Annotated in this window: 50 protein-coding genes and 2 tRNA genes (1 of these 52 running past the window's edge); 5 read left to right on the forward strand and 47 right to left on the reverse strand. The window is 59.3% G+C overall.

Annotated elements, in window-relative coordinates:
* From ftsY to OIL77_00130, 26 genes are all read right to left on the reverse strand, one after another.
* On the reverse strand, positions 1-821 hold an 821-nt coding region (ftsY, locus tag OIL77_00005), incomplete at its 3' end, for a signal recognition particle-docking protein FtsY (protein ID HJI43813.1).
* Entirely contained in the window at positions 821-4357 is a 3537-nt protein-coding gene (gene smc / locus OIL77_00010; protein ID HJI43814.1) for a chromosome segregation protein SMC, read from the reverse strand. The genes ftsY and smc, both read right to left, overlap by 1 nt.
* 10 nt (positions 4358-4367) lie before the next feature.
* Positions 4368-5093: a ribonuclease III gene (gene rnc, locus OIL77_00015; GenBank protein HJI43815.1), complete on the reverse strand. Its 726-nt coding sequence runs from the start codon at positions 5091-5093 to the stop codon at positions 4368-4370.
* Positions 5094-5096: 3 nt separating this feature from the next.
* On the reverse strand, positions 5097-5339 hold the full coding sequence (locus OIL77_00020; GenBank protein HJI43816.1) for an acyl carrier protein: 243 nt from the start codon (positions 5337-5339) through the stop codon (positions 5097-5099).
* A 124-nt stretch (positions 5340-5463) separates the two neighbouring features.
* Positions 5464-6483, reverse strand: coding sequence for a phosphate acyltransferase PlsX (gene plsX / locus OIL77_00025; protein ID HJI43817.1), 1020 nt, complete (start codon positions 6481-6483; stop codon positions 5464-5466).
* A gap of 87 nt (positions 6484-6570) precedes the next feature.
* Positions 6571-6750, reverse strand: a complete 180-nt coding sequence (gene rpmF, locus OIL77_00030; protein ID HJI43818.1) for a 50S ribosomal protein L32 — start codon at positions 6748-6750, stop codon at positions 6571-6573.
* Positions 6751-6814: 64 nt separating this feature from the next.
* The gene (locus OIL77_00035) at positions 6815-7369 is read right to left on the reverse strand and encodes a DUF177 domain-containing protein (protein ID HJI43819.1); all 555 of its coding nucleotides are present in this window, start codon (positions 7367-7369) and stop codon (positions 6815-6817) included.
* Positions 7369-7866, reverse strand: coding sequence for an ATPase (locus tag OIL77_00040; GenBank protein HJI43820.1), 498 nt, complete (start codon positions 7864-7866; stop codon positions 7369-7371). The genes OIL77_00035 and OIL77_00040 overlap by 1 nt, the downstream gene beginning before the upstream one ends.
* A 68-nt stretch (positions 7867-7934) precedes the next feature.
* Entirely contained in the window at positions 7935-8432 is a 498-nt protein-coding gene (gene coaD, locus OIL77_00045) for a pantetheine-phosphate adenylyltransferase (protein ID HJI43821.1), read from the reverse strand.
* Complete coding sequence (gene rsmD, locus OIL77_00050; protein ID HJI43822.1) at positions 8425-9081, reverse strand: 16S rRNA (guanine(966)-N(2))-methyltransferase RsmD; 657 nt, start codon at positions 9079-9081, stop codon at positions 8425-8427. The genes coaD and rsmD overlap by 8 nt, the downstream gene beginning before the upstream one ends.
* Complete coding sequence (locus OIL77_00055) at positions 9078-11255, reverse strand: ATP-dependent DNA helicase RecG (GenBank protein HJI43823.1); 2178 nt, start codon at positions 11253-11255, stop codon at positions 9078-9080. Before OIL77_00055 ends, rsmD begins: the two co-directional genes overlap by 4 nt.
* Positions 11256-11265: 10 nt before the next feature.
* Positions 11266-12927, reverse strand: a complete 1662-nt coding sequence (locus OIL77_00060) for a DAK2 domain-containing protein (protein HJI43824.1) — start codon at positions 12925-12927, stop codon at positions 11266-11268.
* A gap of 27 nt (positions 12928-12954) precedes the next feature.
* Entirely contained in the window at positions 12955-13311 is a 357-nt protein-coding gene (locus OIL77_00065; protein HJI43825.1) for an Asp23/Gls24 family envelope stress response protein, read from the reverse strand.
* Between the two features lie 194 nt (positions 13312-13505).
* Positions 13506-13580 (reverse strand) — tRNA-Asn (locus OIL77_00070).
* Positions 13581-13614: 34 nt separating this feature from the next.
* A tRNA-Asn gene (locus OIL77_00075) sits at positions 13615-13689 on the reverse strand.
* A 160-nt stretch (positions 13690-13849) separates the two neighbouring features.
* Positions 13850-15196, reverse strand: coding sequence for an RNA polymerase sigma factor RpoD (gene rpoD / locus OIL77_00080; GenBank protein ID HJI43826.1), 1347 nt, complete (start codon positions 15194-15196; stop codon positions 13850-13852).
* Between the two features lie 110 nt (positions 15197-15306).
* Positions 15307-17406 (reverse strand): DNA primase, encoded by a 2100-nt coding sequence (dnaG, locus tag OIL77_00085; GenBank protein HJI43827.1) that lies wholly within the window; start codon positions 17404-17406, stop codon positions 15307-15309.
* On the reverse strand, positions 17399-18403 hold the full coding sequence (gene ribF, locus OIL77_00090) for a riboflavin biosynthesis protein RibF (GenBank protein HJI43828.1): 1005 nt from the start codon (positions 18401-18403) through the stop codon (positions 17399-17401). Before ribF ends, dnaG begins: the two co-directional genes overlap by 8 nt.
* Positions 18403-19335 (reverse strand): tRNA pseudouridine(55) synthase TruB, encoded by a 933-nt coding sequence (truB, locus tag OIL77_00095; GenBank protein HJI43829.1) that lies wholly within the window; start codon positions 19333-19335, stop codon positions 18403-18405. The genes ribF and truB overlap by 1 nt, the downstream gene beginning before the upstream one ends.
* Positions 19336-19350: 15 nt before the next feature.
* Complete coding sequence (locus tag OIL77_00100; protein ID HJI43830.1) at positions 19351-20394, reverse strand: DHHA1 domain-containing protein; 1044 nt, start codon at positions 20392-20394, stop codon at positions 19351-19353.
* The gene (gene rbfA / locus OIL77_00105) at positions 20387-20797 is read right to left on the reverse strand and encodes a 30S ribosome-binding factor RbfA (GenBank protein ID HJI43831.1); all 411 of its coding nucleotides are present in this window, start codon (positions 20795-20797) and stop codon (positions 20387-20389) included. Before rbfA ends, OIL77_00100 begins: the two co-directional genes overlap by 8 nt.
* A gap of 11 nt (positions 20798-20808) precedes the next feature.
* Positions 20809-23523: a translation initiation factor IF-2 gene (infB, locus tag OIL77_00110; protein ID HJI43832.1), complete on the reverse strand. Its 2715-nt coding sequence runs from the start codon at positions 23521-23523 to the stop codon at positions 20809-20811.
* A 91-nt stretch (positions 23524-23614) separates the two neighbouring features.
* Positions 23615-24862, reverse strand: coding sequence for a transcription termination factor NusA (nusA, locus tag OIL77_00115; GenBank protein ID HJI43833.1), 1248 nt, complete (start codon positions 24860-24862; stop codon positions 23615-23617).
* A 1-nt stretch (position 24863) separates the two neighbouring features.
* Positions 24864-25358 carry a ribosome maturation factor RimP gene (locus OIL77_00120; protein ID HJI43834.1) on the reverse strand — a complete coding sequence of 165 codons (495 nt, stop codon included), beginning with the start codon at positions 25356-25358 and terminating at the stop codon, positions 24864-24866.
* Positions 25359-25616: 258 nt separating this feature from the next.
* Positions 25617-28193, reverse strand: coding sequence for a leucine--tRNA ligase (leuS, locus tag OIL77_00125; GenBank protein ID HJI43835.1), 2577 nt, complete (start codon positions 28191-28193; stop codon positions 25617-25619).
* Positions 28194-28566: 373 nt separating this feature from the next.
* Positions 28567-30078, reverse strand: a complete 1512-nt coding sequence (locus OIL77_00130) for an IMP dehydrogenase (GenBank protein HJI43836.1) — start codon at positions 30076-30078, stop codon at positions 28567-28569.
* Between the two features lie 193 nt (positions 30079-30271).
* Between OIL77_00130 and OIL77_00135 the strand changes: the two genes are divergently transcribed.
* Positions 30272-30619 carry a LysR family transcriptional regulator gene (locus tag OIL77_00135; GenBank protein HJI43837.1) on the forward strand — a complete coding sequence of 116 codons (348 nt, stop codon included), beginning with the start codon at positions 30272-30274 and terminating at the stop codon, positions 30617-30619.
* On the opposite strand, the gene OIL77_00140 is transcribed toward OIL77_00135, so the two are convergent.
* The 14 genes from OIL77_00140 to OIL77_00205 all read right to left on the reverse strand — a co-directional run bounded on the left by OIL77_00140 (position 30620) and on the right by OIL77_00205 (position 46662).
* The gene (locus tag OIL77_00140; protein ID HJI43838.1) at positions 30620-31612 is read right to left on the reverse strand and encodes a PLP-dependent transferase; all 993 of its coding nucleotides are present in this window, start codon (positions 31610-31612) and stop codon (positions 30620-30622) included.
* Positions 31613-31819: 207 nt separating this feature from the next.
* Positions 31820-32485: a DUF4956 domain-containing protein gene (locus tag OIL77_00145; protein ID HJI43839.1), complete on the reverse strand. Its 666-nt coding sequence runs from the start codon at positions 32483-32485 to the stop codon at positions 31820-31822.
* Between the two features lie 3 nt (positions 32486-32488).
* Positions 32489-33280 (reverse strand): polyphosphate polymerase domain-containing protein, encoded by a 792-nt coding sequence (locus OIL77_00150; GenBank protein HJI43840.1) that lies wholly within the window; start codon positions 33278-33280, stop codon positions 32489-32491.
* A complete protein-coding gene (locus tag OIL77_00155) occupies positions 33267-35036 on the reverse strand; it encodes a CotH kinase family protein (protein HJI43841.1) in 1770 nt (589 codons plus the stop codon). The genes OIL77_00150 and OIL77_00155 overlap by 14 nt, the downstream gene beginning before the upstream one ends.
* The gene (pelG, locus tag OIL77_00160) at positions 35026-36570 is read right to left on the reverse strand and encodes an exopolysaccharide Pel transporter PelG (protein ID HJI43842.1); all 1545 of its coding nucleotides are present in this window, start codon (positions 36568-36570) and stop codon (positions 35026-35028) included. The genes OIL77_00155 and pelG overlap by 11 nt, the downstream gene beginning before the upstream one ends.
* A 3-nt stretch (positions 36571-36573) precedes the next feature.
* Complete coding sequence (gene pelF, locus OIL77_00165; GenBank protein HJI43843.1) at positions 36574-38001, reverse strand: GT4 family glycosyltransferase PelF; 1428 nt, start codon at positions 37999-38001, stop codon at positions 36574-36576.
* On the reverse strand, positions 37998-39878 hold the full coding sequence (locus OIL77_00170; protein HJI43844.1) for a DUF2194 domain-containing protein: 1881 nt from the start codon (positions 39876-39878) through the stop codon (positions 37998-38000). Before OIL77_00170 ends, pelF begins: the two co-directional genes overlap by 4 nt.
* On the reverse strand, positions 39875-40780 hold the full coding sequence (locus OIL77_00175; GenBank protein HJI43845.1) for a hypothetical protein: 906 nt from the start codon (positions 40778-40780) through the stop codon (positions 39875-39877). Before OIL77_00175 ends, OIL77_00170 begins: the two co-directional genes overlap by 4 nt.
* Positions 40777-42915: a DUF4118 domain-containing protein gene (locus OIL77_00180; protein HJI43846.1), complete on the reverse strand. Its 2139-nt coding sequence runs from the start codon at positions 42913-42915 to the stop codon at positions 40777-40779. Before OIL77_00180 ends, OIL77_00175 begins: the two co-directional genes overlap by 4 nt.
* Before the next feature lie 128 nt (positions 42916-43043).
* Positions 43044-43469 carry a hypothetical protein gene (locus tag OIL77_00185; GenBank protein HJI43847.1) on the reverse strand — a complete coding sequence of 142 codons (426 nt, stop codon included), beginning with the start codon at positions 43467-43469 and terminating at the stop codon, positions 43044-43046.
* Positions 43470-44009: a type II toxin-antitoxin system MqsA family antitoxin gene (locus tag OIL77_00190; GenBank protein HJI43848.1), complete on the reverse strand. Its 540-nt coding sequence runs from the start codon at positions 44007-44009 to the stop codon at positions 43470-43472.
* On the reverse strand, positions 43993-44340 hold the full coding sequence (locus OIL77_00195; GenBank protein ID HJI43849.1) for a type II toxin-antitoxin system MqsR family toxin: 348 nt from the start codon (positions 44338-44340) through the stop codon (positions 43993-43995). The genes OIL77_00190 and OIL77_00195 overlap by 17 nt, the downstream gene beginning before the upstream one ends.
* Before the next feature lie 436 nt (positions 44341-44776).
* Entirely contained in the window at positions 44777-46078 is a 1302-nt protein-coding gene (locus tag OIL77_00200) for a hypothetical protein (protein HJI43850.1), read from the reverse strand.
* Positions 46079-46092: 14 nt separating this feature from the next.
* Positions 46093-46662, reverse strand: coding sequence for an SLATT domain-containing protein (locus tag OIL77_00205; GenBank protein HJI43851.1), 570 nt, complete (start codon positions 46660-46662; stop codon positions 46093-46095).
* 116 nt (positions 46663-46778) lie between these two features.
* Between OIL77_00205 and OIL77_00210 the strand changes: the two genes are divergently transcribed.
* The 4 genes from OIL77_00210 (at position 46779) to OIL77_00225 (ending at position 49848) form a co-directional block, all read left to right on the forward strand.
* Positions 46779-47447, forward strand: a complete 669-nt coding sequence (locus tag OIL77_00210; protein ID HJI43852.1) for a hypothetical protein — start codon at positions 46779-46781, stop codon at positions 47445-47447.
* A gap of 231 nt (positions 47448-47678) precedes the next feature.
* Complete coding sequence (locus OIL77_00215; GenBank protein ID HJI43853.1) at positions 47679-48350, forward strand: hypothetical protein; 672 nt, start codon at positions 47679-47681, stop codon at positions 48348-48350.
* A gap of 188 nt (positions 48351-48538) precedes the next feature.
* A complete protein-coding gene (locus tag OIL77_00220) occupies positions 48539-49567 on the forward strand; it encodes a hypothetical protein (GenBank protein ID HJI43854.1) in 1029 nt (342 codons plus the stop codon).
* Positions 49568-49590: 23 nt separating this feature from the next.
* Positions 49591-49848 (forward strand): hypothetical protein, encoded by a 258-nt coding sequence (locus OIL77_00225; protein ID HJI43855.1) that lies wholly within the window; start codon positions 49591-49593, stop codon positions 49846-49848.
* Positions 49849-49988: 140 nt separating this feature from the next.
* Here the strand turns inward: OIL77_00225 and OIL77_00230 are convergent, their stop codons facing one another.
* From OIL77_00230 to OIL77_00260, 7 genes are all read right to left on the reverse strand, one after another.
* Complete coding sequence (locus tag OIL77_00230; GenBank protein HJI43856.1) at positions 49989-51035, reverse strand: bacteriophage abortive infection AbiH family protein; 1047 nt, start codon at positions 51033-51035, stop codon at positions 49989-49991.
* Between the two features lie 132 nt (positions 51036-51167).
* Positions 51168-52622 carry a sugar nucleotide-binding protein gene (locus OIL77_00235; GenBank protein HJI43857.1) on the reverse strand — a complete coding sequence of 485 codons (1455 nt, stop codon included), beginning with the start codon at positions 52620-52622 and terminating at the stop codon, positions 51168-51170.
* Positions 52623-52745: 123 nt separating this feature from the next.
* Positions 52746-53765 carry a dTDP-glucose 4,6-dehydratase gene (gene rfbB / locus OIL77_00240; protein HJI43858.1) on the reverse strand — a complete coding sequence of 340 codons (1020 nt, stop codon included), beginning with the start codon at positions 53763-53765 and terminating at the stop codon, positions 52746-52748.
* Positions 53766-53777: 12 nt separating this feature from the next.
* Positions 53778-54677, reverse strand: coding sequence for a glucose-1-phosphate thymidylyltransferase RfbA (rfbA, locus tag OIL77_00245; GenBank protein HJI43859.1), 900 nt, complete (start codon positions 54675-54677; stop codon positions 53778-53780).
* A gap of 31 nt (positions 54678-54708) precedes the next feature.
* Complete coding sequence (locus OIL77_00250) at positions 54709-56118, reverse strand: hypothetical protein (GenBank protein ID HJI43860.1); 1410 nt, start codon at positions 56116-56118, stop codon at positions 54709-54711.
* A gap of 33 nt (positions 56119-56151) precedes the next feature.
* Entirely contained in the window at positions 56152-57384 is a 1233-nt protein-coding gene (locus OIL77_00255; GenBank protein ID HJI43861.1) for an O-antigen ligase family protein, read from the reverse strand.
* Positions 57385-57393: 9 nt separating this feature from the next.
* Positions 57394-57671, reverse strand: partial view of a glycosyltransferase gene (locus OIL77_00260; protein ID HJI43862.1) — the 3' end only. Its footprint extends 652 nt past the window's final position; only the last 278 of its 930 coding nucleotides appear in the window; its start codon lies off the right edge, out of view — the gene reads right to left on this strand; its stop codon occupies positions 57394-57396.

Below are 57671 nucleotides of genomic sequence, written 5' to 3' on the forward strand. Positions count from 1 at the left end.
AGCTTGAGTTTCTCGGCCACGGCCATGGCGATACCGCCCTTAGCCGTGCCGTCGAGCTTAGTCATGATAATACCGTCCAGGCCCAGCGCCTCGTTAAACTCGAGCGCCTGGTTCAGACCGTTCTGGCCGGTGGCGGCATCGATCACGAGCACGACTGAGACGGGCATGGCGCCGGCGGCCATATTGGCGGCGCGCTTACGCGTCACATTGACCACCTTGGCAAGCTCGCGCATGAGCTCGGGGCTCGTGTGCAGACGACCGGCAGTGTCGATAAGCACCAGGTCGCTGCCGCGCTTGTCGGCCTCGTCGAGCACGTCGTAGCAAACACTTGCCGGGTCGGAGCCGCGGTCGCGCTTGATGACGGGGACGCCAGCGCGCTGGCCCCACACATCGAGCTGTTCGATGGCGGCGGCGCGGAAGGTGTCGGCCGAACCGATCACCACGTTCTTGCCGCGGGCAGCCATGGCGCTCGCGATCTTACCGACCGTCGTGGTCTTGCCGGCACCGTTAATGCCCACAAACAGCACGCAGCTCGGCGTATCGGCGAACGGATCGCGCTCGATGGGCACAAAGTGCTGTTCGAGCTGCTCGGCTAGGGCACGACGGAGCTGCGGAGCGGTCTTGAGGTTTTTCTTGGCGGCCGTCTCGCGCAGGTCATCGGACACCTTGATCGCGACCTCGGCACCCATGTCACCCATAACGAGGGTGTCCTCTAGGTCCTCCCAAAAATCTTCGTCGACCTCGCCGCCAAAGTAAAAGACCTCGTTGAGGGCCTCGCGGCTGCGCTCAAGTCCGCGCGAGAGAGCATCGAAGAATCCCATTATGCATTCACGACCTTTCCGGTTTCGCGATCGAGTTTTTGCGAGACGACGCGACTGACGCCGTCGGCTTGCATCGAGACGCCGTAGAGGACGTCAGCATCCTCCATAGTACGGCGCTGATGCGAGATAACCAAGAGCTGCGTATCGGAACGCAACACATCGAGCGCGCCGATGAGCTTGGACAGGTTGGCGTCATCAAGCGCCGCCTCGACCTCGTCCAGCACATAGAACGGCACCGTGCGCGTGCGATACACGGCAAAGAGCAGGGCGAGCGCCGTCAGACTCTTCTCGCCGCCCGACATGAGCATCATCTTGGTGATGCGCTTGCCGCGCGGCTGCGCCACGACCTCGATACCCGTATCAGCCGGGTGCTCGGGGCCGGTCATCTCCAGATGCGCCTGTCCACCCGGGAACAGCATGGCGAAGATCTCGCGGAAGTTCGCGTCGACCTTCTCAAACGTCACCAGGAAGGCCTTCCGCATCTTGCGATCAATGGCCACCGTGATCTTGGTGAGCGCCTTGCGCGCGCTCTCCAGATCGGCCAGCTGCTCCTCGATGTAGTCGGCGCGGCGCTTGAGCTGCTCGTACTCCTCCATGGCAACTTGGTTAACGGAACCAAGGTTGTTGATCTGGCGCACAAGCTGGTTGAGCTCGCGCTCGGCGGCGTCGCGGTCGGTGGGCGCGGGAAGCATGAGCGCTTCCTCGAGTACCGTGGTGCCATCGGCGGTGATGGCCTTGATGGCCGCCTCCACCTGCACCTCGAGCTTGCCGCGTGCGACCTTGAACTCGTTTTGCGTGGCAGAGGCGGTATCGACTCGCTCCTTAGCGCGGGCAACCTCTGCCTTGGCATCCTCGATGGTCTTCTTGAGCGAAGCGGAGTCCGCCTCCTCCAGAGAGGCCTGGTCACGCAGGCGCGCTGCCCAATCCGACGCGCGTTCCAACAGGGCAGAATAGCGTTCGTGCATGGGATCGACGCGCAGGCGCAGCAGCTCGAGCGAGCGCGAGGCCTGGCGTGTTCCGCGGATACGACGGTCGATGCCCTCAAGACGATGCTCAAGGTCGGGCACGCGGCCCTTCAGCGAACGCAGGCGTTCGCTCGTCTGGGCTAGGCGAACCTTGGCGTCGGCGAGCTTGCCGGCAGCCTCGGAATCGTCACGGCGAACGCGGTCGAGTTCGTCGTTGGCCTCGGAAATCTGCAAGCCCAGATCGCTTGCCTGCGCGCGGGCCTCGTCACGCGAACGGGTGAGCTCGTCAACGCGCGGGCGCGCAGCGCGAACGGCTTCGGAGGCCTGCTCGCGGCGCTTGGAGATGCGCACGCGCTCGACCTCGGCATTGTTGGCGCTTTGCTCCAAGCGGCCGATCTCGGAAAGCAGCGAGCGGCGCTCGCCCTCAAGACGGGCGATCTCACCGGCGGCATCGCCCTCGGCGGCACGGGCCTCCTCGACGGCAACGTTGGCCTCGACGACTTGGTCCGAAGCATGCTCAAAGATGGCAGCCAGATCGGGTTCCAGGCCCTCGAGCTCACGGATGCGGCGCTTGCGCTCCAAGGCACCCAAAGCCTCGCCGGCATCAAGCCCCACACGCACCAGGCCGCCGCAGGCGACGCGGGCGCCATCGGGGGTCACGTAAGTCACGCCGTCAACGACCGGCGCCGAAAGCGCGGCAGAAAGATCGTCCACCACGTAATAGCCGCCGAGCAGCGCCTCGACGACGGGTCCGTAGCCTGCGCGCACGGACAGACGATCAACCAGGCGGGTACCGGCAGCGCCCTCAGCGGCGGTAGAGCCGCTCACGCCGCGCGCCACCAGCAATGCCTCGCCCGAGGCCTTCTTTTGGTCCAGAGCCGCACGACCGGCACGCTCAAGCGTGGCGGCGTCATCAAACAGCAGCGCATCGATATCGCCGGCGAGCAATTGCTCAACCAGGCCCTCAAGCTCGCGCGGGGCCTCCAGCACGTCGCCCAGACGACCCAAGACATCGTCGCCCAGCGCACCCACCAGACGGCTCACGAGCGGCGAGCTGTCGGCCATGCGGGCATCGAGTTTCTTTTGGCTGGCAAGCTCCGAGCGCACCTCGGACAGCTTGTTGCGCGCCTCACTCTCACGATTACGCAAGTCCTTCAGGGCTGCACGGGCGACCTCGGTGGCCTCACGCGCATCGGCCTGGGCCTGGCGCGCTTCCTCAAGAGCGCCTTCAAGCTCCTCGGCGCGGTCACGACGGCTCTCGAGCGAGGCCATGACCTCCTCGAGCTGCTCGTCAATCTGCTCCAGGCGCAAGGCATACATGTTGTCCTCGACCTCGGCATTGCTCAGCGAGTCCTTCACCTTGGCGAGCTCGAGCGCGGCGTTATCGGCTACGCGCTGAACATCGCGATGCTCACGCGTAAGCTGCGAAATCTGATTGTCGAGCGCCACGCGCCGCTCGTGGAGCTCAGCGGCGGCAGGACCAGCGGCGTCAACGTCCTCCTGGGCCTGCATATGCGCACCGGTCACTTCCTCAAGCTGCGCACGCGCGTCCTCAAGCTCCTCGACCACGCGACGACGCTGATGCTCGGAGCTCGAAATCTGCCCGCGCATATCAGACAGGCGCGACACCATGTTGTGACCCTTTTCCTCGAGCAGGCGCATGTCGGAGTTAATGCGGCCGACCACATCTTGCATATGGCGGCGCTGCTCGCCCAGGTCGCCCACAAACAAGCCTTTTTCCTCGAGCATAACCTGGAGCTTCTCGAGCTCGCGCTCCTTTTCGCCCATGCGGTACTGCGCAAGCTCCAGCTCGGCGGCACCTTCCTTGGAGCGGCTCTCCAGATCGTTCCACTGCGACTGCAGCGAACGCAGCTCGTCGACGGCCAGCATCTGCGTAAGCTCGTTCGCGCGAGAGGACAGCTCTTTGTACTTGCGTGCGCGATCGACCTGACGCTCCAGCGGTCGCAGCTGACGGGCGATTTCCTTATTGATGTCGCGGGCACGCGTCAGGTGCTCGTCCATCGACTTAATCTTTTTGAGCGCGCGCTCCTTGCGGCGCTTGTGCTTGGAGATGCCGGCGGCCTCCTCGATGAGGGCGCGACGCTCCTCGGGGCGGCTCTGCAAAATGGCGTCGAGCTTGCCCTGGCTGATGATGGAATGCGTATCCTTGCCCAGGCCCGAATCGTGCAGGATGTCCTGAATGTCCATCAGGCGGCACGGACTCGAGTTGATAAGGTACTCGCTTTCGCCCGAGCGATACATACGACGGGTGATGGCAACCTCGTCAAAATCGACGGGCAGCATATGGTCCGAGTTATCGAGCACCAGCGTGACCTCGGCGACACCCACCGGCTTGCGAGCCGACGAGCCCGAGAAGATGACATCCTCCATGGCCTGGCCGCGCAGCTGCTTGGCGCTCTGCTCGCCCAGAACCCACAGGATGGAGTCAGAGATGTTCGATTTTCCCGAGCCGTTGGGACCGACGATGACGGTCAGGCCCGGCTCAAACGTCATATGGGCGCGGTCGGCAAACGACTTGAACCCTTTGAGCGTGAGGGACTTGAGATACACGGTTCCTCGCTTACACGTGCTTCTTGTTCAGAATCACGCCGTTGGTGGTGTAACCCATGCGGTCGAGCGCTTCGAGCGCGGCGGCTCCCTCGGCTTCCTTCTTTGAGGAGCCGGAGCCGCGACCCTGACGAATACCATCGATCAACACCACGGCGGTAAAGGTGGGCGCATGCGCCGGGCCCTCGGAGCCAACGAGCTTATACGCTGGGGGCTCGTGACCGTCGGCCTGCACGCACTCCTGCAAAAACGACTTGGGGTTCGCAGGATGCTCGGCACGCTCGGAAGCCAAATGCGGCTTAAGCGTACGGTGAATGAACTCCGCCGCCGCATCCCAGCCGGCATCCAGGTACAGCGCACCCACGAGCGACTCATAGACGTTCTCGAGGGCCGAATGCAGGCCGCGCGCACCAGTACCGGTCTCAGAGGCACCAAAGATGATGATGTCGTCGATGCCCAGCTCGTGAGAAACCTCGGACAGCGTAGCGCCCGAGACAAGCGACACCTTCAGGCGCGTGAGCTTGCCCTCGTCAAACTCCGGATAGGACTCAAACAGGGAGCGTGCGACCACAGCGCCCAAAATGGAATCGCCCAAGAACTCAAGGCGCTCATAGCTGGCAGAAACCGGCTGTCCCTCGACTGCCGAGGGATGCGTAAGGGCCGCGCGCAGCAGCACCTTATTGTTGAACTCGTGGCCCAGGATTTCCTGGGCGCGCGTAAGTCGGTCGGATAAAGCCAAGACTTAGGCCTCCTTGGCAGCTTCGATAGCGTCGACGGCGTCGGCGACAGAGTTGAGCGAGAGCAGGGTCTCGTCATCGATCTCGAGGTTGAACTCGTCCTCGATAGCCGTAACCAGCTGCAGGCGCTCGAGCGAGTTGGCATCGAGGTCGTCAAAGGTGGTCTCCTCGCTAATTTCGGCAACATCGACGCCCAGAACGTCAGCAGCGACCTCGGCGATCTTGTCGAAGATTTCGGAGCGGTCCATAGCGCTTCCTCTCATAGTGCATGAATACCAAAAGAATGGTACCGCCCGGGCGGTACCAAGACACGGTTCTGATTCTACCCCACGGCGTGCACCGCGAAGCACATAACAGCGCTCTAACTCGCTCTTATAAAACGATACCATCCATAGAGTTGGCGACATTCTCGACCAGCCCGGCGCGCACGGCTTCGGCCGCCGCGAGCGTACCGTTTTTGACAGCCTCGACTGAGGTGGCACCATGGCCGATCAGGACCACGCCGCGCAGGCCCAGAAGAATCGCGCCGCCCTTGGCGTCGCCAGAGAGCTTGGCCTTAATCTCGCGCATCTGCTTTTTAATGAGCAGCGCGGCGATCTTGGTGCCGAGCGAGGCCATAAAGGCGCCCTTGAGCTCCTGCAGCAAAAACTTGGCAGCGCCCTCAGTGGCCTTGAGCGCAATATTGCCCGACATGCCATCGGCAACGATGACATCGAAGTTACCTGAGGTGAGGTCGGTGCCCTCGCAGTTACCAACAAAGCCGGGAACGGCGGCCTTCATAGCAGGGAAACAGGCCTTGGTAAAGTTGGAGCCCTTCTCGTCCTCGGTGCCGTTGGCGAGCAGGCCCACGCGAGGATGCTCGATGCCCAGGACGACGCGGGCATAGGCGCTGCCCATCTGGGCAAAACGCACCATATCGTCAACCTCGACATCGGGGTTGGCACCCATGTCGCACAGCACCGTCAGACCGCCGGCGCGATTGGGCAGTGCATTGGTCAGACAGGGGCGCACCGGCTGCTTCTTGCCTTCGGCCTGATACCTAAACGGCGTCACGTAGGCGGTGGCAGCGGCGGTCATGGCACCGGTCGAGCCGGCGGAGAAGAACGCATCCGCGTTGCCCTTCTTAATGGCGCGGCAAGAAAGCACGATCGACGACTTACGCTTGGTCATCACGGCGCGAATGGGATCGTCATCCATGGCGATAACGTCAGGTGCCTCAAGGGCCTCAACACGTGCATGGGAAGCTGCAAAGGGATTGACGATTTCGGCGGGGCCAGCTGCCAAGACCTCGATATCGGGATCGGCGGCAAGCGCAGCCTCGATACCATCGAGAACAACCTGAGGTTTCTCGTCTCCGCCCACAACGTCTACACAAACGCGAACGTTACTCATATACATGCTCCTTATACAAAAATGGCCGACTCACTGAGCCGGCCATTGTGGTTCCATTTGGAACGGCATCGCATCCAGAGTATACCGTTACTCGGTAACGATAACCTCGCGGTCCTTGTAGAAACCGCAGCTGGGGCACACGTGGTGCGGAAGCTTGACAGCGCCGCAACGGGGGCACGTGGACTGAGCCGCAGCCGAGATCTTCATGTTGGCGGAACGACGGGTGTGAGTGCGGATACGACCCTGCTTTTGTTTAGGTACGGGCATAGTGACCTTCCTTATGAACTATCCAGTGTGGCGATTACGCGCAAGTAGCGATACTACCACAGTTTTACTCATCGAGCTTGAGATTCTTCAATGCTGCAAATGGATTTTCCGTGGCAGCGGCCCATTCTGCCTCTGCCTGGGCGGCGCAATCGCATTGCTCGACGTTGAGATTGCAACCGCAGGTGGGGCACAGACCACGGCAATCGGGCTTGCAGAGCACCACAAACGGCGTGTCCATAACGACCGCGTCATTGATGGGCTCACCCAGATCGACGATGCGGTCCTCACCCAGGAGCTCGTAGCCGTCCTCGTAGGCCTCGGGATCCTCGGGCTCCTCAAAGAGGTAGAACTCCTCGATCTCTCCGGCGATATCAAACGAGGCGGGCTCCAGGCAACGGTCGCACTCACCGGTGGCGTGCGCGCGGACCATGCCCGTGAGCAAGACACCGGTACCGGCATTGGTAAAGACAACGTCGTAGTCGATGCCGTCCTGTAGCTGGTACTCCTTCTCGCCCACCGTGTAGGTGGCGACATCGACCTTACCGGTCAGCGGAAACGAATCTCCAGGAAACTCGAGCTGCTCGGAAAGATCGACGGTAACGCTCGGGAACTCAGCCATTACCACTGACCATTCTGCTGGGCGGCACCCTCGTTGAGCTGCTGACGGCAACGGGTAACGGTGCCGGTCAGGCTCTTGAGGTTCTCCTCCAGGTGCGTAAAGACCTGCTCTGCGTAGTCCTCGGCAGCATAACGCGTCTCGCGCTCGTACTGCTGGGCACGATCGCGGATGTCGTCGGCCTGCTGCTGCGCAAGGCGGACGATCTCCTGCTCACCGGCAATGGTGAGGGCCTGCTGCTGAGCATCGGCGATGATGGAATCGGCCTGAGCGGCGGCGGAAGCCATAAGCTCCTCGCGCTCCTTAAGGATACGGCGGGACTTCTGCCACTCCTCGGGATAGCTCATGCGGATCTCGTCGAGGATGTTGAAGAACACGTCGGCGTCGATGACCTTGAACTGAGCGTTCTTGCCGAAAGGCGGCTTGGCTTCCTCGATCAGCCCTTCGAGCTCATCGACCAAGCTGACGATCCTATCGCCAGGAAAATTCTCGCCCGGCATCCGGTCTCCTTTCATAGGTAACATATCATCGTGCTAGTTTACCACATGCCACCAGGCAATAAGAAACGTCACGAAAAGCGATGTTTGAGCGCTTCGACCACGTTGGACGGGACAAACGTCGATACATCGCTGCCGAGCGAGGCGATCTGGCGAACAACCGAGCTCGAGATATAGCCGTACTGCGGCGCACTCATGACAAAGATGGACTCCAGCTCGCTATCCAGGCGATAGTTAAGGTCGGCCTGCTGCAGCTCATATTCAAAGTCGGTCATGGCGCGCAGGCCCTTGACCACGGCCCCCGCCCCCTGCTCGCGAGCGAAGTCGACCAAGAGGCCGGTAAAGGGCAGGACCTCGACGCCGTCGATATCACCGAGCGCCTCGCGGGCCAGCGCCACGCGCTCATCGAGCATAAACGTGGTGCCCACGCCGTTTTTACCCTGCGACTCGGCAACAGCGACGATCACGCTGGGAAAGATGCGGCGGGCGCGGCGAATCACATCGATATGGCCAAACGTGATGGGATCGAAGGTGCCCGGGACGATCACGCGGTTGATGGTGTCATTCATGGGCGTCCTCCTGAAACGTCGTGGCATCGTTGTTGTCGGCATCTGCGCCGGCGCTGTCGCCCCCACCGTCGTCATCGCCGACCCAACGAAGCAGGTCGACCGAGGTAATGCCGTAGCGCTTCTTACGTACGGTCTCAAAGCCTACCGGATGCGCGCCCGCATCGGCGGCGGCATGCTCAAACAGGGCAAAAGCGCCAGGTGCAAGCAGACCCTGCTGAGCCAGGTTCTGCAGCAGTTCCTCGACCGGCTCGGCACCAAAAGCATAGGGCGGGTCAAGCAGGACCAGATCAAAGGGGGCGCCCGGTACACGACCGCGCGAGGCACTCGCCAGCATGTCGCCCGTGACCACGCGCCAACGCGCACGGTCACGGCAGAGCGACTCGATATTCTTGGTAATGAGCCGCGCGGCGTTGCGATCGATCTCAAACGTCGTGAGCAAGCGAGCCCCACGAGAGAGCATCTCTAACCCTAAGGCACCGGAGCCGCCAAAGGCGTCCAGCACACGGACCTCGTCCAGATCGAAGTCGAATGCCGACATGACCATAGATGCGCACGCCTCGCGTACGCGATCAGTCGTGGGGCGGGTGACATCGCGACCACGGGGCTCCTCGATCTTACGACCGCGCCATTCGCCGCCGATGATTCTCATCCTCCGCTGACCTCCTTAAAAATGTGTCGATATCGCATGGCGACCGCATCGCGCAGGGGGCGCGTCGCCACGGAGTCAAGGGTGCAAGCATACCGCAAGAGCTCGACCGCGTCCAAATGGGCCCACTCGATCAGTTCCTCGTCGGCATCCAGGTCGACAAAGCGCAGGGTCACACCACCATGCTGGCGATAACCCAGGATCTCGCCTTCATGGCGCAGGCGCAGGTCCATCTGGGCGAGCGTAAAGCCATCCGAGGTTTTTTCGAGCGATTGCAGACGATCTTGCGCCGCCGATGCGCCGCCGTTGCCCTTGGAGTGCGTCATGACCAGGCACGTGCCCGACACGCCGCCACGGCCCACGCGGCCGCGCAGCTGGTGCAGGGCAGCCAAACCAAAGCGCTCGCCGTTCTCGATGACCATGACGGTGGCGTTGGGCACGTCAACGCCCACCTCGACCACCGTAGTCGAGACGAGCACGTCAATCTCGCCACGCTTGAAGGCATCGATAACCTGGTCCTTCTCCCCCGCTGGCATGCGGCCGTGGAGGCGCTCGATAGTGAGACCCGGCAGCGCCAGACGCAGGCGGTCGAGCTCGGTCGCCGTATCATGCAGCGGCACGGGGACCGTCACGCGGCCCTCCTCGTCGCGGGCGATACCGGGCACGTCCTCCAACTCATCGGCCGAGTCACTCGGCTCCACGAGCGGGCAAATCACGTAGGCCTGCTGACCTTTTTCATGCGCTTCGCTGATGGCGCCATAGGCGAGGTCGCGGCTCGACTCGGTGAGCACGCGTGTCGACACGCCAGCGCCAGGGACGGGCCGATGGCGGATGATGCTCGTATCCAGATCGCCATAGACCGAAAGCGCCAGCGTACGCGGGATGGGCGTTGCCGTCATAACGAGCAGATCGGCACCGGGGCCCTTCGCGCGTAGGGCGTTGCGCTGGCCAACGCCAAAGCGGTGCTGCTCGTCGATGACAACAAGCGACAGATGCTTGAACGCAACGTTATCCGAAAGCACCGCATGGGTGCCAAAGAGCACGTCAAGCTCGCCCGATTCCAGCTGGGCATGGATGCGCTCGCGCTCTGCGGCCGGCGTGGCGCCCGTCAGAAGCGCCCAGGACATGCCGGCCTGCGAGAGCAGAGGGCCGGTCTTATCGGCATATTGGCGCGCCAGCACGCCCGTGGGCGCCATAACGCAGGCCTGCGTGCCGCTATCGGCAGCCACAGCCAGCGCGCAGGCGGCAACGGCGGTCTTACCGGTACCGACATCGCCCAGCAGCAGACGGTTCATCACGCGCCCGCCATCGCACATGTCATGCAGGATGTCTTGGAATGCGGCCTCCTGCTCGTCGCTCAGCGAAAACGGAAGGGCCTGTTTAAGCGCGCCCAGATGCTCGCCCGCAGTGTGGGCATAGGGCACCACATCGACCAGGCCGCCGTCGTTGCGCAGACGCAGCGCCAGCTGCAGGTAGAGGCACTCCTCGTAGGCAAGACGCCGGCGTGCGATGTCGCGCTCAGCCATGCTCGAGGGAAAGTGGATCGAACGCAACGCGCGGGCATTGCTCATGAGCTTCCGCTTTGCGCGCAGCGGCGCGGGAATCGGATCGAACGGATTGCCGACGACCTCGAGCGCGCCGCTTACGATGCGGCGCATCCACGCCTGGCTCACGCCATCGCTCACGTAATGGACCGGCAGAATGGTGCCTGCGGCGCGCCCGTCCTCGAGCTTTTCAAAGTGGGGCGAGGCCATCTGCTTAAAGCCGTAGGCAAACTCGACCTTGCCCATCACGGCCAGGCGGTCGCCCTGCTTAAGCTGCTGGGCAATCCAGGGCTGGCGGAAAAAGGCGACCTGCAACACGCCCGTCTCGTCCACCAGCGATACCTCGGTCACCTGCATGCGCGGACGCGGCTGCTTTTGGACGATGCGGTCGACCGTGGCGATGATGGTGCACACGGTACCGATGGGCGCCATCTCGATGGACCACGAACGGGTAAAGTCGAGGTATCGATGAGGGATATGGAGAAGGAGGTCCCCCACCGTCCGAATTCCCAGACGGCGAAGGGCCTCCTCACGTTTACCCGAAACATATTTGAGTCGCGCGATATCCTCGTCGAGCGCATTGCTCTGGGCAAAGCGCTCCGAGACGCGCGGCACGGAGCACAGCTCGGACATGGGCAGTTGCCTACTCGATCGAGAAGATCACGGGATAGAGCGGCTGCTCGCCACGATGGGCGTCAATCTCCAGATCGGGCTGAGCCTCCTCGATAGCGTCGACGATCTCCTGGAAGGCCTCATCGGACAGCTCCTCGCCGGCCAGAATCGTCAGCGCGTCGCCCTCCTCTTCCTCCTGCATGCGGTTGATGCAGTCGAGCGTGACCTGCTTCACGTCGGAGCCGACCACGTCGATGGAGCCGGCGATGATACCCATGACGTCACCGGAGTGAATCGGAGAACCGTCAGAGGCGCTGGAATCGCGCACGGCGCGGGTGACCTCGCCATCGCGGACCTCGCTGATGGCGTCGACCATGGCGGCGACGGCGTCCTCGAGCTCGGAATCGGGCAGGGCCGCGAACAGCGCGGAGAAGGCCTGCGGGACAGTCTTGGTGGGAACGACGGCGACCTTCTTGTCGGTGCAGGCAGAGGCGGCGGCCTCGGCAGCCATGCGGATGTTGCCGTTATTGGGCAGGATAATGACCGAGGTCGCGTTGACCTGGTCCACCGCGCCCAGCAGGTCGGCGGTCGAGGGGTTCATGGTCTGGCCACCCGAGACGATCACGTCAACGCCGAGGGACTTGAGGATGTCGGCCTCGCCCGAACCAGCGGCAACGGCGACAAAGCCCAACGCCTTGGCGGGCTCGGCGGCCTTCTCCTGGTCCTCATGAATCTTGGCGGTACGGTCGTGGGCCTCCATCTCCATGTTGTGAATAAAGACCTCGTAGATCTGACCGAGCTGCAGCATGTGCTCGAGCACCAGGTTGGGGGTGTTGGAGTGCACGTGGATCTTGTAGTCGGGGTAGGCACCCACGAGCAGCTCGCAGTCGCCCATGGAGCCCAGGAACTTAAGGCACTCGTCCTCGTCAAACGGGGCGTCGGCCTTAAAGAGAAACTCGTTGCAGTAGCGGAACTCCGAGCCCTCCCAGTCGTCGTTGGCCTCGATCTCAACGCGACCAAGGGCCGCGTCGCGGGCAGAGCCGGCAGAATCAAACGTGGCGGAGAAATCCTCGACAACGGTGCTGCGGCCAAGCGCGGCGGCAACAAAGTTCTCCAGGAAGATGGCAAAGCCAAAGGCGCCGGAGTCGACCACGCCGTTCTCCTTCAGAACGGGCAGCAGGTCGGGCGTGCGAGCGACGGACTGGTAGGCCTCGACGACGATGGCGTCGAGCGCGTCCTCGGCCGAGAACTTCTTCTTTTCGCACTCGTCGGCCTTGGTCGAGACATCGCGCAGCACCGTGAGGATCGTGCCCTCGATGGGCTTGCGGACGGCCTGGAAGGCGACCTTGACGGCGCGACGGAAGGCGAAGGCGATGTTGGCGGACGTGATAGGCTCATCGGCAGAAACGAGACCCTCGGCCACACCGCGCAGGATCTGCGAGGTGATGACGCCGGAGTTGCCGCGGGCACCCATCAGGGAGCCGTGGGTGATGGCGCCGGCAATGGCCTCCATATCGGCATCGGCGGGAAGGGCGGAAAGCTCCTTGGTCACCGAGGCGAGCGTGAGCGACATGTTGGTGCCGGTGTCGCCGTCGGGTACGGGGAAGACGTTGAGCTTGTTGATCTCCTCGGCCTTGTCGGAAACGGCAGCCGCAGCGATCGGAAAACAGGTGCGAATGGTCTTTGCAATCATGGGTATTTGAATCTCCGTTTTCGGATGCTAGTTCAGACGGCTCTTGAGCGCGTCGATGTGGATGCCGATCTTAAGGCTGGCGGGATCGATCTGGGCGATTTCCTGCAGGGTGAAGGCAACGGAGCTCGAAAGATTGTGGCAGACGGACTTCATGTTGACGCCGTTCTCGAGCACGACGTGAAGATCGACCGTAAGGCCGTTCTCGTCGGCGGAGACAAGCACGCCCTTGCGGAGGCGCTGACCGGCAAGCAGGCGCACGCTCTCGGCGCCCTGGAGCTGTTCGGCCATACCGACGACGCCATAGCACGTCATCGCGGCATAACCGGCAATATCGGCAATAACGTCGTTCGAGACGCTCAGGCTGCCGTTAATGGTCTCAGACACAAGAATCTCCTTATCTGGTGCTCACGGCACCATCTCGTGGGAGCAATCATTGCATTATTCTACAACGAGCGCGCCATGTTGAGGTGGTGGGTCACGGGATTACATCCTCGACACGAAATGTTGATACGGTAACGTTCGCGCCAGGCGATCGCGGCATGAAAAAACCCGCCGCATAAGCGACGGGTTTTACAACCTGGCTCCCCGGGTAGGACTCGAACCTACAACAGCGCGGTTAACAGCCGCGTGCTCTACCATTGAGCTACCGAGGAATTTAAAAGCCCAGCAGAATGGGCTGAGAAATTCTGGCTCCCCGGGTAGGACTCGAACCTACAACAGCGCGGTTAACAGCCGCGTGCTCTACCATTGAGCTACCGAGGAATAGGTGCGTGCTCTCAAGCAACGAAGATTATTATACGGACGAATCAGCTCAGGGCAAGAACTTTTTTGAGAATTTTTCCGACCTAGTCATTGGGGGCGTCCCCAACGACTACATGAAAGCGCCCTCAAGCGGATGTGCTTGAGGGCGCTTCTTGCTTGACTAGCTTTCGATATAGTCTTTGAGCTTGCTGGAGCGGCTGGGGTGGCGGAGCTTGGCAAGGGTCTTGGACTCGATCTGGCGGATACGCTCGCGCGTGACGCCAAACTCGCGGCCGACTTCCTCGAGCGTGCGGGGATGTCCGTCGACAAGGCCAAAGCGCAGCTCGATAACCTTGCGCTCACGATCGGCAAGCGAGTCGAGCACCTGGGTGAGCTGCTCCTGCAGCATGGAGAAGCTGGCGGCATCGGGCGGAACGATAGCCTGGGAGTCCTCGATGAAGTCTCCCAGCTGGGAATCCTCTTCCTCGCCGATAGGGGTCTCGAGAGACACGGGCTCCTGCGAGATCTTCTGGATCTCGCGGACGCGGTCGGCACTCATGTCCATCTCGGCACCGATCTCCTCGGGGGTCGGGTCGCGACCCAGGTCCTGGAGAAGCTGACGCTGCACGCGGACGAGCTTGTTGATGGTCTCGACCATGTGCACGGGAATACGGATGGTACGGGCCTGGTCGGCGATAGCACGCGTGATGGCCTGACGGATCCACCACGTGGCGTACGTGGAGAACTTAAAGCCCTTCTGGTAGTCGAACTTCTCGACGGCGCGGATCAAACCGAGGTTGCCCTCCTGGATCAGGTCCAGGAACAGCATGCCGCGACCGACATAGCGCTTGGCGATGGAGACGACCAGGCGCAGGTTGGCGCTGATGAGCGCCTGCTTGGCCTCGAGACCGACGTTCTCGATACGGGTCAGGCGACGCATCTCGGCGCGGGTGAGCTCGATCTCGCCCGCATCGGCGGCCTCGAGCTTCTCGGTGGCATCGAGACCGGCCTCGATCTTCATAGCCAGATCGACCTCTTCGGAGGCGGTCAGCAGGTCGACTTTACCGATCTCCTTAAGGTACATACGAACCGGGTCGCCGGTCAGCATCACCGTGGAGGCATCGATGCCACGCACGCGCGAACGCGAACGGGACGTGCGCACGGTGCGCTTCTTCTTGCTCTTGGAAGAACCCATCTCAGCGTCGGCCTGACGGGCCATCTTAAGCTCGTGATCGTCGAGCGAGCCGGAATCGTGCTCGTCGTCATCGAAATCGTCGGTATCGCTATCGTTATCGTCATCGTCGACGTCTATGGGGGCGTCGTCGTTTCCGCTCGCGGAGATAATCTGGATGCCGCTGTTGCGCAGCGCGGAATACACCGCGTTGAGCTGCTCGTCAGACACATCGATATCCTTCAGGGCGACCTGAATCTCGTCCTCGGTTACCGAAGTCCTGTTTGAGCCGTTGCCCATGAGCTTTGCAACGTAGGATTCCAGCCCAGTACCCGTGCTCTCACTCTTTTTTGGCACAGATTCTCCCTTCATAGTCCACAGGACTCAATACTTTAGCACACACATTGACGTCTATACCCAAAATTCAGACTGGATATAGGCGCGAATACGCTGGTTGACCACAACATCTAGGCCTGCTCGGCGTCCGCGGTCTCCAAACCGATCAAACGGAACGGGTCTGCCACGCCGCCGATCGACTTTTGGAGCTCGCGCTGGCGCTGAGAATCTTGCATCGCCTGCATCGTCAGCGCACGGCGTGCCTCATCGTCGAGCGACCGGTCCTGGCGAAGCTTGGCCTGTGCGGCGCGCATGCGGCGCTTGATGGTGTAGAGCTCAAGGGTATCAAGCATAAACACGATGTTCGTCTCGGTGGGGTGCTTGCTCGTCGACGAAATGCGCCCGGCGCTGACAAGCGACGCTGCCTCGGGACACACCGCGCGCGCCGCATCCATGCAAGCCGCAGGGTCGGTGCCCGGCGGCGTCGCGAGCACGGCCCACGCGATGGACTCGTGGCGCGGATCCACCCACTCGATCGAGCAGATGCGGTCGGCATACGTGCGGAACAGGTCGGGGTAGCTCGTGAGCATCGTCAGCAGCTCGCGCTCCCCTGCCAAGGACTTGCGCTCTAGATCGGTAAGAACCATAGGGGCCGAGGCGTCTGTCGGGGCACCGGCGGGCGCAGCGCCCATACCATCAGGCACATCGATCGGCGGAAGATCGTCGACGACCTCCACGGGCGCGGCCCCATAGGCATCAAGCGGAACGTAGTCGTACGGGTCCTCCTCGACCGGTGCGGACACCGGCGGCGTCGCACCCGCGGCCCAGGCACCGCGAGACGTCCCCTGCGAACCAGACGTCCGACCGCCCGCGATGCCCGCGCGCTCAGCTTGCGCGCGTTGACGCTCGTAGCTCTGCTCACGACGTCGCTCCGCATCCTCACGCTTGGCGACATCGCGAAACACACGGCCCGAACTCGCGCGCACGGTCTCCAGGTCCAAACCCAGCAGATCGGCAATCTGGATAAAGTACGTGTCGATCATATAGCTGTTGCGCAGCGGATAGATGAGCGTCAGCGCATCCTCGAGCGCTTTAGCGCGACCGCCCGGTGTGGTAATGTCGCTCGACTCCTGCAGCGAACGGTACACAAAGTCCATGAGGGGCTCGGCGGCATCGATGCGCGCCTGAAGTGCCTCGCCGCCATGTGCCGTGATGAACTCCATGGGGTCGTTGCCGTCGGGCAGCACCACGCAGCGCAAGTCCATCGAATCCTGTTCAATAAACTGAATCGCGCGGCGAGCGGCCTTTTGACCGGCGGCGTCGCCATCGAACATATACACAATGCGCTTGGCAAAGCGGGTTAGCGTCTTTACGTGATGCTCCGTGAGCGCCGTGCCCAGCGTGGCGACGACGTTTTTGATCCCCGCCTCCCAGCAGGCGATGCAGTCGGTATAGCCCTCCACCACGATGGCGGTATCCTGCGCGACGATAAACTCCTTGGCCCAGTTAAAGCCGTAGAGGTTTCGCTTTTTATGAAACACGCTCGTCTCGGCGGTGTTGAGGTACTTAGGCTGACCATCGCCCATGATGCGCCCGCCAAAAGCGATGTTATGACCCTGCTCGTCAAAAATGGGAAACATCACACGGTCGTAAAAACGGTCGGCGAGCTGTCCGCGCCCACGGCTCACGGCCACGTTGGCGTCAATCATCTCCTGCGGGGTAAAGCCCGCTTGAGACAGATGAGAAACCAGCGCGTTGCGACCCGGCGCAAAACCCAGGCAGTAGCGTCGACAGACATCGCCACCCATACCGCGGCTGGCAAAGTACTCGCGCGGACGGCTGTCCTTACCGCGCATAAGCATGGTGTGGTAGAACTGGGCCGTCTCGGCGCACAGGTCATAGATGCGGGCACGCTTGGTGCCGCGATCGCGCTGCGCACCGGTATCGTGCAGTTCAATGCCCGCACGATCAGCCAAATAGCGGATCGACTCGGGAAAACTCAGGTTCTCGCGCTTCATGATATAGGTGAAGACGTCGCCGCCCTCGCCGCAGCCAAAGCAGTGCCACACCTGCGTAGCAGGGATAATGTGAAACGATGGGGTCTTTTCGCCATGAAACGGACAGCAGCCCCAAAACTCATGGCCGCGGGGCTTGAGCTCAACCGTTTCCTGCACGATGGCAACCAAGTCTGACGCCGCGCGTACCTGATCTTTTTCCTCATCGCTAATCACGGATACTCACCCCCTGCTCACCCAAGTTATGACGGATATCGTCGATATTACCCTCGACGGTCGCGATCAACTCGTCCAGGGAATCGAACACGCGAGACGGACGCAGCCAGCGCGTAAACGCCAGCGACACCGAGGCGCCATACAGGTCGCCCGCATAGCCGATCAAGTTGGCCTCGAGATGCGCCGAGGCGGCATCATCGGCATAGGTCGGCGGCAGGCCGACGTTAACGGCAGCAGGCCATACGGTATCGTCGACCAGCACCAGACCCTCATAGACGCCATCGGCAGGCACTTGGATGCCGTCGGGCACCTGGATGTTTGCCGTGGGAAAGCCCATGTCGGAGCCCTCGTGACGGCCAGCCGCCACAACGCCGCGCAGCATATAGGGACGGCCGAGAAGCTCTGCGGCCAGCTCCACATGACCCTGACCCAGCTCATGGCGGATACGCGTGGCGCAGATGGTCTGCCCGTTAACGCAGAGCAGGTCGTGACCGTAAACGTCAACCCCACGCTCAGTGCCCCAGGCGCGCATCTCGGCAACGCCCGAAGCGCCGCCGCGGCCGAGCCTAAAGTCGCTGCCTACACGAATGGAGCGAATGTCGACAACGCGCGACAACAACGCCAGAAACCCGACATGGTCGAGTGCCGCCACGGCAGGCGTAAAGGGAACGGCCACCACCGCATCGACCCTGGTTTGAGCCAGAGCGTGCAGGCGGTCGGCCGTCGTCATCAATTTTTGGGCGGGCAACGGACTCACCACGACGTCCGGATCAGGATCGAAGGTGACCACGACCGCTTTGCTGCCGTGATCATGTGCATCGCGAATAACCGCTTCGATCAGCTCTTGGTGCCCACGATGCACGCCATCAAACACGCCAATAGCGATCGACGCGGAACCCAAGAACTCGCACCCATCAAAAGCATCGGCAGAAACGATACGGGCCTCATCCAACTCACCCGCGAAAAAGATACGCGCGAGCTCGTGGGGCGCCAGCATCATCGAACACCGCCGATCGCCTGCGGAAAGACGTGCTCCATCACAAAGCGGCCGCCCTCGATACGAGCAAGCGCCTTCAATCCCCCATCGAGCACGAGCGCGAACGGCGCCTTCGCCGTATCGAAGTCCGCAAGCGCGCGTTCAACGGGAATGCGGCGGCCACAAAGCAGGTCGTCTGCAAGATTACCCGGCAAATCGACACGCGTGGCACCTAGGGCGGCGATGGGATCCAGAGCGAAACCGGCAGCGGTCTCGGCAGAGAGCTCCTCTACCGCATGACAGGCGCCAATGGAAACCACGCCGGAGGCCGTACGGCGCAGCGCGGAAATATGCGCAGCGCTATCGCAGGCACGACCCAGATCGCGAGCGAGCGCGCGAATGTAGGTGCCTTTGCTTACCGAAAACGCCACGGTCCAGACGCACGTATCGCCCTCGCCGCCCACGGCGATCAGGTCGGCGGCATAGACCTCGACGGGGCGCGGGGGCAACTCAACCGCATTGCCCTCGCGAGCACTCTTATAGGCGCGAACGCCATTAACCGAGATGGCCGAAAACGCTGGCGGCACCTGCATCTGCGGGCCAAGCATAGCGGCCAGCTGCTCACGGGCGTAAGCGAGATCGCGCAGCTCGGGGGCAACGGACACCGTGCGGACGGCCTCGCCCTCCGCGTCATCGGTATTGGTCTCGACACCAAACGAAATGTCGGCAACATAACTTTTGGTATCGAGGGTTAGCATGCCCAGCAGACGGGTCGCCTGGCCCACGCCCACCACCATGACACCCGAGGCCATGGGGTCGAGCGTACCGGCATGGCCGACGCGTCGCTCATGGAGGGCGCGCCGGCACTGCGATACCACGTCGTGGGACGTGCAGCCCACCGGCTTATCGACGGCGAGCAGCATATTCAATTGAGAAGGCGTACGACGAGCCATGTACCATCCAAAAAGTTAGAGCTCGACGGTCACCGAAGCGGGATCCTCCCCCACCAGCTCGGCCAGCATGGGAAGTGCCACGGCGAGCGTCTCGCGAATCGTTCCGTTGTTGGAAAAGCCGGCGGCGGCATGATGCCCGCCACCGCCAAAGTTGGCAGCAATCTCGGACACATCGAGGTCACCCTTGGAGCGCAGGTTGCCGCGCACCTTGGTATCGCCCTCGATGCCCTTTAGGAACAGGCAGACCTCAACGCCCATCACCGAACGCACCACATCGACCAGACCGTCGCACTCATCCGAGGTGACACCGCAGGCCTCGAGGTCGCTCTGGTACGCATAACTATATGCCACGCGACCGTGCGCCACGGTCTTGATACGACCCATAACGATGGACTTGAGATGCAAGAACTCTACGCGCATGCTCTGGTAGACCTCGAGCGCGACGCGCGCCGGATCGGCACCGTGCGCGACCAGGCGCGAGGCGGCATGGAACGCAGCAGCATCGGCGTTTTGGTACTGAAAACGACCGGTATCGGTCACCAGGCCGCACAGCAGGCAGGTCGCGACACCGTTGCGAGCCACAATGCCGCAATTGTCCAAAAAGCGGTCGATGATCATGGCGCAGGCCGCGGCGCCGACGCACCTCAGGCTCAGCTCGGCAAATTCCTCGCGCGCCGGATGGTGATCGAAACACACCACATGCGACGAGCGGCGGAGCACCTCGGCGGAGTTGTTCAGACGCTCGACGACCGGCACGTCCACCGAGATGAACAGATCCGGATTGCCGGTATACGCAGATGCCGGCACCAGACGGTCGGCGCCCTCCATAAAGCGGTAGATGCGCGGAACCGGATCATCGTCTGCCAGCAGCAGGGCAATGTCCTTGTTGGGGAAAAACTTCATGAGCGATAAGCCCAGACCCAGCACGGAGCCCAGGGCGTCACCATCGGGAGACGTATGTCCCGAAATCGCAATGGAGGACGCACCCTCGATGAGCTCGAGGATGCGTCGCTGAATATCTGCAGACTCGCACGATGCGAGGTCGGCGGAATTACTCATCTAAAGCTGCCTCCTGGGCGGCATCCGCTATTGGATAGCCGTCCTCATCCTTTTCGATCGCAAGCGTGGCGGGAACGTTTTCCAGCGCACGCGTGATGCGCTCGGCCTCATCGGTCGAGCGATCGATGCGAAAATCGAGCTCGGGCGTGACGCGCCAATCGAGCGAGCGGGCCAACAGGCTACGGATGCGGCCCTTGGCGCTGGCAAGCGCCTCCATGACCTCGTCGTAGCGGCTCGCGTCGCACGACACGTACACGCGCGCGAACGAACGGTCCACCGCGACCTCGACCGCGGTCAGGGTGACCAGGTCGAGACGCGGATCGGAAACCTCAAAGAGCAGGATATAACCGAGCTTCTCGCGAAGCTGCTCGCCCAGACGGCGGGTTGCCTGCGTTTGCTTCATAGCGCTACCCCCTACTCGGTACGGGCAACCTGGTCGATGCGGTAGCCCTCAATGGTGTCGCCAGGCTTGATGTCCTGGAAGTTCTCCAGGCCAATACCGCCCTCGGAGCCGCTCTTGAGGCTCCTGGCCTCGTCCTTGTAGTGGCGCATCGAGGCGATTTTACCGTTGAAGACCACGATGCCGTCGCGCACCAGGCGCACAGAATCGGTTGCGGCGATCTCGCCCTCTTCGACGCGGACACCGGCGGCGATACCAACCTTGGGCACCTTGAAGGTATCCAGGACGGTCGCAGTACCCGTGGAGACCTCGACCTCGGTGGGCTTGAGCATACCGATGCGGGCAGCGTCGAGGTCCTCGAGGCACTTGTAGATGACGTCGTAGCAACGGATCTCGACGCCCTCGCGCTCGGCGGCGGAGCGGGCCTTGCCGTCGGGACGGACGCCAAAGCCGATGATGATGGCGTTGGAAGCGTCGGCCAGGACGACGTCGGTCTCGTTGATGGCACCGACCGCGGAGTGAATCGTGTTGATGCGCACCTCGGACTGATCCATCTTGTCGAGGGAGTCCTGAAGGGCCTCGATGGAACCCTGGACGTCGGCCTTGATGATCAGGTTGAGCTCCTTGACCTCGGCGTCGGCGATGGTCTCGAAGAGGTTCTCGAGCGTCACGTGCTTCACGCGGCTCTGCTCCTCGATACGGGCCTTGAGCGAACGCTCGTCGGCCAGCGCACGTGCCTCGCGCTCGTCCTCGAACACGCGGAACTCATCGCCGGCGTTGGGGACGGACTGCAGGCCCAAGATCTCGACGGCGTCGGAAGGACCGGCCTCGGTGACGGCGTTGCCCTTGGGGTCGAGCATGGCGCGGACGCGGCCGTAGGTGAGGCCGGCGACCAGCGTGTCGCCCACGTGCAGGGTACCGCGGGTCACGAGCACGGTGGCAACCGAGCCGCGGCCCTTGTCGAGCTTAGCCTCGAGGACGTTGCCCGAAGCAAAGGTATCAGGGTTGGCCTTGAGCTCGAGCACGTCGGCCTGGAGCAGCACGGTCTCGAGCAGGTCATCGATACCGATCTTCTGCTTGGCCGAGATGTTGACGAACATGTTCTGTCCGCCCCACTCCTCGGGGATGATGCCGTACTCGGTGAGCTCCTGGCGCACGCGGTCGGGGTTGGCACCCGGCTTATCGATCTTGTTGACGGCGACGACGATGGGAACGCCGGCAGCCTTGGCGTGGTTGATCGACTCGATGGTCTGGGGCATGACGCCGTCGTCGGCAGCCACGATCAGGATGACGATGTCGGTCACCTTGGCGCCGCGGGCACGCATGGCCGTAAAGGTGGCGTGACCGGGGGTATCGATGAAGGTGATCTTACGGTCGTTGATCATGACCTGCGAAGCGCCGATGGCCTGCGTAATGCCGCCCGCCTCGCCGGCAGCAACGCCGGTGTGACGGATGGCGTCGAGCAGCGACGTCTTGCCGTGGTCGACGTGGCCCATGACGGTGACGACCGGGGCACGCGGTTTAAGATCGGCGGGGTCGTCGTAGAACGAGAAGGTGTTCTCCTCCTCGGGGGTGATGATCTTGATCTGGCGACCCAGGTCGTCGGCAACGAGCTCGACGAGGTCATCGGACATGGACTGTGTCATGGTAAGCGGCGTGCCCAGCAGGAACAGGCGCTTGATGATGTCGTTGGCCGGAACGTCGAGCGCCTCGGCGAGCTCCTGGACGGTAACGCCCTGGGAGACCTTGATGGCGTCGAGGTCCTCGGGGTTCACGCCCTGGGCCAGCGCCTCCTCAATCTTGCGCTCTTCCTGAGCCTTTGCGGCCTCGCGCTCGCGCTTCTCCTTGCGCTTTTTGCGGCGACCAGTGGACTCGCGAGAGGCCTCCTCGACGGCGGCACGAGCCTCCTCGAGCACCTTCTCGCGGCTGTACTCCTCGGCCTCGCGAGCCATGCGGCTGTAGTGGTCCTCTTCGTTGTTGTGACCGCCCTTGCGCTTCTTGCCCTTGCCCTGCTTATCGGGGTTGGGGAAGTCCATACCGGCAGCGACGTTGTTGCTGGCGTTGGTGCGATGGCTGTGGGGACGGCTCTCGGATGCGTTGCGCTCGGAGTTGCTGTCGGAGGCGTTGCGATCGTTACGACGGCCGCCGCGACGGTCGTTGTTGCCGCCACGACGGTTGCCGCGCTCGGCAGCGCGCTCGGCCTTGGCCTTCTCCTCAGCGTCCTTCTTCTCCTTGAGCACGGTCTCCTGTGCGGCGATCTGGTCGAGCAGAGAGCGGAAACGCGAACCGGAGTCGGAAGCGGGAACGGCGCGGCGCTGGGCCTCGCGGGCAGCCTCCTCCTTCTCGCGGGCAAGGCGCTCCTGCTCGGCCTTCTTCTTAGCCTCGGCCTCGGCGCGGGCGGCCTCCTCGGCAGCCTGGGCAGCGGCGAACTGGCGGCGCTCCTCCTCGCGTGCCTTCTCGGCGGCGATGCGCTCGCGCTCTGCCTCGGCAGCGCGTGCTGCCTCCTCGGCGGCAGCGGCCTGCTCCTCGGCCAGCTTGGCGGCCTCGACTTCCTGGGCGCGGGCCTCGATCACCGAGGCGAGCTGCTTGCGGACCATGGCGACGTATGCGTCCTCCAGAGCGGAGGAAGCGGACTTAGCGGGAATCTTCATTTCGGCGAGATGACCCATCAGTTCCTTGGAGGTCATGCCGAACTCTTTGGCCAGGGTGGACACACGGACTTTTGCCATATGACTTCACCTACCCTTTCTGGCACCTTGGGTGCCTAGAGACTGAACGAGCGTGGGATATGCGCTGGGACCCGCCCGGCGCGACCGCGCGCTAGATCAGGTCCTCCGCATCATCGAAGGCGTCGGTATCGTGGACACCGCAGAAACGGGAGCCGGGACGGGCCTGGTTGCGGCACTGGATGCCGTCCTCGGACACGAACTCGCAGCGACGGACGTCCTCGTCCTCCTCGTCACCGATCAGGTCGGCGGCGGGCTCCTCGTGAACGGGAACATTCTTGAGGATGTCGGCGGCAAGGGTCTCGGACTTAATGTCGATGTGCCAGCCGGTCAGGCGCGCGGCGAGGCGGGCATTCTGGCCCTCCTTGCCGATGGCGAGGGACAGCTGGTCATCGGGCACGATGACGCCGGCGTAGGCCTTCTCCTCGTCGATAAGGACGCGGGTGACCTTGGCAGGCGACAGGGCGTTGGCGACGTAGACGGCCGGATCGGCATCCCACAGGATGACGTCGACGCGCTCGCCACGGAGCTCGCCCACGACGGCGCGAACACGGCTGCCCTTAGGGCCGACGCAGGCGCCCACGGGATCCAGGCGATCGTCGAGCGAGTGGACGGCGACCTTAGAGCGCTGACCGGGCTCGCGGGCGATCGACTTGATCTGGACGGTGCCCTCATAGATCTCGGGCACCTCCTGCTCAAACAGACGACGCATGAGCTCGGGGTGGGTACGGGAGATGACAATCGGCGGGCGGCTGTGCTCGCCACGGACCGGCTGCAAGTTGGAGTTGGGGTCGCGAACGTCGATGATCACGGCCTTGATATGCTGGTTGTGCAGGTAGCGCTCGCCCATCGGACGCTCGTTGCGCTCGTTCTCGTAACGGCGCTGGTCGAAGTGCGGAAGCTCGGCCTCGACGCCCTCGCGAATCTTGACGATCGTGAAGTCGGGCGTGGACTGCAGCACGGTACCGCTGATGAGGTCACCGATGCGGCCGGAGAACTCCTCGTAGATCTGCTCGCGGGCGGAGTTGCGTACGATTGCGTTGATCTCGGCCTTGGCGTGCTGGGCGGCGATACGGCTCGTGTTCTTAGGAGTGACGTCGATCTCCTCGAACTCGGTGAAGTTGCCCTCCTCGTCCATGGAATCGTCGATCGGCTCCAGACGGTAGACGTAGATCTTGCCGGTGGTGCGATCGATGGTCACCTTGGCGCCCCACTCAAGATGCAGGATCTCGGCATAGCTCTTGGCGAGCGACTGCTCCAGGCGGTCGATCAGGTAGAGCTGGTCGATGTGCTTCTCCTGGCAAAGCTCCATCAGGGCGGACATCATGTCGGATGCTGCCATCTTACTTTCCTTCCTTCGCGGGCTTGAAGTCATAGGTGGGCTTCAACTTGCACTTTTTAACATCAGAGAAATCGAGGGTGACGGACTCGCCGTCCTCGAGCTCGAGGGTCACGTTCGTCTCGGTGGCAGCGGCAATCTTGCCGGCGTACTTGCGACGGCCCTCGGTGGCGGTGGAGGTGAGCTCGCAGTTCTCGCCCACAAAGCGGGCAAAGTCGCACGGGCGGCGCAGCGGGCGCGCCATGCCCGGGCTCGACACCTCGAGCGTATAGCTCGAAGAGATGGGGTCGAGCTCCTCAATCACATCGCCGACCCACTTAGTGTTGGCCGTGACGTCGTTGAGCGACAGGCTCTGACCCTCGGCACCCTCGATACGCACGCGCACGCAGGGGGCCTTGGTGGCACCCACGAGCTCGACGTCGACGATGTCGACATCGTGCTGGGGAGCGACGGCCTCGAGCGCGTCGATGATCGCCTGCTCGGTCTTGGTCTTGACCATTGCGGCACCTCCATCCATACAAAAAAGAAGCGGGGCCGAAACCCCACTTCTTTCAATTACAACTTCATTTGCAAGCAAACTATACCAATAGCTGCAGAAACGTGCAAGCACAGTACGAATCTGCAGGTCAGCGTGCGCACAGCTTCTCCATAAGAATAGGACAATTGACCGAAGACATCAGGGCAGGTACATGCAAAACGAGGGACGACCCAACCGGATCGCCCCTCGTTTATTGCATGTCAGCTATGCGCACAGCGCTTACTTGACCACCAGGTTGACCAGCTTGCCGGGCACGCAGATGGCCTTGACGACCGTCTTGCCCTCGAGCCACTTGGCGACGGCGGCCTCGGCGGCAGCCTGCATATCCTCATTGGAGGCATCGCGGGCGACGTCAATGCGGCCACGGACCTTGCCGAGCACCTGTACGACGATCTGCACCGTGTCCTCGATGGACTCGGCCAGGTCGAACTCGGGCCAGGCGGCGGTGTAGGCGTTGCCCTCGCAACCGAGTGCCTCGTGCCACAGCTCGTCGGCCCAGAACGGGCAGATGGGGGCAAGGACGCTCACGATGTCCTTGGCCACGCCGTAGCACAGGGCCTTGTCGCGGTCAGCGCCCTCGGTGGCGTTGAGGTAGGCGCTCGCCGCGTTGACGAGCTCCATGACGGCCGAGATCGCGGTGTTGAACTGACCGCGGTCGAAGTCCTCGGTGCACTTGGCGATGGTGCGATGGCGCTCACGGTAGAGCTTCATCGCGACCTCGTCGAGCGCGGACTTGTCAAAGGCCACGTTGGCGTCACCCGACTGGACGAGCTGCCACACGATACGCCAGGCGCGCTTGATGAAGCGGTTAGCGCCCTCGACGGCCTTGGGATCCCAGTCGAAGTCCTTCTCGGGCGGGGCGATAAACAGGATCGCCAGACGCATGGTGTCGGCGCCGTAGGGCTCAATGACCGAGCTCGGGGGCACGACATTGCCCTTGGACTTGGACATGGTGTCGCCGTTCTCGTCCTTGACCATTCCCTGGCACAGCAGGTTGGTGAAGGGCTCGTCCACACTCAGCAGGCCCAGGTCGCGCAGTGCCTTGGTAAAGAAGCGGCTGTAGAGCAGGTGCAGAATGGCGTGCTCGATGCCGCCGATGTAGTTATCGACGGGCATCCAACGGTCGGCGGCCTCGCGGGAGAAAGGCAGCTCGGTGTTGTGCGGGTCGGTATAGCGCAGGTAATACCAGCTGGAGCAAGTGAAGGTGTCCATGGTATCGGTCTCGCGCTTGGCCGGGCGGCCGCAGACCGGGCAGGTGGTCTCGTAGAACTCCTTGCACTCGGCGAGGGTCTCGCCGGCGCCCAGGTCCAGGTTCTCGGGCAGCGTTACCGGCAGCTGGTCCTCGGGCACGGGCACGATGCCGCAGTGCTCGCAGTGGATGGCCGGGATGGGGTTGCCCCAATAGCGCTGGCGGGAAATGAGCCAGTCGCGCAGACGGAACTCGACCTTACGACGACCGCAGCCCATGGCCTCGAGGTCAGCAACGATTGCAGCCTCGCCCTCGGAGTGCTTGCCGCCGCGCATACCGGTGTACTTGCCGGACTGGACGAGCGTGCCCTCGGCAGCGTGGGCGCAATCCCAGTCGACGGTCTCGGCATGGAAGGTATCGATGGTCTCGCCGTTGGCCTCGACGGCAGCGCGGTCGTCATCGTCCAGGATGATCGGCACGATCGGCAGGTCGTACTTGCGGGCGAACTCAAAGTCGCGCTGGTCGCCGCAGGGAACGGCCATGACGGCACCGGTGCCATAGTCGGCAACGACATAATCGGCAACCCACACAGGGACCTTCTCGCCGTTGACGGGGTTTACCACATAGCGGCCCGTGAAGGCACCGTGCTTCTCGAGGGTGCCCTGGGCACGCTCGACGGCGGAGATATGCTTGGAGTCCTCGACGATCTTGGTCACGGCCTCCTCGTACTCCGTACCCTCGACGAGCTCGTGCAGACGAGCGTACTCGGGGGCCAGGACAAAGAAGGAGACACCGAAGAGCGTATCGGCACGCGTGGTGAAGACGGTGATCTTGCCCTCGTCGCCCTCGATGGGCTCGCCATCCTTGTCGCACAGGGTAAAGTCGACCTCGGCGCCCTCGGAGCGACCGATCCAGTTGGCCTGCATCTGCTTGACGCGCTCGGGCCAGCCGGGGAGCTTCTCCAGGTCGTCGAGCAGCTCCTGGGAGTAATCGGTAATCTTGAAGTACCACTGCTCAAGGTCGCGCTTCTCGGGCTCGGTGCCGCAGCGCCAGCACTTGCCCTCGGTGACCTGCTCGTTGGCCAGAACGGTCTTGCAGGTGGGGCACCAGTTGACCGGGTTCTTCTTGCGGTAGACCAGGCCCTTTTCCCACAACTTCTCAAAGATCCACTGACCCCAACGGTAATAATCGGAGCTGCAGGTCTTGACCATGCGATCCAGATCGTAGGAGAAGCCCATGCGCTTCATCGTGGCGAGCGCCTGGTCCATGTTCTTATACGTCCAGGCGGCAGCCTGCGTGTTGTGCTTGATGGCGGCGTTCTCGGCAGGCAGGCCAAAGGCGTCAAAGCCGATGGGGTGCAGCACATCGTAGCCGCGCATGCGGGCCTGACGGGCCATGGCATCGCCGATGGTATAGTTGCGCGCGTGGCCCATGTGCAGGTCGCCCGACGGATACGGGAACATCTCGAGCACGTACTTCTTGGGCTTGCTGGCGTCGGTGTCGACGGCAAAGAGGTTGGAGTCCTCCCAGGCCTTCATCCACCGGGACTCAATGGCCTGCGCGTCGTAGGCAGGGATCTCATCCTTATGATCTGTGCAATCGCACATATCAGCTCCTTTGTTAGCTGGGTTGGGGCGGGGCGTTCTTGCCTTTACTCGCTGCTGCGGACAGTCCTGCTCGCACGAAGAGCACATTAAGTGCTCTTCGGCTCGTGCGGAACTTGCAGCGAGCAAAGGTAAGAACGCCCCGCCACATCGTTAACTCGCATGATGATAGCAAATACGACAAGCGAGATGCCTGCGACTTGCAGGCATCTCGCTTTATCTAAATAACGTGGTTGATACTCAACCTTTATGTGCAACCCGTTCTAGAAACAACGGGTTTTCCAGGTGCCGCAGGTTGCCGTGAAAGAGGAGCGCCGCGTACTTAGGTACGCAAGCGACGGTTTGAACGGCAAGATGCGGTGCCTGGGAAAGCCGCTTATCGATAAGACACAGACTGCTGGGAGTCCTTGACGACAACGTCGTGGGCGCCGCCTTCGACGATGGAGGTGGAGCTGACCAGGGTCAGGCGTGCCTTTTCCTGGAGCTCGGGGATCGAGAGGGCACCGCAATTGCACATCGTGGACTTGACCTTGTAGAGCGTGCCGCCCACGCCGTCCTTGAGGGAACCTGCGTAGGGAACGTAGGAGTCAACGCCCTCGACGAAGCTGAGCTTCGCGGCGCCGCCCAGGTCGTAGCGCTGCCAGTTGCGGGCACGTGCAGAACCCTCGCCCCAGTACTCCTTCATGTACTGACCGTTCACGTTGACGCGCTCGGTCGGGCTCTCGTCGAAGCGGGCGAAGTAGCGACCCAGCATCATAAAGTCGGCACCCATGGCAAGGGCGAGCGTCATGTGGTAGTCGTAGACGATGCCGCCGTCGGAGCACACGGGCACGTAGACACCGGTCTCCTCGTAGTACTCGTCGCGAGCGCGGCAGACGTCGATCAGCGCGGTGGCCTGGCCGCGACCGATACCCTTGGTCTCGCGGGTAATGCAGATGGAACCGCCGCCGATACCGACCTTGATGAAGTCGGCACCGCAGTCGGCCAGAAAGCGGAAGCCCTCGGCGTCGACGACGTTACCGGCACCGACCTTGACGTCCTCGCCGTAGTTGGCGCGGATCCACTCGATGGTGCGCTTCTGCCACTCGCTGAAGCCCTCGGAAGAGTCGATGCACAGGACATCGGCGCCGGCCTCGATGAGCAGCGGCACGCGCTCGGCATAGTCGCGGGTGTTGATACCGGCGCCAACCATGTAGCGCTTGTCGCCATCGAGCAGCTCGTTGGGGTTGGTCTTGTGGCTGTCGTAGTCCTTGCGGAAGACGATGCCCATGAGGTGATCGTTGTCGTCGACGATAGGCAGAGCGTTGAGCTTGTTGTCCCAGATGACGTCGTTGGCAACCTTGAGGCTGATGTTCTTGTCGCCCACGATGAGCTGCTCACGCGGGGTCATGAACTCGGAGACCTTCGTCTGGTGGTCATCGCGACTGGGGCGATAGTCACGGCTGGTGACGATGCCCAGCAGCTTACCCTTGGGAGTGCCGTCGTCGGTAACCGGCATGGTGGAGTGACCGGTCTTCTCCTTGAGCTCAATGACCTGCTCCATGGTCATGTCGGGGGTCAGCGTGGAATCGGACTGAACGAAGCCGGCCTTGTGATCCTTGACGGCCTTGACCATAGCGGCCTCGGACTCGGCGCTCTGGGAACCGTAAATGAAGGACAGGCCACCCTCGGTAGCGAGCGCGACACCCATGTCGACGCCCGAGACGGACTGCATGATGGCGGAAACCATGGGGATGTTCAGGGTGATTGCCGGCTTCTCACCGCGCTTAAAGCGGGTTAGCGGCGTCTTAAGAGAGACGTTGTTGGGGATGCACTGCGAGGACGAGTAACCAGGGACCAGCAGATACTCCGAAAACGTGTGGGACTCACCGGGAAAGAACGTAGCCATGTTTCTCCTTTTTCCATGCGACCGGTCGGCTGCAGGCCTCGTAGGACCCAGCCCAACCTTGGGCGCCCAATACTGGGGAAGTATCTTAACGCACTTTGACTGCTACAATGCATGATTTAAGAAGAGCACACGAGGGTTTGACGCAGGCTTTGCGTTTGCCCAGCAAACACTTTAGCGGGGAGACGTGGAGCACATGGAGTACAAGACGACGGCAAAGTTGGTCATTCAAGCGTGCGACAAGGATCTGCCGGGCGTGTTCGGCCACGGCTGCGTCTTGCTGCTGCAGGGTATTGCCCGCGAGCACTCGCTCAACCGCGCCGCCAAGAGCATGGGCATGGCGTATTCCAAGGCCTGGCGCATTGTGAACGAGGCGGAAGGACAGCTGGGCTGCAAGCTCATCGAGCGCGACGGCGCCCGCGGGTCCAGCCTCACCCCCGCCGGCGAGCGAGCCATAGCGGTCTACGAGGAGCTGCAGGCCGACATCAACCAAGTAATTGCCGCAAAGGCCAACGACCTCATCGCCAGCATCACCAAAAAGTAGCTACTTACGGAGGGCGTTGTCCAGGGTGGCCGCAACTATCAAGGGATTGTCGGTGCCGGCGAAGAGGCGGACGGTGCTCCCCTGCTTGCCGCGTGGGGCCGAAAGGCGCGTCGTTGCGCCGCCGGCGGGCGATATGCGGAACTCGTCGGGCAAAGCGTCGAAGAGCTCGCCCGCGCTAAGCTCGATAAGGTCAAATTCAACTGCCGGACCAAAGCCATGCTCGAGGATTCCCGTCGCAATAGCATGATCGGGATGCGAGCTCAGCCCGGGATAGCGCACGTTGCGCACCATTTCGTTGGCGGCCAGGTACTCGGCCAGCGCACGGGCGCGGTCGAAATGCGCCTGCATGCGGGCGTCGTGCGAGGACAGCCCGCATTCCAGCACGTCGGCCTCATCGACAGACAGGTCGAGTGCCAACGCACCGCAACCAGCAAACAACGCATGCGCACACTCGGCAGCGGCATCCACACGATGGCGCTTGAGTTGCGAGCGCGCCACCGAAGCGGCAACGAGCTTGCGCGGAGCTTTGCCGGCGCACACGCGATCGAGCGCCTCGAGCGACAGGACGGCACCCAAACGCAGCGGATCGCACCCAAAGACGCTTGCCACGGTGTTATCCACCACAAGCAGCGCACGGGCCTCACGCGCCGCCCGACCCAGCGCACGCAGATCGGGCACGCGCAGACCAAACCCGCCGATGGAGTTGACGAACCACCACAGGTGCGGACCCTCGGCATCAAACGAAGCATCCAAGCCCTCGGACGCGGCGGTAAACGCCGCAACCGACGGCTCCCCCACGAGCACAACGTCGCAGGCATCAAAGCCGCGCGCAAACGCATCGGCAAAGTCGTCCGCAAAGGCCACCAGGCGGTCACCAGGACGCACAATCCCCAACAGAGACAGCGCCGCCGGCACATGCGAGGCCGCAACAAGACGCGCCTCACGCGCACCAGCCCTTATAGCCCAGGCCTCTTCTAGCTGTTGCACGTCCACGCGGCACCATCCCTTAATTAAAACCGAACCAAATAAGCTTTCCAGGTTGAGGATAGCTAGCGAGCGGGCAGCTGCCGTAGCGAGGTGCCGCGAAAGAGGAGCGACGCGTACTTTATGTACGCGAGCGACGGTTTGAGCGGCAGATCGCCCGGCAGATGTCCGCGCAGCGTCGAGCGGTCCGGCGTTCGTTAGAACGCCGGAACAAAATCACCCGTGATACTCGCCGTTGTATTGGATAAGCGTCAGGTCATCCACGCCATCGAGTGCGCGGATGGCATCGGCATAGGGCATATCCACACCGTCCGAGAACACCTCGACGGCCATCTCCACCTTGTCGCCGCGCATCGTCTTGGACTTGACGGAAAACTTAGTGCGCCCAAATGCGCGCACGATATCATCGCCGGTGGTCTGACCCGTGTAGTGAATGACCATCATGTACACGCGCGCCTTGTCCTGGTGGCTCGCAAAGCCAGCGATCATCACCACGATCACCACGGCCGTGAGCCCCACGAGCGCATACATGCCGGCGCCGGCCGTAATGCCCGTCGTAATGGCCCAAAACAGATACAGCAGGTCGAGCGGGTCCTTGACCGCCGTACGGTAACGAACGATGGACAGAGCACCGACCATACCGAGCGAGATGACCACGTTCGTCGAGATCGCGAGCGTGACCATGCAGGTGAGCACGCACATGCCCACGAGCGTCACGGCAAAACTGCGCGAATACACCACGCCGGTAAAAAAGCGCTTGTACACGTAATAGATCAGGATGCCCATGGCGAGCGCCACGAGCAGCGAAAGACCAATCTTGGCAGGGTCGACCTGGCCAAACGCCTCCAAAACGGAGTTCTTAAAAAAGTCCCTGGTGCTCATGGTCTAAATATCCCCTCGGTTCCCAAAATCCGATTCCCAGTAGTTAAATCCGCGAAGGTAGGCGGTCTTGTCGTAGCACAGGCAGTACTTGGAGACCGCCGTAAGCTCGGCTGCGCCCGGCGGCACCATATCGCGCACCAGCTGCGGGCAAAACTCCGTAAACTTGACCTCCATCACTAGCTTGCCGGGCTCCAGGACCGGCAGCGCGGGCAGCGTCGCGTCAAAGATATCGAAGCTTCCCACCGCGGCACGCACGTTCATGTCAAACGCAATGCGCACAGTGCCCTCATCCATCACCCACGGCTCGCGCTCGTAGTCCACGATGGTCCTCGGGCGCATCACGTTGCAGATGCACTCAATGTAGAACTCGCGACAGAGCGGATAGGGGCTCCTCAGCAAAAAGTCGTAGTCTCCGGCCAGAATCTGCTCAAACTCGCCACGTGTGAGCGGCGCGTCCTCCTTGTAAATCCAGCTACCGTACTTCTTTTTGCGCTCGAGCTTAATCACCTTGTCGCTGCCGTTATAGATGCGCACGCGATACTTTTTGCGCATGAGAATACCGGCGTCTTTTTCCTCGTAGGCCGAGTTGCAGTAGTCGTCAAAATACAGGCTGCGAATGGTGTAACCACCCGCCCGTGCATGCTTGTCCAGCTTAAACACCGACGCCATGCGACAGGCAAGCGCAGCGTGCTCGCCCTCGTTAATGAGATATTTGAGCTCGTGGCGGTAACGCTCCTGCGTGGCACGCACAGGCGGGGCCGCCCAGCGCTCAAGCAGCGCGCTAGCCCTCCTCATACGTGTCCTCCACGACCTTACCGCCATCTTGCACGTAAAAACACTTCATGCCGTAGTGCTTGCCGTCGTCGGTCACATAGTAGTCAAACGCATCTTGCGTATGGCCGTCGGAGTTGGCGGCACGCACGCGAACAAAATACTGGCCGGTATCGGGCGCATCGCAGGTCACCTCGGGAAGCAGCACGTCCTCGGCCTTAAAGACCACGTCGCTTATGGCATAGTCGCGCGCAAGCTCTACGGTGTAGCGAATGTCGCGCGCCTCAAAGTCGTAGGACGCATCCCAATTAATACGCAGCTTACCGTTATCGATCTGCGGCACGCCAATGTAGAACGGCATGGGCTTTTTAAAACTCTCGCGAAAGCTCTTGTAGTTCTCCTCGATCTCGGAGGGAATCGCCGCGGCGATCTGCTCGTATTGGTCCTTGGTGACAGGCAGATTATCGATATCGGGCGAAGCAAAGACCAGGGATTCAGTCACCTCGCGGTAGTGTTTGATCATCTTGGTCAAGCGAGTCTCGGTCAAATACGAGCGCAAGTCCTTGACGGCACGGTCGAGTTCGCTGCGGAACGACTTGCTTCGCAACGCGCGGTTAAACAGCACGTTGCCCCAGTAGTTGCTTGCACCGCGCTCCCAGCTCGCGTAGTCCGAAAACCCGGTAAGAGAAAGCTCCAGCTTACGCAGCATGCCGTCGTTATCCCAATCTAAAAAGTACCAGGTATTTGAGTTGAGCGGGCTGTACAGATAGCAGTTACGGTTCTGCGTATCGCAGTTGCCCGTCAGAATCTGAAACGCCAGCCAATAGACCAGGTTCTCGGTATCAAAGTAGGTGTCGAGCACGTCATCGATCTTTTGCGATTCGTCGTTGAGGGCGTCGAGCATCTCGATGAGCTTGGTGTGGCCCGAATCGCCCTTAATCTCGAGCATGCCCTCAAAGCTTGCCTGGTTGTAGTCGGGATCGTCGGCAAGCTTAATGGTGTCCTCGTAGCGATGGAAATCAAAGCTGTTCACCTTGTACAGGTGCCCGCTCTTATCCAGGCCATGTGCCTTAAGCGCCGTCTTGTTGAGCTGCTCCACCTGCGTAAACAGGCCGTAGTCCTCAAAAGTATCGTTGGACTTTTCGGTCTGGTCGCACACCCACAGATGCACAAACTGCGTGCGCAGGCCCATCATCTGGGGAATCCCGCGGATAAGGTCGTAGGCCATCTTGTTGCGAAAACGCATACCCTCGCCCATGTGCTTGTTGAGCGCAATCGCGCGCTGTTGGCGCCAGGTACCCTTGCCCTTTTTGAGCTCCACCTTGTAATTCTTTTGCGAGTTATTGCTCGATGTCTGGCCGCGCACCTGCACGGTGGCATTGGGCGCTTCCTCGCCATAGCCAACCTCGCCGGCCACCGGGCCGTCTTCGTCGCCCGGCTGCAGCAGACCCATAACCTGATAGCGCGTCACACCCATGTCGGCATAGTCATACACCGAGTACGTATTGATCTCGGCCCAGCTGTGGTCGGTGTTCTCGGACCTGTTACCGCGCGAGACGGTCAGGTACATGGTCACAATGCCCGAGTCATCGTAGACCTCGTAGAGCTCGTCCTTGTCGCGCAGGTGTTTGGCCTTATTCGAGGCCTCAGCCTTTTTAATCTTGTCCTGCTTTTTGACCTTTTTGGTCGAGGAGTCTTCCTGCACCGAGCAGCCCGAAAGCAACAGCGCGCCGGCAGCCGCCTCAAGCAGGCGACGGCGAGACATCATCCTAACGGTCATCAGAACCTCCCCAATGCTTGCGATATACGCGAACTACTGCGCGCTCGAACGCGCCGTGCGGCACGACCTTATGTCGGCCTTCCTCATAGCGTTGTTCGGCACGGTCGAGCAAGCGGCCCAGCTGTGTAAAGCGACCCGTTTTGTCGGTCGCCACAATGGGCTGCTGGCTCAGGATACGATAAGGCAAGTTGGCGGTATAGGTATCGAACCGCAGCAGCGCCACGATAAAAAACACCGCCGCACCCAACAAAAAGCCAAAGCCGTAAAACTGCTGCGGCAAAAGCAACGACACGGCAGTCGCCAGCCCGGCCACACCGGCAAACAGGCCCGAAGCCAGAACGGCCCCCTTGTAGTCGGTAAAGTACAGCAAGATGAGCATCACCGTATTGCCCACGGCATACAGGCCATAACCCACGCACAGCGTGCGAAAATACCCGTGCATAAGGTTGTTAAAGCCCAGCGGCAGAGCCGAGAGCACCGTGGTCTCGAGAGAAATGACCGCAGCGGTCACAAACAGCTGCTTGAGCGCGCAAAAGCGCAGTTCGCTGTTGAGCGTGGAGAGCATCTCCTCCTCGGCCACCACAATGTCGCCTACCACGCCGCCGTCGTTGAACAGGCTGTAGTAGTCGCGGTAGCGCGGATAGAAGTTGACCTCGACCGAGACCACAAAGTTGACGGTCGTGACCAGGATGGTCAAAAACGCGATGAGCGCCGGCACATCGTAGTAGGGCGCACCATAAAAGAAGCCCTTGACCTGCACGCCAATGGGACCGGCCCAAATAATCACCAGGTGCGCAAAGAGCCCCAGATTGGTTAACAGACCCGTGAGCGCCAGCGGCATAAACTGATCGAGCCACCGCAAAAAGGGCCAGGGGCTGCGGTCGCTCTGAGGAAAATACCGGTACAGCAGCACCACGTCCCAGGCGAGCATGACGCCGTAGCCCAGAGCAATTGACGCCAACAGGCCCTCGACCGGCGGCAGTCCCAGCGCCAGCGCGGCCAGGGCGCACAGGCACGCCACGCCAATGGCAGCCGCAAAGCTGCACAGGATGCCGCGGTAATCCTTGATGGCCGTGAGGTAACTCATGCCGTTCCAGTTGACGATCATAATGTTGAACAGCCACAGGCACAGCAGCCCCTGCAGCAGCGTGGCGCCCGAGAACAGCAAAAAGACGCCGTAGAGCACCGTGCCCGCAACGAGCATGATGGCGTTGGAGCCCCAAAACGAAGGCAGTATCTCATCCTCGCGCTCGGCAAACAACATATCAGCCAAAAAGCGCGTGACCGGCATGGAGAAAAAGCTCGTGAGCGTGAGCGACGCCAGCAGCGTATAGGTCACCATGCACACCAGCAGGTCTTGGTTGGCGCGGCCCACGCCCCACAGACCGCACAGCACCAAGATACCCACCTGGAGCAGCACGCCCAGCAGCATCGGGCCCGTGCACACAATGCCGGCGTAGCCATAGGCGCGCATCGTGGCAAACAGGCCCTTGCGCTTAAACAGGCGCTTGAGCTCAAAACCAATTCCGGCCACCGGCTACTCCCCCTCTCTGGGCAGGTCAAACGCTTGCGCCGTCACGTCGTACAGCGCGCGATAGTTGGCGAGCATCTGCTCGTGCAAAAAGTACGTGGCAACGCGACGCTGGCCTCGTTCCCCCATCTCAATGCGACGGGCGCGGCTTATGCACATGCGTTCCATGGAATCGGCCAAGCCCTTGCGATACATAGGCGGCGTCACAAAACCCGCCACGCCAAAGTCATCGCCCGGAGCGCCTTCGAGCAACTCACGGCAGCAGCCCACCTCGGTCGTCACGCAGGGACGACACGCGGCAAGCGACTCCAGCACGCTGAGCGGCTGGCCCTCGGAGATGCTCGTCAAAATGGTAAAGTCGAGCTTTTCCATGTACTCGACCACGTTGACGCGGCCGGTAAAGATCAGGTCGCGCACGCCCAGGGTTTCGACCAGCGCGTGGCACTCGGCGCCGTACTCCTCGTCGTCCACGCCGCCCATGATGTGCAGGCGCACCTTGGGCAGGCGCTCGTGCAACTCAAAGAAGGCATAGATCATGGTCTTGACGTCCTTGATGGGCGCCAGACGCACTACCGCGCCAATGTCCACCCAGCCGTCATCGGGCTTTAAGGGGATGTCCTTAAAGCGGTCGAACTGGATGCCGTTGGGGATGACCAGGCATTTGTCCGCATCGCAGCCCATATCGATCTGCGTCTTGCGGGCGTTATGGAACAAACTCGTCACACGGAAGGCGCGGCGATAGATCTCCTCCGAAAGCAGGTAGAAAAAGCGAATCCAGCGGTCCTTAAATGACGGCACCACCCAATCGGCGCGAATGATCTCTTCCTCGCGCTCGCGGGTATAGATGCCATGCTCGGTCAGCAGCACCGGCGCATGGTGAACGCTTGAGCCCAGGCAGGCGAGCAGGCCACCGTAGCCGGTCGAGATGGCATGGTACACATCGGCCACCGGCACCTCGCTGCCCAACAGGTAGAGCACGGGCAGCAACATGGAGCGCATGGTATGGAATGCATCGGCAAAGGGCATGTAGGGATACTCGGCCAGGCACACGTCGCGAAAGATATCCATAAACGTGCGGCTCTGCAAAAACGAGAGCGGATGCACGCGACGGCGGTGGAAGATATCGAATAACACGTCCCAGTCCGGATTGGAGAGCGACACCAGACGGCGTAGCGCCTCGCGCTCACGGTCGTTAAAACTGGCTTCATGTTGCTCGCCCGAAAGCCGCAGGGCATCGTCCAGGAACACCTCGTGCACCTCGACCACGTTGCCGGGCAGCTCGTAGACAAACTTGCCACGGTCGGCAGCATGCGCGCCGATCACCCACAGCACAAACTCGTGCTCGGGCATGGCCGTAATGTAGCCATGCATCCAGGTAGATACGCCGCCGTGCACATAGGGGTAGCAACCCTCGAGTACCAAGCAGATCCTCATTTATCGCCACCCTCCTTGCGCTCGATCGTCACGGTCTTATCATTTGCCTTGACCAGATACAGATTGCCCGTAAGGTGTGTCAGTTCGCCACCCGTCACCGCACCCGGCTCGCCATTATTGGCGCGGAACATGAGCCACGCCTCGTCGTGGAAATTGCCCAGGCTGAGCGTCCAGGCATCCGCGCTGGTATCCACGCTCACCGTCACGGACGAAAAACGCTGGATGGCACCGGAGCACTCCGACGCCGTCTGGTGCCGCAGGTCGGGAGCGGATTTGGTAAGCCACTCCAGGAAGTCGACCAGGCCGCCCTTGTAGACCTCCCAGCCCTCCTTGGCTCCGCGATCGGGGTCCAAAAGGTCGTCCGGGTGCATAAAGTGCGTACTCACGTAGTGCATGTTGAGCTCGGACACGGCGGCCAGGCGCATATAGGAATCGTCGACCATGCCGCCCGAGACAATGCGCGGCTGCTCCACAATGCCATCGCTCGCCACGCCAAACTCCTGCACGTAGGGCAGGTCGGTACCGTCCTCAAAGTACGTACTGGCAATAGTCTTAATGCGCGGAACGTCGGTGCCGATGAGCTTGCGCGCTCGGGCCGAAAGGATATTCGACGGCGGCACGTAAACCGAGCCGTGAGCGTTGGGCAGGACCTCGTCCTGAAACGCGATAAGTTCGTTGAGCGAAGCGACGAGCGTCTCTTTGTTCTTCCAGGTCTTGTAGACGTACAGCGTGCCGTAGTCGGTGTCCCAGAGTGCCAGAGGCTGATGGTTGTAGCCGTGAAAGCCCAGCTCTCCGCCCATCTGCAGCAGCATGCCGCCAAAATAGCGGAACTGCGTGGTATCGGCCTGGCGCGCGGGCTCGGTCTGGTTGACCGCGTCCTCGTAGTTTTCGATCATCACGCCGGTATAGCGAATGCCGTATTTTTGCGCGAGCTTTTGCAGATCGGGCCACCAGACCTTGGTGTAAAAATCGGCAATGGAAAGGCCGTAGTCACGCTTGATATAAGTACCATCGCCCGAGGGCACGGGGCTAGGAAAGTCGTCCAAATAGAACACGGCGCTGTTGATGACCGGATAGGCCGTGGCATCACCCAGCAGGCTGATCGCCGCGGCGTAAAAACCGCGCATGACCTTGTCATAGATACCGATATTGCACACCACGGTGCGCCCGCTACCGCAGTCATTGGACCAAATGAGCGGGGCGCCCGCATCGCCGGCCATAGCCCACACACGAGCCGTCTCGCGCAGCGATACCGAAAGCGACGAATCAAAGGGGTCCGAGAGCTCGTAGCGCTCTCTCCCGCCCAGCATAAAGTCCTCACTCGGCACAATGCTTTCGGCTTTTACATAGTCATATCCGGCCGATTCAATGCCAAGCTTGGAGGCAATCACTTGCAGATAGCTCGAGTTATCCGGCGGCATGGCGAGCATAAGCGAACCGCCGGCACTCACCCAACTCATAATGTCGCTCAGGTGCGTACTGAGCCCATCAAGCGACGGCATGAGCAAAATCACGCGATCGAAGGAGGTCAGCGAGGGAATGGCATCCGCGCCATCCAGGGCAAGGTCAACGTCGCGGTGCGCGATCTTCATGTCGAGCAGGATCTGGTCGAACTGCTCCTTTACGTCCTCGACGCCCGCTTGATCGGAATCGGTAATGACCAGGCACGTGGGCTTTTGGCCAAAGATTGCCGAGGAGGCCGGCACCGCATCGTTGGCGGCAAGCATCCCCAGCTTATGCTGACCCGCACTGTACTGCACGCCGGCACGTTCCACCAGCAGCACGGCGGCCATGGCAATAAAGACCGCCCACACCACGAGGAGTCCCATCCAACGAAAGCGGCCTGCACGGTCGCGGATATGTTGCGCCACGCTCATCCGACCTCCTCCCCGTCGCGCCAAAACGCCAACTTTTCGCGGTTGTCGGCGCTCAAATACACATGTTGCTTGTCAATCGCATCGATCACACGGTGAACCTCGTCACCGTCGCGGCGCATCACGGCCAGGCGCAGGCAAAGCATCCAAACCTCCTGCTCCTCGGGCACGTCGAGCACCAGCTGGTCGGTCACGGCCTGCGCTTCGTCGATCTGTCCGACATCGGCCAGCGCCGTCGCGTATCGAATGCGCAGCTCAAGGGTATCCTCGCGCTCGCAGCGACGCGCAAGCAGGCGCGCGTACTGTTGGCGCTGAATCTGAGCCACGCGCCCCTCAGCCAAGCCCGAGCACAAGTATTCACCAAGAAAATCGCAGTATTCGTTGAGGTTTTGCGCGCTCGGGTCCGTCTTAAAGGCACGCTCCAGCTGCTGCAGTTTAAGGTCGGACTCCTTGGAGATCTGCGCCACCGCCGTCGCGGCATAGTGCGCCACCTCAACGTCGTCGTTAAGCTTAGCCGCCTGCAACTGCGCCAGGTACGCGTCGGGCTCCTCGGTGAGCATGGAGAGCATTAGGCGGCGCCGGTATGCCGGGTCGTTGACGATGAGCGCCTCCTCGAGCGGCACTACGCCTGCATCGTCCTCACCACTCGGTACCGACATACTGCGATGCAGGTCATCGTTAAAGCGCAGCGACTCCAACGCAGACTCTTTCAGCCCCTCGCCAAACACCGCGCTGCGGACCGATAGCAGAACCACCAGCAACGGGCCCCACAGCGGCACCAGCACTATCACAGCCAGCATGTGTCCGCGCACCGGCAGCAGGCCCAGCTTCATGAGCGTCCACAGCATCAGGCAAACCAGCGCATGAATCAGCAGCAAGACGGCAGCAACGACAAGCGAGATCAAGCGGCACCCCCCTCACCGTCACCAGTGTAAGAGATGTGCTGCAGCAACGCCACGATGTCCTCGCCATCGACGGGCTCCACCGCAATCTGCTTTGCGCTCAGGCGCTCGCGGATAATGGGAAGATCGCACGCCTTTGCCTGGCGCATAAGCAGGTAGAGCACGTCGCCGTCGACCAAGCCCGCCGCGTCGCTCTCGCGGATTGTCGACCCAATTGCGCCCACCAGCTCGCCGACAGGCTCCATGCCCGGTACCACGCGCAGGAGCAAAAAACTCCCCATCTTGCTATCTGCCAGTGCCTGCTCCGCCGCGAGCTCTTGGCCAAAGGCCGCCTGCTTGAGCACGCAAGTGCCGTCAACGCAGCGTTTATCCTGCGCCACCGCCTCATAGTCAAAGGCACGGCCCAGCGCGCTTTCGACCAGCCCGCACAAGATGCGGAACAGGTTTTGATAATAGAGGGTCATTTGGTTTTCGGCCGCACTACGCACAAAGATCAGCACGGCGGGTGCCCCGTCGCGCTCGATCGTGTATCCAAACATGGGAAGCCCCGGCGTCAGCTCGCGGTTCACCCACAGGTTCGAACGACCCCCGTCGCCCAAAAGAGGTGCAAGCTGCTCAAGCGTGAGCGAGCGTGCGGCATCTTCGGCAATCGCGGGACTTGCTGCCACCAGGCGTGCAAATGCCCCGCCCGAAACATGGTAGATCGCCACCGAATCGTTCTCGAGGATTTCGCCCAGAAGCTCGCAGCACTTGCGATAGATGTCGCGTGGGTTGAGCACGTCGAGCTCCTGCGTCACGGCAAAGATCTTGCCAAAGCTGTCGTGGCGACCCACGATCTGGCGCCTGTACGCGCGCTTGCCCTCGATCGCGTCGTGGTAGAGCTGCGTAAGGAACGTATTGCGGTTGCGCACGAGCTCGTTTTGATCGCGCTCCGCCCTAATGGCTTCGCTGCTGCGCAGCTGCACATAGCCGCACAGGGCACCCACCACAAAGTACGCAATAAACGGCAGCCAGTTGGACGGCTCGTAGAACAGGCCCTGAAAGGTATAGCCGTACTGAGTAAAGTAACTCGCGGCCAAACCCACCGACGCCAGCAGCGCCGCAACCAGGCCAAAGTCCAAGCCATACAGCGTGCCGATCAACACCACGAAGAGCAGGCGATAATCGAGCACGTTGAGCTGGGCCGATTGGGAGAACAAATGCTCCAGCACCTCGAACAGAACCCAGGCAACGCCCGTCTCTAGGCATTTAATAGGCAGCGCGCGCATTTGGATGCGGTCGATGGCGGCGCGCAAGGGGTTGACCTTCTTTGCGCGGCCAGCACCCCAACGCGCTTGAATGGTCGAAAGATCGCGCAGCAAGTCGTAACGCTGAAACCAGCCATAACGTACGCGAGCGACGTCGCTGACGGGCAGGGCGTAGCCGGCAGAATCGCCATAGGCAACTGAAAGCCCTGGGAACAGCGCCTTGAGGGCGTCGCCCACCTCAGCCGCCGTGTGATGGAAGGTATCAGCTACGTCGAGCGTCTCAAAGGAGGCATCCCAGCTATCGAAGATGCGGCGCACCAGCACCGCAAGCTCCTCGGCACACAGCAAGGGAAACGCCGCATCCTGCGCGCCCTGTAGAGCGACCGATCCGGTTAAGCACGCGTCGAACAGCGGTGCCAAAAACGGGTCCTCCAGCGCGGCAGACGCGGTATACAGGAACGGCACGCGAAGGATCTTGGTCTGAACGCCCTCGCGAGCGGCGTAGTAGCGGCAAAGGTCGTTTGCCGCGCGGGCGATAATGCCCTTGCCCGTTCGCCCCGCAGCATCGGCGGCACCCTCGGCACCCGCGGGCCCCGCTACATACAGCAGTTGGACCCGGCGACCCGCGCACGCACGAAAGACCGACCGCAGCGTCTCGATATCGCCCACGGTATCGGTATGCGGGGTAAGGTAATTGGATAGGTAGACCACGCGGTCGAACTCGTAGGCCTGATCCAGGTGTTGCAGAAGCTCTTTCCACGAGGCATGGGGCGATGACTCGTCGCGGCGCGCTTCCGCGGCAGCGACGACCTGGACATGGTCCCCGGGGAACGCCTTGGCACAAAAGTCATCGTCAACATATGCGGTGTTGCCAACAACCAGCACCTCCATAGCGCACCCTTCCTCTAAAATCCACTTCTGTCATAGTCAAACATGCGTATTTTACGCTGTCAACGCGAGCTGGAGCGCCTTTAAGGCTGTTTTAAGAACTTTTTTAGAGGATGTGGGGACATCGAGAGCTAGATAGTGAATCCAATCTGTGGCAGATAAAGTGGCCCCCACACTCCACCAGCTGCGACATTTTCAATAAAGCCTCTTGCATAGGAATACAGGTCCTGCATACCGGTGCTAAGTGCTTCTCTGTCAAAAGCATCGTCATCTAAATTCGCAGGAGCGCGATATATGCCAGAAACGGATATTTCGGAACGGTAATAATGGCCCTCATCGCCAGGTAAAAGCTCAATAACTAAGTTGAGCTGACGAAACCTGACTCCGTTTTCGTCCGAGAATGCACTGGTAATAGCATTTCGGACGTTGCATTCAACGTCAGACTTATTGATGCCCTTTTTCGGAGTCACTCCGCCATCAAATGAAAAACTGTCCACTTTTCTGGTCACGCACGTAATCAGCGGAGATTCAATGCGTTGCTTCTGTAACGATTCCATCTACATCTCCAATCGAAAGGCATTCTCATCTGCCAAAGGAGTCGAGTCCCTATAAGCTGGAGCCTCTCCTCCTGGTATCACCGAAAACCGCGATGTGTTAAGTCCTGAGGTCGTCTCACCAGAAGAGAGACCCAGATATTTACGCGCCTCCGGGACATCTCGAATGAGCCTCATAAGATTATTTGCGGTAATAGATTGTTGCGATGCCCCGTTCTCCCAACGAGACGCCGTGGGTTTTGAAACCCCTAATAGCGACTCAAACTCATGCTGAGTCAAACCAAGATCAGAGCGCAAATCCTTTATATCCGAGGGAGATAAAAGTTCATGAGCCTTAGCATATTGGGAAGCCAGTGCATGGGCAAGCTTAGTCGCCTCTGTAGCAGTCATTTCATCGTTACCGCACTCGCAAACATAATGCTCAATTCCTTTTACGGTAATTTTCTCGCCACGGTAAATTTCAGTCATTGGCGCCGTGGTAAATTGCATTTCTTTGCCGCATTCCATGCAACGCATGACTCCTCCTTTAATGAATGTATCCATCGATGTTCGCAGACAAAACGTTTAAATGCGCATTGCCTTCGGAATCAATTGAAAACTTAACGTACCAATCCTCGCATTCAAAACCTCGGCACACGTAGACATCTGCGTAAACATCATGCAGAGGCCCATCCATATCGAGCGCGATGGATTTTCTAAAATCGTCAGGCTTCAGATAATCAAATAGGTCAGCAAGGAAATGATCGATGTCCAAATAACCAAACTGATTCATCAGGTGTCTGCGCACCCTACCATTTACAATCATCTTTCCCGAGCGAGCCAAAGACTTCGCTTCGTCAAGTGAATATGTCGGTCGGAGCTTGGTTCGATTCATAACCACCCCTTAGTTAGCATAATGCTAACTATATTCGTCTTGTTGCCAATTGGCAACTCTATATAACGGTCCACGCCAGGCGCATTAACGCCCCTATTTTGCGTCTATCCGGAAGTGCGGGGCAAGACGGAGATCTGGGGACCAGACCTCGGTCTTGCCCTTCCACGACCTGCGGTTTTGTCGTCACAATACGAGTTGTGCTCGGAGGTTTTCGATTTTTCCCAGCACATCCGAAATGCGAGGCCCTGCAAAGCATGTTCTAGCAACATTAGCGGCATCCGCGACAACATCCAGTTGTCGCGGAAACGTCAAAGGGCCGTTGTCGGAAACCGAACAACGGCCCTTCTTTGTCTCCGCCTCACGCAAAGTGCACGACGACTGTATCACTGAGGACATCCTCTTCAACCAGATCAAAAAACGCAATTCGTGCTTTGAGCTAACTGATAGGAACTTCAATTCTAGATCGTGCTATACAAACGCCGTTCCTAACCGCATAGCACTCGACATAATGTGGGCCAACAAAATCAGTCCTCTCGTCATGGAAGCCATCTTTATTGCCACGTTGAATTTCGCCTCGGATGCAGTTTCTCTGAAATGCCGCTTCACCGCGGTTGCGAACTTTCCAGTAAAAAGTGCAATCCCTAAAAGAAGCAGCATTGACAACAAAGAAATGAAGCGAGCGCTTTCGTAGTAAAGGACAATGTCTAGACAACATATCCCTAAGTAATGAGGGCCTAAAACCATGCTGTATAACTTGGCAATCGATTTCCATCGAACGACGAATATCAACCTTAAATTGATCCTCGACAAATCGCTCATCAATGGCCACGCCATACTTGGAAGCAAATTGGGCTTCTTCACTATCGGAAGAACCATCGACAACAGCTTCGGAAAACGACTTTCCAAATAAATCAATGAGAACTTGCTCTTTTTCATCAGAACTAGTGGCATCGATTAGTTTTCCATGAGCTTTCTTGGCTTTTGGTACAAACGCCCCATTGTCATCATTCGTAACCCGTTGGTTGCTGCCCAGAGCATGCCAAAAAGATTGTTCGCGATCTTGCTCGGACAAAAATTTAAAGAGGTCGGACAAGAGATCATACGGGTCGCTGGAACGGTCTTTCTGGTTATAAAAACTATTAACAAGAGTATCGATGAGCAGGCCCTTAAAATGAAATCCAAGAGTATTTTTCCATACCCTTAGAGCATTGCAGAGCCTTTTGCCATCTCCATCGGTCCTTTCAAATAGAACAGAACAGGCATCTTGCTCAGGAATAGGATCCGTCTTTTTCCAAGACCCACCATCATTTGAATCGGGATATTTAAACGATCCGTCGTCCTGCTCAAAAGCAGGAACCAAATCAATCGAATAAAACCTATCTGTGAAGTTAATCACTACAGCTTGTCCGTCACCTTTTATGTCAGTCTTGGGGTAACGGCTTTTAATTGTTTTTTTGACTTCTTGGAGAAGCGCCGACTGCCCATTAGAGTCATAGGCATTGAATCTCGTATAAACTTCCTGCGGCAGTACAAACAAAAGGTCAAGATCGCTAGTTTCGGAAACAGCAGTTTGCCGACCAACTGATCCGACCACAAGACAATGATCATCGACAGAATCCAAATCGTAGTATTTTTTGTTCAATAATTTCGTCAATGACTCAATCGACGATTGATGCTCACTCAATGAATCAAGCGAAATTGATTCGAAGAAATTCTCAAAAGATTGCTTTTCGTCCATGTTGGTCCCTTCAGTTATCTAACCAGATCCCTCAATCCAACAGGGAGAATCTGTTCTATCTCTACCGGAGAAAACCCACAGTTGCCCGCCTTAATGCTTTCACGGGCCCTTGAATAGGCTTTGGGATTTGTCATAGGGCTTTTTGCGTAAATTGAAGCAACTTCCTTTTGAAGAGAATCGCGACGAGATCTGATTTCCGCCAAATCAAATGAGCGGATGTCGGCAAGAAGTGATAGATACCCCTGAAGAATCACCCAAATTGCATCTGCGGTTGCGCCATGACAATTTGCCCTCTCGCTCAAGTTTGCCCCTTTAAGATAAATTGTTATTGCTAGACTGATGACAGATAGCCCGGCGGCAACCAGCGCCGCAATTTCCATTCCAGATAGCCAGATACTTACAAAGCCACAAGCGGAAACCGATGTCAAAACAGTCTGCATTACGGATAAACGGTTGTTGAGTCCGTTGGCGCTGTCTGCCGCAACGAGCTGCGTCTTATACGTATATAAAAGATTTGCATAAGCCTCAGCTATTTGTAGTAAGAGCCTGCGCCTTTCTTCAAACTCTTCAGCGGTTGTTTCCATTACTATCCTCCAAACAGTCAGTGTTTTTCTAAAAGGATAGGACGCCGCGAGGACAAAAAATATTGCACAATAAGGCAGACATTAACCCCGAGATTCGAGTACCAGAAGTGAGCCATATGCATAGCCCCATTGATAGCGAAAGCTACGTCAAGCCCATCCTTGGCAGGACCAAAATCGATATCTGGGAGTGTTATGCGAGACATGTTCTGCAATTTATCGATAGCAACAAATATGGCAATTTGGCTTACAGCGACAAACCGGATCTGATCGATCGGGCGCAGTCCCTAGGCATCGAGGTAACAGCTTCCCAATCGCAAGACAGCAGAAAGGCAGAATCCCTCTATTCCAAACTCCTATACGAGAATGATTCTTCTCAGGAAAAACGCCGAATCGAACTTATTGAGCAATGTGGAGCGCATTTCGAAAAAGGAGTCCTGTTTGGTCCAAATGGTACGGATTCATTCGAGCCGATTATTGAAGCTCTTCGCAAAAAGCTGGACAGACTCGACTCTGGTGACTACGAACTCTTTAGGAGAAACGAGTTGTTTGTCAGATCCAATATTCTTGCTGACGAGGAAATGCTTCGCGAAGCGCTCTCCAACATGAAAAAAGAATCCCGAGATCACTCATGGCACTTCGTATCCGTTATCGTCTCGGTCCCTGGATACAATTACATTTTCGACCTCGATGCATCGACATGCGTATCCCTTGAATTCGGATACGCAGACCAGTATCGAATTGCTCTTGAAGCAAACAAGGAAGTGAACATCGCAGAGTCAAGCTGAGCTGAGTTACTATAACCGCTCAACTAGCAGACCATTTCGCAGCAGGTCGGAATAAAGCCCCCAGAGTTCTTTGCTGTACAAGCCTCAGAGTCCCAATGAGCCAGCACACCCAAGCGTCGCAAATCCACGCCAATCCGGCACGAGGGTCCCACCAAGCGCCCTTACCTTGGTGGCAAGCAACCCGGACGCACAAAGCGGCCCGGGGCACCTCCACCCAAGAAAGGATCCGCTATGCTCAAAGACGGCATCGCATGCCTACTTAAGTTCGCACCCAGGGAAGCATACATCGACGACCTGATAAACGGTCACCTCTACATGAACGCGGCCGGCTACTACCATGGCCTGCCTGGCGAACAGGGCGATCCGCTCGAAGCTTCCATGGCTCCCGGGGCGTGCCTCTACAGATATACTTGCCTGCCTATCTACTGCATGTACACGGTCCGCGAGAACGATATCGTCAACAACACTGTGAATATCCCGAAACGCATGATCCAGGAGTTCGGATGCGAGGACGGATGGATCGGCATTGTGCAGTACGCCAGCTTCGCGCGCCTCGCCGACAGACACACCACCGACGACGGAAGCATCTACGCCCACGGTCCCATCTCCTATGGCGTACCCGGACCAAAACTGATCCACGAGATCTTTGAGGGCATCCCGCACAATCTCGTTATTGAAACGCCCAAGTACGCATATCAGCGTGAGTACCGAATCATCGGGACGCAGCCGGTCGAATGCCGTCTTATACCCGACGAGAAACACCCTGGCTGCAAAATTGAAGAATACGACCATGCAGAGCTTGACCTAGGCAGTGGCCTCACTGGCTTTTCCTGGAAGGTCTCGGTGGCGAGTCTCGAAGAGGCTCAAGGCGACCTCATGCTGGAGTTGTCGCATCAGGCATAGTCAACGAAGCACGAGCCCGAGCGCCACCGGGGACTAAAGTGGGGCCACCGCCTCCCCCCAACAATCCCCCAGAAAGTTCACTGATGTTGACTGTTATTCCCGTAAAATAAACCCCAACAAAATATGTGCGGAGTGCTGGCCTGGAGCTGCCTTCGGACCCTATTGGCTGCTCACCGAGAGGCTCCGCTATGAAACGACCCCTTTACTACCTGCTCTGCGCGATCGCGTGCACGTCCATGGTCAGCGCGACGATGCCTATGGCAGCCATCGCGGAAGTCATCCAGCCTCAAGCAGCCGCCGGGCAGCAGGCGCAAGCCGACGCCACGGCCAGCGACACGGGCAAGGCGGAAGACGGCTCCAACACAAACGTGCCCGCAGCAAACACTGCGACAAGCAACAGCACCGACACCCCCGCAAACACCACCCAAACCGCGCCCGTGGACGCCAACACCGCAGGCGCCGCGGCCACACCCAACACCGCCGCCGCAACCGGCACCACCACCCCCACCCCATCCCTCCTCGCCCAAACCAACCCCACGCCCGCGGCAATCTCCACCACGCCACAAACCAACTACACCCACTCCGCCACGGCAAGCCAAAACGGCGTCACCTTCACCGTCTCGTGGAACGACGCCCCGGCGGGCACCGCGACGACCTTCCACGTAACCCAAACCAACGGCTCGTCCCAGGCCAAGGCGCGCATGGACGTGCCCACCTACTGGGACGGCGGCAGCCATGAAAGCGTCTGCGACCCGTCGCGCCCGGCATGGGGCAGCTACTACAGCCTGGGCACCGCGGGCCACGACTTTACCTTTAACTTCACGGCATCGGGCACGTACCGCATCTACTTCTACTTTATGGACAACGACAGATACGACCCCCAAAACGACAAGGGGATCTACTACCTGCGCACCACGGCGGAGGTGACCGTAAACGACGCCGCCCGCCCAAGCGTCACACAGGTCGTCAACAACGCCGTGGCCCAGTGCAGGCAACTGACAAACGCTCGGAATACGACATGGCGCTTTGGCTCCACGACTGGACGCTCGACCAGCTGGAGTACGACCACAGCCTCAACTGGTGCTCGGCCGAAAGCGGCCTCACGCGCCACCAAGGCACCTGCGAGAGCTACCAGCGCATCTACTCCAAGCTCCTTGACGCCGCGGGCATCGCCAACGGCCGCATCACCGGCAACGGCCACACCTGGAACGCCGTAAAGATCGACAGCAAATGGTGCCAGATGGACCCAACCTGGGATGACACCAGCGACAACTGGTACGGGGACCTGGACCAGCGCCATCTGTACTTTGGCCTGGCCGACGAGCTCATGGCAATCGCCCACTCCGACCACATGGCTAACTACCAAAAAGACGGCTACGCCCACCACTCGACCGACCTGTCTAACAATTACTTTGTACGAACTGGCAAGGCCGATGAATGGGCAGAGAAGTATGCCGATCGCATTCAGCAGCACCTAGATGCCTTTCAAAGCAGATAGTTAATTGAATGCGCCAACGAATACACCATTACAGTTTGGAACGCCCGAACAGTCCTATGTTTAGAATCACCAAAGTGCGAACACTAGAGCTTTAACTAACATCCACCCGAAATCGTCGATACGAGACACAGGCAGTCCAATCAATTAAACAAGTGAATTGAAATTAAAGACCTTAGTTGACTCAACCGGGAAAAACGATCTGATATCGATTTCTCGTCTTCTGCAGCCACATTTGCAACCTCATAGAAACGTCTGGCCAAATCACGACGTCGTTTCTGATAAGCCCTGGCAGCCACCGTAGAACGATCGGGTAAACCATAGTCGAAAATATAAAGCCTGCATGCCGAATCTGACAACCTATCAGCCACTTGTCGCCAAATGTAACCATCGCTTTCTCCCAAGCTGCAGCCATATATACAAATGCTATCGGCTTTAGCTATCAGCTCACTCATCTCAGCGGTTTTCGTATTGCCATAAATTCCGTAGTTCTTTTTTTCTTTAACCCAAAGCTCTTGAAAATCCACCTTAGAGGAATAAACGGGAGATGTAATCTGATCAGAATCTGAAACGCCAAATATAATATTGGTAGCAGTGCCCCCATCATTGATTTCTCCATGAAGATGAAGAAGCGTGCCTTGATAAAAGAACTTAGGCGTAGTACCGACAATCAACTTACCAAAGGGCTGGTCTTTCCCAATCTCATCCCAAAAACGATTGACGGTATTCGTATAGTTTAAAACCAGAACGTGCACAGTCACGTCTTCAGAAGTCGACATCAAAGCGGGGAGCCCTTTTAATACGTCAACAGCAGTGAGTCTCGTATAGAAGCTGCTAATTGATGCTCGAAATTCCTGAACTGCCTCCTGAGGAAGCTCGACAGGCATACGGCTGGACTCTCTAAATACGTAATCTAAAAACTCATCTTGAATATTCTCAAACGTCTCATGAAATAATTCTTCGTCGTCTTCATAAAACGCTGATGCTCTGCCTAGAAGATTTTCCAAATCACACCAAAGTTCAGACGCTCGTTCTGGGCTGAATCCCTCAACTCTTTTTACAAGCTCATCCCTATATTTGTTCTGAACGCCATCTTTAAAATAGCGATTCTTCAAAAAAGAACGGTAATCAGTTGCGAGACCAAGGTTCCGATCAAATCCATTCCCAATGATCCAAAGAAGATTTAGCATTCAATACCGTCCGATTTAATAACAGAGATTAGTTTTACTGCGCAGTACACCATGCAATATAACGCATGAAGGGCTCTGCCATCAGCGAGCCCTTCATGCACCATCGGTTCATTCTGATCGTATAACTGGATGTTAAAGCATGGACATGTACCCCTTAAGCTCCTCCTCCCAGTCGGGCATGTGGAAGCCACTGGTCTCGAGCTTGGACAGGTCGAGCGCGGAGTGGGCCGGGCGCGGTGCGATGGGGCCCGCGGCGTTCGAATAGTAGTCGGCTGTGCTGACCGGAACGACCCTCTCCCCGTTGCCGTTGGCGGCCTCGAAGACGGCGCGGGCGATGTCCGCCCAGGACTTCACGGCGCCGGAGCCCGTGCAGTCGTAGGTTCCGTAGGGGGCGTGCGTGCCCAGCACGTGGAAGATGGCCTCGGCCATGTCGCGCGTGAAGGTCAGGCGGCCCAGCTGGTCGTCCACGACGGTAACCTGCGTGAGCCCGTCCTCGGGGTCGGCTACGCGGTCGGAGAGGCCCCTCATCGTCTTGACGAAGTTGTGCCCCTCGCCGATGACCCAGCTGGAGCGCATGATGTAGTGGCGCGGGCACCCTGCCACGGCGATGTCGCCGGCCGCCTTGGTCTGGCCGTAGACGGAAAGCGGGCTGAGGGGCTCCTCCTCGGTGTGCACCTCCTCGGTGCCATCGAAGACGTAGTCTGAGGACACGTGGACCAGGGTGATCCCGTGCTCGGCGCAGGTGCGGGCGAGCAGCGCCGGCCCGGTCGCGTTGGCCTTCCAGGCGATGGCGCGGCCCTCGGGGGTCTCGGCTTTATCCACGGCCGTGTAGGCGCCGCAGTTGATCACGGTGCCGTAGAGCGACCAGTCGTACTGCGTATAGGCCGCCGGGTCGGACATGTCGAAGGTGTCGATGTCGCAGAAGTCGAAGTCCTTGGCGACACTGCGCTCCTCGGCGAGCGCGCGGACCGCATGGCCCAGCTGGCCGTCGCAGCCGGTGACGAGGGTGCGCTTCGGCGCCATGGGGACGACGTCGGCGAGCATCGGGTGGTTGAGGTCGGCCTCGGAGACGGTGGCCTCCTCCAGCGGGATCGGCCACTCGATGGCGAGCTCGGGGTCGGCGAGGTTCACGAAGGTGTAGGTCTTCTTGAGCTCGAGGGACCAGTGGGCGTCCACCAGGTAGGTGTAGGCGGTGCCGTCCTCCAGGGCCTGGAAGGAGTTGCCCACGCCGCGCGGGACGTAGATGGCCTTGGACGGGTCGAGCGTGCAGGTGAACACCTTCCCGTAGGTCTCGCTGCCCTCGCGCAGGTCCACCCAGGCGCCGAAGACGCTGCCGCGCGCCACGGAGATGAACTTGTCCCAGGGCTCGGCGTGGATGCCGCGGGTGACGCCGCGGCTGTCGTTGTAGGAGATGTTGTTCTGGACGACCCTGAGGTCCGGGATGCCCAGGGCGGTCATCTTGGCGCGCTGCCAGTTCTCCTTGAACCAGCCGCGCGAGTCGCCGTGGACGGCGAGGTCGACGACCTTGAGGCCCTCGATGCCGGTCTCGGCGACGGAGAGGTCCTTCTCGAATGCGATGTCTGCCATGTGGGAAAAGCTCCTATCGAAGAGGTTGTATAACCGGGGGCGCCCGCGCGGGGCCGCAGGGTCATCCCCATGCCCTGCGGCCCCGCGCGGGCGCCCCGCGGTGCGGTTCGCCGGAATGCAGTCTTACTGGCCCTGTGCGCGGTAGCGGGCCTCGGTGGCCTCCTTGGCGGGGCGCCACCAGGACTCGTTGGCGACGTACCAGTCGATGGTCCGCTTGAGCCCCTCGGCGAAGTCGGTGTGGGCCGGCCTCCAGCCCAGCTCGCGCTGGAGCTTGGTGGAGTCGATGGCGTAGCGGCGGTCGTGGCCGGGGCGATCGGCGACCCAGTCGAAGTCCTCGGGGTCCTTTCCCATCGCCTCGAGGATCATGCGCAGGACGGTGATGTTGTTCTTCTCGCCATTTGCGCCGATGAGGTAGGTCTCCCCCATCCGGCCCTTGGTGAGGATGTCCCAGACGGCAGAGGAGTGGTCCTCGGTGTGGATCCAGTCGCGGACGTTCTCGCCGCGGCCGTAGAGCTTGGGGCGCACGCCGTCGATGATGTTGGTGATCTGCCTGGGGATGAACTTCTCCACGTGCTGGTAGGGGCCGTAGTTGTTGGAGCAGTTGGAGATCGTGGTGCGCAGGCCGTAGGTGCGGGTCCAGGCGCGCACGAGCATGTCGGAAGACGCCTTGGTGGAGCTGTACGGCGAAGAGGGCTTATACGGCGTCTCCTCGGTGAACTTGGCGGGGTCGTCGAGCGCCAGGTCGCCGTAGACCTCGTCGGTGGAGACGTGGTGGTAGCGGATACCGTATTTCCTCACGGCCTCCAGCAGGCGGAAGGTGCCCTCCGCGTTCGTGCGCAGGAAGGGCTCGGGGTCGGCGATGGAGTTGTCGTTGTGGGACTCCGCGGCGTAGTGCACGATCGCGTCGTGGCCTGGGACGATGCGGTCCAGCAGCTCCGCGTCGCAGATGTCGCCCACGACGAGCTCCACGCGGTCGGAGGGCAGCCCGGCGATGTTCTCGGGATTGCCGGCGTAGGTCAGCTTGTCCAGGACGGTAACGTGTACCTCGGGGTGGTTCTTCACCACGTAGTGCACGAAGTTGCTGCCGATGAAGCCGCAGCCGCCCGTGACGATGATGTTCTTAGGTTCAAAAATCTCAGACATGAGGGGTTCCTCCTAGTACTCGCGCGGGCTGTTGACGATCTCGCCGGCGGCGACCTTCTTCAGGTGCTGCCCGTAGACCGACTTCCCGTAGGCCTCGGCGGCCTCCTCCAGCCCGGCGGTCGTGATCCAACCGTTCTCCCAGGCGATCTCCTCGGGCACGGACACGGGAAGGTCCTGGGAGTGCTCCACGGCGCGGACGAACTCCGCGGCCTCGTGGAGTGACTCCATGGTGCCGGTGTCCAGCCACGCGTAGCCGCGGCCCAGGGTGACGACGGACAGCGTCCCCTCCTCCAGGTACATCTGGTTGAGCGTGGTGATCTCCAGCTCGCCGCGCGCGGACGGCTTGACCTCGTGGGCCTTGGCGGCCACGTCGCCCGGGTAGAAGTACAGGCCGGTGACGGCGTAGGAGCTCTTGGGCTCGGCGGGCTTCTCCTCGATGGAGACGGCCCTCCCCTCGCCGTCGAACTCGACGACGCCGAAGCGCTCGGGGTCGTCCACGTGGTAGCCGAAGACCGTGGCGCGGCCCGACTGCGCGTTCTCGACGGCCTTCTTCAGGTGGCGGCTGAGGCCGTTGCCGTAGAAGATGTTGTCGCCGAGCACCAGGGCGCACGGCTCGCCGTTAATGAACTCCTCGCCGATGGTGAAGGCCTGCGCCAGGCCGTCGGGGCTCGGCTGCTCGGCGTAGGAGAGGCTCACGCCGTAGCGCGAGCCGTCCCCGAGCAGGCGCTCGAAGTTGGGCAGGTCCGTCGGCGTGGAGATGACCAGGATGTCACGGATGCCCGCCAGCATGAGGGTGGACAGCGGGTAGTAGATCATGGGCTTGTCGTAGACCGGCAGCAGCTGCTTGGAGGTCACGAGCGTGAGCGGGTACAGGCGCGTGCCGGACCCGCCGGCGAGGATGATGCCTTTCATATCCTAATCCAATCTAGATGAATGACATTTACTAATGCTTAAGCCTGCTCAAACGCGAGGCAACGTTTTTCAATTCAGAATGATTAAGTAAAAGATAGCCAATATAAACTATCGAATACAGGAGTGCCGCCACTCCACCGGGCATGAGCTCGGTAAATAAGACGAAGGCAACTGTAAGCAAAATCTCCTGAAACGGCCTGGACGAACCCGGAGCACTTAACCTTTCATTTAAATATAGTTCGGACCACAGTGACCTTCCGATAATGCAGATTACAGCGCCACACAGGACAGCATCGAGTGAATCGAGAGCGAGAACACCGAATACCGAAAAGACGGTGCTGCAAATAACGGCAACGATATTCAACTTCAGGAGCAGCTGTTCTTTACGAAGAACCTTGAAATAGGTAGTACAGCAAAGGCTCATCTTCGTATTGAAGACGCATATCGGAAGTAAGAGCGCAAAATATCTAAGACTCTCGGCATATTGAGGAAGCCACGCCCCCAAAAACCAAACCATAGGGAAATAGAACAAAAAGATTGCAGGAAAAATGAGTTCGATGGCATTTCTTATGCCAATGTAAAAACGAACTCTCTCCTCATCAGAACCTGTCCTAAGAGCAGGAAATAAGACCATGCTCGCCTGCGAGACAAAAGTGATAAAGAAATTGACAAGAGAGAGGGAGAACGAAATTTTTGCAAAGGCGACGATACCCCAAAAATGATCGATAAGAAACCTAGATACCCCGAGGATCAGTGTGTCGGCGATGTTCGCAATCATCAGCTTTACGCCGACGATGATACTGCGGATACCGTCCTTAAGCGAGTTGCCAAAAGACACTGATTTAGCACATAGGATATCCCTGCCCATCCAAGAGCAATATATGAGCGCAATAATCTTCGAAACGAGATACGCGTAGACATAGGGATGGTAGTCCGAAACCTTAAATCCAATTAAAACAAGGAGCGGAGCCAGAAACACCAGCCTGTCTAGCATTGTAGAAAACGAAAATAGCTTAGTTTCGTTCATAGCCTGAAAGACAAAGCCCAAATAACTTGTCAGGTTATAGACGACGGTGTAAAGCGCAAAAGACGCGATAACAAATACTCGATTTGCGTCATCGACAAGAGGCAGCGAAACAAAAGTGATGCCGAGGCAAATCACTGCCTGGAAACAAGCACCGAAGATATACTGGGATTTTATTGAGCTCTTATCGATTTCATCACGAGAGAGACCCCCGTTAATCAAGTAGACACCATCATTCAGGCCAAGGTGAAAAAAGCCGGAATAGGTCGTATAAAACATGAACAGCTGCCAGTATCCATAATCAGCAACACCAACGATTTTCGGCACGAGCAGCGACATGACAACACTGACCGATAGAGAAATAAACTGTGCAGCAAACGCAATCATAGTGTTGCGTGCAATAGACGAATAATTCATTCAACCTCGTTTGTTTAAACTAACATCCTTGATTTATTCAGAAATCAAGGATGGGCCTGACTCGCACAAATCTGAATACCGAGCACTCGTTCTACCCAGAACGAGTCCACAGGAAGCAAACAAGATAACCGTTGGCACCCACCAACCAAGCTCACAATAAAATATGAGCTCCGCACAGCATATACAGGAGACGGTAAATAGTACTTGATCGAGTTCGCAACCCGACCTGAACGAACCGATGCCAGCGGAAATTATCAAGAATACAAAGCTACAAATTCCAAGAAAACCATATTCATACAGCATTGCAAGGAAACCATTATCCACCGTTGAAAAACCGCTAATTTCAACCGTCGTGCCCAGCATAGTCACGCGACTACTGCCAAAACCATTTCCAGTAAGCCAAAACAGCGGCCTGCTTAAAAAGCTATGAATAATATAGGCAATGGCTCCGGAACGCTGGCTATATGAAACATCAGTTTCAAGCTCACCAAATCGAGAAGCCACAAAGTTAAACAGTCCAAACTTGTAGAGAATAAAAACGAGTAGCAATACAGCTGGAATTAAAAGGGCAATTAAATTCCATTTAGAATACTCGGGGTTCTTTAGGCGAAAGACCAGGTACACCGATGCTAAAGCAATGAGAATAATCCACGCGCTACGACTCTTTGTCAGAAGCAGAGCGACCAAAAGAACTACAGAGCATAAGAGACGTTTCATCCTGCCCGTCTCCAATTTATAGTTAATTACCACAGCAATAACTATCATTTGGCCAAATACGATTGCATGACCGAAAAAACTACGCAGTCGATACAAGGATGGATTATCAATCGTTACAGTTTGCAGAAAAGAAAAGGAACCATTTGTAACTAGTCGTTGACCTAAAACAATTTCAAGGACAAAGCTAAATAGGCAGGCGAACACCATAACGTTGCGAAGCATAAGCAATGCAGACTCAACCCAGTCATCATTCTTAGCTTTACCGTAAATATAACCAAGAAGAATGCAAAAGAAATACGAGCAGACCGTAAGAAGGGATTCGTTAATGCTTCGGGACGTAAACGCAATAGCAGAAAAGAAAACTATCGCGCCCATAACGACAATGGGAATGGCGTTATTTAAAAACACTTTGTAGAGACGCCCAGAAAGAACTTCTTTGAAAACGAGCAATCCTAGAACAGAAAAAAATAGTCCTTTAACGGGAGAAATGACACTTAAGATTGCGGCGAAAATCAAAATAGTGAATTCATTAGTAAATAGCTCAAGCATTCTAAACACCTACTTACTGTCACAGGAACTGATTAAGGCCTTAAAGTCACCAAGCAGGGAACGATTTGACAGTTCATACTTACGGTATTTTAGAATGGTGCCTAAATCACTTATTTTTAGGCCACCTACGAGCAAGTGCAAACGGGCATTTAAAACAGAACCGTAATGCTCTATATGCGCAGAAGATATACGATAATCGCCAGGATTACTACTGCAGTATTCTTCTAAAACCTTAGAAAATCTCAAGCACATCCCTATCTCAGCAACACGAGATTTCCTGTCAATAT

The sequence above is a fragment of the Coriobacteriaceae bacterium genome (genome assembly GCA_025993015.1).
In the GTDB taxonomy this organism is placed as follows: domain Bacteria; phylum Actinomycetota; class Coriobacteriia; order Coriobacteriales; family Coriobacteriaceae; genus Collinsella.

What these genes read in the sequence shown, in the direction of transcription:
- OIL77_00020 (HJI43816.1), bottom strand. Translation starts at nt 5,339, where the DNA reads ATGGACCGCTCCGAAATCTTCGACAAGATCGCCGAGGTCGCTGCTGAC.
- plsX (HJI43817.1), bottom strand. Translation starts at nt 6,483, where the DNA reads ATGAGTAACGTTCGCGTTTGTGTAGACGTTGTGGGCGGAGACGAGAAA.
- rpmF (HJI43818.1), bottom strand. Translation starts at nt 6,750, where the DNA reads ATGCCCGTACCTAAACAAAAGCAGGGTCGTATCCGCACTCACACCCGT.
- OIL77_00035 (HJI43819.1), bottom strand. Translation starts at nt 7,369, where the DNA reads ATGGCTGAGTTCCCGAGCGTTACCGTCGATCTTTCCGAGCAGCTCGAG.
- OIL77_00040 (HJI43820.1), bottom strand. Translation starts at nt 7,866, where the DNA reads ATGCCGGGCGAGAATTTTCCTGGCGATAGGATCGTCAGCTTGGTCGAT.
- coaD (HJI43821.1), bottom strand. Translation starts at nt 8,432, where the DNA reads ATGAATGACACCATCAACCGCGTGATCGTCCCGGGCACCTTCGATCCC.
- rsmD (HJI43822.1), bottom strand. Translation starts at nt 9,081, where the DNA reads ATGAGAATCATCGGCGGCGAATGGCGCGGTCGTAAGATCGAGGAGCCC.
- OIL77_00055 (HJI43823.1), bottom strand. Translation starts at nt 11,255, where the DNA reads ATGTCCGAGCTGTGCTCCGTGCCGCGCGTCTCGGAGCGCTTTGCCCAG.
- OIL77_00060 (HJI43824.1), bottom strand. Translation starts at nt 12,927, where the DNA reads ATGATTGCAAAGACCATTCGCACCTGTTTTCCGATCGCTGCGGCTGCC.
- ribF (HJI43828.1), bottom strand. Translation starts at nt 18,403, where the DNA reads ATGCTGGCGCCCCACGAGCTCGCGCGTATCTTTTTCGCGGGTGAGTTG.
- truB (HJI43829.1), bottom strand. Translation starts at nt 19,335, where the DNA reads ATGGCTCGTCGTACGCCTTCTCAATTGAATATGCTGCTCGCCGTCGAT.
- OIL77_00100 (HJI43830.1), bottom strand. Translation starts at nt 20,394, where the DNA reads ATGAGTAATTCCGCCGACCTCGCATCGTGCGAGTCTGCAGATATTCAG.
- rbfA (HJI43831.1), bottom strand. Translation starts at nt 20,797, where the DNA reads ATGAAGCAAACGCAGGCAACCCGCCGTCTGGGCGAGCAGCTTCGCGAG.
- infB (HJI43832.1), bottom strand. Translation starts at nt 23,523, where the DNA reads ATGGCAAAAGTCCGTGTGTCCACCCTGGCCAAAGAGTTCGGCATGACC.
- nusA (HJI43833.1), bottom strand. Translation starts at nt 24,862, where the DNA reads ATGGCAGCATCCGACATGATGTCCGCCCTGATGGAGCTTTGCCAGGAG.
- OIL77_00120 (HJI43834.1), bottom strand. Translation starts at nt 25,358, where the DNA reads ATGGTCAAGACCAAGACCGAGCAGGCGATCATCGACGCGCTCGAGGCC.
- leuS (HJI43835.1), bottom strand. Translation starts at nt 28,193, where the DNA reads ATGTGCGATTGCACAGATCATAAGGATGAGATCCCTGCCTACGACGCG.
- OIL77_00130 (HJI43836.1), bottom strand. Translation starts at nt 30,078, where the DNA reads ATGGCTACGTTCTTTCCCGGTGAGTCCCACACGTTTTCGGAGTATCTG.
- OIL77_00135 (HJI43837.1), top strand. Translation starts at nt 30,272, where the DNA reads ATGGAGTACAAGACGACGGCAAAGTTGGTCATTCAAGCGTGCGACAAG.
- OIL77_00145 (HJI43839.1), bottom strand. Translation starts at nt 32,485, where the DNA reads ATGAGCACCAGGGACTTTTTTAAGAACTCCGTTTTGGAGGCGTTTGGC.
- OIL77_00150 (HJI43840.1), bottom strand. Translation starts at nt 33,280, where the DNA reads ATGAGGAGGGCTAGCGCGCTGCTTGAGCGCTGGGCGGCCCCGCCTGTG.
- OIL77_00155 (HJI43841.1), bottom strand. Translation starts at nt 35,036, where the DNA reads ATGACCGTTAGGATGATGTCTCGCCGTCGCCTGCTTGAGGCGGCTGCC.
- pelF (HJI43843.1), bottom strand. Translation starts at nt 38,001, where the DNA reads ATGAGGATCTGCTTGGTACTCGAGGGTTGCTACCCCTATGTGCACGGC.
- OIL77_00170 (HJI43844.1), bottom strand. Translation starts at nt 39,878, where the DNA reads ATGAGCGTGGCGCAACATATCCGCGACCGTGCAGGCCGCTTTCGTTGG.
- OIL77_00180 (HJI43846.1), bottom strand. Translation starts at nt 42,915, where the DNA reads ATGGAGGTGCTGGTTGTTGGCAACACCGCATATGTTGACGATGACTTT.
- OIL77_00185 (HJI43847.1), bottom strand. Translation starts at nt 43,469, where the DNA reads ATGGAATCGTTACAGAAGCAACGCATTGAATCTCCGCTGATTACGTGC.
- OIL77_00190 (HJI43848.1), bottom strand. Translation starts at nt 44,009, where the DNA reads ATGGATACATTCATTAAAGGAGGAGTCATGCGTTGCATGGAATGCGGC.
- OIL77_00195 (HJI43849.1), bottom strand. Translation starts at nt 44,340, where the DNA reads ATGAATCGAACCAAGCTCCGACCGACATATTCACTTGACGAAGCGAAG.
- OIL77_00200 (HJI43850.1), bottom strand. Translation starts at nt 46,078, where the DNA reads ATGGACGAAAAGCAATCTTTTGAGAATTTCTTCGAATCAATTTCGCTT.
- OIL77_00205 (HJI43851.1), bottom strand. Translation starts at nt 46,662, where the DNA reads ATGGAAACAACCGCTGAAGAGTTTGAAGAAAGGCGCAGGCTCTTACTA.
- OIL77_00210 (HJI43852.1), top strand. Translation starts at nt 46,779, where the DNA reads ATGCATAGCCCCATTGATAGCGAAAGCTACGTCAAGCCCATCCTTGGC.
- OIL77_00215 (HJI43853.1), top strand. Translation starts at nt 47,679, where the DNA reads ATGCTCAAAGACGGCATCGCATGCCTACTTAAGTTCGCACCCAGGGAA.
- OIL77_00220 (HJI43854.1), top strand. Translation starts at nt 48,539, where the DNA reads ATGAAACGACCCCTTTACTACCTGCTCTGCGCGATCGCGTGCACGTCC.
- OIL77_00225 (HJI43855.1), top strand. Translation starts at nt 49,591, where the DNA reads ATGGACCCAACCTGGGATGACACCAGCGACAACTGGTACGGGGACCTG.
- OIL77_00230 (HJI43856.1), bottom strand. Translation starts at nt 51,035, where the DNA reads ATGCTAAATCTTCTTTGGATCATTGGGAATGGATTTGATCGGAACCTT.
- OIL77_00235 (HJI43857.1), bottom strand. Translation starts at nt 52,622, where the DNA reads ATGGCAGACATCGCATTCGAGAAGGACCTCTCCGTCGCCGAGACCGGC.
- rfbB (HJI43858.1), bottom strand. Translation starts at nt 53,765, where the DNA reads ATGTCTGAGATTTTTGAACCTAAGAACATCATCGTCACGGGCGGCTGC.
- rfbA (HJI43859.1), bottom strand. Translation starts at nt 54,677, where the DNA reads ATGAAAGGCATCATCCTCGCCGGCGGGTCCGGCACGCGCCTGTACCCG.
- OIL77_00250 (HJI43860.1), bottom strand. Translation starts at nt 56,118, where the DNA reads ATGAATTATTCGTCTATTGCACGCAACACTATGATTGCGTTTGCTGCA.
- OIL77_00255 (HJI43861.1), bottom strand. Translation starts at nt 57,384, where the DNA reads ATGCTTGAGCTATTTACTAATGAATTCACTATTTTGATTTTCGCCGCA.